Source organism: Lacicoccus qingdaonensis (genome assembly GCF_900101075.1).
Lineage (GTDB): Bacteria > Bacillota > Bacilli > Staphylococcales > Salinicoccaceae > Lacicoccus > Lacicoccus qingdaonensis.
Genome location: NZ_FNFY01000004.1, coordinates 1 through 57,671, shown reverse-complemented (window position 1 = coordinate 57,671; position 57,671 = coordinate 1). Strand labels below are relative to the sequence as shown.

At 42.2% G+C, this 57,671-nt stretch carries 50 protein-coding genes, 1 tRNA gene, 2 pseudogenes, 1 riboswitch and 1 other annotated feature (1 of these 55 running past the window's edge); of the genes and pseudogenes, 24 read left to right on the top strand and 29 right to left on the bottom strand.

The features are described from left to right. From BLR15_RS03700 to BLR15_RS03660, 9 genes are all read left to right on the top strand, one after another. Positions 1-133: the 3' portion of a sensor histidine kinase gene (locus tag BLR15_RS03700; protein WP_092984804.1), read on the top strand. Its footprint begins 1,241 nt before the window's first position; the window shows 133 of its 1,374 coding nt (coding positions 1,242-1,374); its start codon lies beyond the left edge, outside the window; it ends in the stop codon at positions 131-133. An 88-nt stretch (positions 134-221) separates the two neighbouring features. Further along, on the top strand, positions 222-3,008 hold the full coding sequence (locus BLR15_RS03695) for a 2-oxoglutarate dehydrogenase E1 component (protein WP_092984802.1): 2,787 nt from the start codon (positions 222-224) through the stop codon (positions 3,006-3,008). Then, positions 3,008-4,300 (top strand): 2-oxoglutarate dehydrogenase complex dihydrolipoyllysine-residue succinyltransferase, encoded by a 1,293-nt coding sequence (odhB, locus tag BLR15_RS03690; protein WP_092984800.1) that lies wholly within the window; start codon positions 3,008-3,010, stop codon positions 4,298-4,300. Before BLR15_RS03695 ends, odhB begins: the two co-directional genes overlap by 1 nt. A 93-nt stretch (positions 4,301-4,393) precedes the next feature. Continuing rightward, positions 4,394-4,600, top strand: a complete 207-nt coding sequence (locus BLR15_RS03685) for a DUF6501 family protein (RefSeq protein WP_092985022.1) — start codon at positions 4,394-4,396, stop codon at positions 4,598-4,600. A gap of 1 nt (position 4,601) precedes the next feature. After that, positions 4,602-5,396: an AAA family ATPase gene (locus BLR15_RS03680; protein ID WP_092984798.1), complete on the top strand. Its 795-nt coding sequence runs from the start codon at positions 4,602-4,604 to the stop codon at positions 5,394-5,396. 7 nt (positions 5,397-5,403) lie between these two features. Then, a complete protein-coding gene (locus tag BLR15_RS03675) occupies positions 5,404-7,155 on the top strand; it encodes a vWA domain-containing protein (protein ID WP_092984796.1) in 1,752 nt (583 codons plus the stop codon). A 111-nt stretch (positions 7,156-7,266) separates the two neighbouring features. Then, entirely contained in the window at positions 7,267-8,580 is a 1,314-nt protein-coding gene (brnQ, locus tag BLR15_RS03670; protein ID WP_092984794.1) for a branched-chain amino acid transport system II carrier protein, read from the top strand. 163 nt (positions 8,581-8,743) lie between these two features. Next, positions 8,744-9,643, top strand: a complete 900-nt coding sequence (locus tag BLR15_RS03665) for an AEC family transporter (protein WP_143003924.1) — start codon at positions 8,744-8,746, stop codon at positions 9,641-9,643. A gap of 60 nt (positions 9,644-9,703) precedes the next feature. Continuing rightward, complete coding sequence (locus BLR15_RS03660) at positions 9,704-10,111, top strand: RDD family protein (RefSeq protein WP_092984790.1); 408 nt, start codon at positions 9,704-9,706, stop codon at positions 10,109-10,111. Positions 10,112-10,180: 69 nt separating this feature from the next. Here the strand turns inward: BLR15_RS03660 and BLR15_RS03655 are convergent, their stop codons facing one another. The 3 genes from BLR15_RS03655 to BLR15_RS03645 form a co-directional block, all read right to left on the bottom strand. Next, entirely contained in the window at positions 10,181-11,206 is a 1,026-nt protein-coding gene (locus BLR15_RS03655) for a toxic anion resistance protein (RefSeq protein WP_407927532.1), read from the bottom strand. A gap of 154 nt (positions 11,207-11,360) precedes the next feature. Then, complete coding sequence (locus BLR15_RS03650; protein WP_092984786.1) at positions 11,361-12,086, bottom strand: 5-bromo-4-chloroindolyl phosphate hydrolysis family protein; 726 nt, start codon at positions 12,084-12,086, stop codon at positions 11,361-11,363. An 18-nt stretch (positions 12,087-12,104) separates the two neighbouring features. After that, positions 12,105-12,374 (bottom strand): acylphosphatase, encoded by a 270-nt coding sequence (locus BLR15_RS03645; RefSeq protein ID WP_092984784.1) that lies wholly within the window; start codon positions 12,372-12,374, stop codon positions 12,105-12,107. Between the two features lie 105 nt (positions 12,375-12,479). On the opposite strand from BLR15_RS03645, the gene BLR15_RS03640 reads away from it, so the two are divergent. Beyond that, positions 12,480-12,794, top strand: a complete 315-nt coding sequence (locus tag BLR15_RS03640) for a DUF1033 family protein (protein ID WP_092984782.1) — start codon at positions 12,480-12,482, stop codon at positions 12,792-12,794. A gap of 148 nt (positions 12,795-12,942) precedes the next feature. Further along, on the top strand, positions 12,943-13,143 hold the full coding sequence (cspA, locus tag BLR15_RS03635) for a cold shock protein CspA (RefSeq protein ID WP_017548994.1): 201 nt from the start codon (positions 12,943-12,945) through the stop codon (positions 13,141-13,143). 80 nt (positions 13,144-13,223) lie between these two features. On the opposite strand, the gene lysA is transcribed toward cspA, so the two are convergent. The 8 genes from lysA to BLR15_RS03595 form a co-directional block, all read right to left on the bottom strand. Beyond that, positions 13,224-14,501, bottom strand: a complete 1,278-nt coding sequence (gene lysA / locus BLR15_RS03630) for a diaminopimelate decarboxylase (protein WP_092984780.1) — start codon at positions 14,499-14,501, stop codon at positions 13,224-13,226. Then, positions 14,491-15,564, bottom strand: a complete 1,074-nt coding sequence (locus BLR15_RS03625; RefSeq protein ID WP_092984778.1) for an alanine racemase — start codon at positions 15,562-15,564, stop codon at positions 14,491-14,493. Before BLR15_RS03625 ends, lysA begins: the two co-directional genes overlap by 11 nt. A gap of 10 nt (positions 15,565-15,574) precedes the next feature. Next, positions 15,575-16,717, bottom strand: a complete 1,143-nt coding sequence (locus tag BLR15_RS03620; RefSeq protein ID WP_092984776.1) for a M20 metallopeptidase family protein — start codon at positions 16,715-16,717, stop codon at positions 15,575-15,577. Then, positions 16,710-17,426, bottom strand: a complete 717-nt coding sequence (gene dapD, locus BLR15_RS03615) for a 2,3,4,5-tetrahydropyridine-2,6-dicarboxylate N-acetyltransferase (RefSeq protein ID WP_407927514.1) — start codon at positions 17,424-17,426, stop codon at positions 16,710-16,712. The genes BLR15_RS03620 and dapD overlap by 8 nt, the downstream gene beginning before the upstream one ends. A gap of 3 nt (positions 17,427-17,429) precedes the next feature. After that, positions 17,430-18,155 carry a 4-hydroxy-tetrahydrodipicolinate reductase gene (gene dapB / locus BLR15_RS03610; RefSeq protein ID WP_092984772.1) on the bottom strand — a complete coding sequence of 242 codons (726 nt, stop codon included), beginning with the start codon at positions 18,153-18,155 and terminating at the stop codon, positions 17,430-17,432. Beyond that, positions 18,152-19,042: a 4-hydroxy-tetrahydrodipicolinate synthase gene (gene dapA / locus BLR15_RS03605; RefSeq protein WP_092984770.1), complete on the bottom strand. Its 891-nt coding sequence runs from the start codon at positions 19,040-19,042 to the stop codon at positions 18,152-18,154. Before dapA ends, dapB begins: the two co-directional genes overlap by 4 nt. Before the next feature lie 14 nt (positions 19,043-19,056). After that, positions 19,057-20,040: an aspartate-semialdehyde dehydrogenase gene (locus BLR15_RS03600; protein WP_092984768.1), complete on the bottom strand. Its 984-nt coding sequence runs from the start codon at positions 20,038-20,040 to the stop codon at positions 19,057-19,059. 93 nt (positions 20,041-20,133) lie between these two features. After that, a riboswitch (Lysine riboswitch) is annotated at positions 20,134-20,314 on the bottom strand. A gap of 47 nt (positions 20,315-20,361) precedes the next feature. Further along, positions 20,362-21,966, bottom strand: coding sequence for an ABC-F family ATP-binding cassette domain-containing protein (locus BLR15_RS03595; protein WP_092984766.1), 1,605 nt, complete (start codon positions 21,964-21,966; stop codon positions 20,362-20,364). A gap of 80 nt (positions 21,967-22,046) precedes the next feature. Here BLR15_RS03595 and BLR15_RS03590 point away from each other — a divergent pair, with 80 nt between their 5' ends. The 3 genes from BLR15_RS03590 to BLR15_RS03580 all read left to right on the top strand — a co-directional run bounded on the left by BLR15_RS03590 (position 22,047) and on the right by BLR15_RS03580 (position 24,284). After that, entirely contained in the window at positions 22,047-22,772 is a 726-nt protein-coding gene (locus BLR15_RS03590) for an NAD-dependent protein deacylase (protein ID WP_407927513.1), read from the top strand. Positions 22,773-22,794: 22 nt separating this feature from the next. Then, the gene (locus BLR15_RS03585; RefSeq protein WP_092984762.1) at positions 22,795-23,658 is read left to right on the top strand and encodes a CvfB family protein; all 864 of its coding nucleotides are present in this window, start codon (positions 22,795-22,797) and stop codon (positions 23,656-23,658) included. Between the two features lie 209 nt (positions 23,659-23,867). Beyond that, positions 23,868-24,284 carry a coiled-coil domain-containing protein gene (locus BLR15_RS03580; protein ID WP_092984760.1) on the top strand — a complete coding sequence of 139 codons (417 nt, stop codon included), beginning with the start codon at positions 23,868-23,870 and terminating at the stop codon, positions 24,282-24,284. A gap of 52 nt (positions 24,285-24,336) precedes the next feature. Here BLR15_RS03580 and BLR15_RS03575 read toward each other — a convergent pair whose 3' ends face one another. Both BLR15_RS03575 and pepF read right to left on the bottom strand, forming a co-directional pair. Next, positions 24,337-25,803: an MDR family MFS transporter gene (locus tag BLR15_RS03575; RefSeq protein WP_092984758.1), complete on the bottom strand. Its 1,467-nt coding sequence runs from the start codon at positions 25,801-25,803 to the stop codon at positions 24,337-24,339. A 142-nt stretch (positions 25,804-25,945) separates the two neighbouring features. Continuing rightward, complete coding sequence (gene pepF, locus BLR15_RS03570) at positions 25,946-27,751, bottom strand: oligoendopeptidase F (RefSeq protein WP_092984756.1); 1,806 nt, start codon at positions 27,749-27,751, stop codon at positions 25,946-25,948. Between the two features lie 142 nt (positions 27,752-27,893). Here pepF and BLR15_RS03565 point away from each other — a divergent pair, with 142 nt between their 5' ends. After that, on the top strand, positions 27,894-28,223 hold the full coding sequence (locus tag BLR15_RS03565) for a hypothetical protein (protein ID WP_092984754.1): 330 nt from the start codon (positions 27,894-27,896) through the stop codon (positions 28,221-28,223). Between the two features lie 135 nt (positions 28,224-28,358). Next, a pseudogene (locus tag BLR15_RS14435) lies at positions 28,359-29,057 on the top strand (MBL fold metallo-hydrolase). A gap of 90 nt (positions 29,058-29,147) precedes the next feature. Here the strand turns inward: BLR15_RS14435 and BLR15_RS03550 are convergent. After that, positions 29,148-29,219, bottom strand: a tRNA-Val gene (locus BLR15_RS03550). A gap of 562 nt (positions 29,220-29,781) precedes the next feature. On the opposite strand from BLR15_RS03550, the gene BLR15_RS03545 reads away from it, so the two are divergent. Further along, complete coding sequence (locus BLR15_RS03545) at positions 29,782-29,970, top strand: hypothetical protein (protein ID WP_092984748.1); 189 nt, start codon at positions 29,782-29,784, stop codon at positions 29,968-29,970. On the opposite strand, the gene BLR15_RS03540 is transcribed toward BLR15_RS03545, so the two are convergent. The 4 genes from BLR15_RS03540 to BLR15_RS03525 all read right to left on the bottom strand — a co-directional run bounded on the left by BLR15_RS03540 (position 29,965) and on the right by BLR15_RS03525 (position 34,244). After that, positions 29,965-30,318, bottom strand: coding sequence for a hypothetical protein (locus BLR15_RS03540; RefSeq protein ID WP_245696549.1), 354 nt, complete (start codon positions 30,316-30,318; stop codon positions 29,965-29,967). The two genes, BLR15_RS03545 and BLR15_RS03540, sit on opposite strands and share 6 nt — an antisense overlap. A gap of 118 nt (positions 30,319-30,436) precedes the next feature. After that, complete coding sequence (locus BLR15_RS03535) at positions 30,437-31,681, bottom strand: peptidoglycan bridge formation glycyltransferase FemA/FemB family protein (protein WP_092984746.1); 1,245 nt, start codon at positions 31,679-31,681, stop codon at positions 30,437-30,439. A gap of 24 nt (positions 31,682-31,705) precedes the next feature. Then, complete coding sequence (locus tag BLR15_RS03530; RefSeq protein WP_092985018.1) at positions 31,706-32,977, bottom strand: peptidoglycan bridge formation glycyltransferase FemA/FemB family protein; 1,272 nt, start codon at positions 32,975-32,977, stop codon at positions 31,706-31,708. Between the two features lie 7 nt (positions 32,978-32,984). Next, positions 32,985-34,244 (bottom strand): aminoacyltransferase, encoded by a 1,260-nt coding sequence (locus BLR15_RS03525; RefSeq protein ID WP_092984744.1) that lies wholly within the window; start codon positions 34,242-34,244, stop codon positions 32,985-32,987. Positions 34,245-34,433: 189 nt separating this feature from the next. On the opposite strand from BLR15_RS03525, the gene BLR15_RS03520 reads away from it, so the two are divergent. Together BLR15_RS03520 and BLR15_RS03515 are read left to right on the top strand one after the other, a co-directional pair. Continuing rightward, positions 34,434-35,096 (top strand): helix-turn-helix transcriptional regulator, encoded by a 663-nt coding sequence (locus BLR15_RS03520; RefSeq protein ID WP_092984742.1) that lies wholly within the window; start codon positions 34,434-34,436, stop codon positions 35,094-35,096. Continuing rightward, positions 35,096-35,443 carry a hypothetical protein gene (locus BLR15_RS03515; RefSeq protein ID WP_052256217.1) on the top strand — a complete coding sequence of 116 codons (348 nt, stop codon included), beginning with the start codon at positions 35,096-35,098 and terminating at the stop codon, positions 35,441-35,443. Before BLR15_RS03520 ends, BLR15_RS03515 begins: the two co-directional genes overlap by 1 nt. Before the next feature lie 94 nt (positions 35,444-35,537). On the opposite strand, the gene BLR15_RS03510 is transcribed toward BLR15_RS03515, so the two are convergent. From BLR15_RS03510 to BLR15_RS03495, 4 genes are all read right to left on the bottom strand, one after another. After that, positions 35,538-36,077: a GNAT family N-acetyltransferase gene (locus BLR15_RS03510; RefSeq protein WP_052256215.1), complete on the bottom strand. Its 540-nt coding sequence runs from the start codon at positions 36,075-36,077 to the stop codon at positions 35,538-35,540. 28 nt (positions 36,078-36,105) lie between these two features. Next, complete coding sequence (locus tag BLR15_RS03505; protein WP_052256213.1) at positions 36,106-36,543, bottom strand: GNAT family N-acetyltransferase; 438 nt, start codon at positions 36,541-36,543, stop codon at positions 36,106-36,108. A 308-nt stretch (positions 36,544-36,851) separates the two neighbouring features. After that, on the bottom strand, positions 36,852-38,114 hold the full coding sequence (locus BLR15_RS03500) for a Y-family DNA polymerase (protein WP_092984740.1): 1,263 nt from the start codon (positions 38,112-38,114) through the stop codon (positions 36,852-36,854). Positions 38,115-38,211: 97 nt separating this feature from the next. Continuing rightward, entirely contained in the window at positions 38,212-39,225 is a 1,014-nt protein-coding gene (locus tag BLR15_RS03495; RefSeq protein WP_092984738.1) for an LCP family protein, read from the bottom strand. Between the two features lie 170 nt (positions 39,226-39,395). On the opposite strand from BLR15_RS03495, the gene BLR15_RS03490 reads away from it, so the two are divergent. Next, complete coding sequence (locus BLR15_RS03490; RefSeq protein WP_245696545.1) at positions 39,396-40,331, top strand: DUF1002 domain-containing protein; 936 nt, start codon at positions 39,396-39,398, stop codon at positions 40,329-40,331. 42 nt (positions 40,332-40,373) lie between these two features. On the opposite strand, the gene BLR15_RS03485 is transcribed toward BLR15_RS03490, so the two are convergent. The 3 genes from BLR15_RS03485 to parE are packed head-to-tail and all read right to left on the bottom strand — an operon-like array spanning position 40,374 to position 46,277. Next, a complete protein-coding gene (locus BLR15_RS03485) occupies positions 40,374-41,825 on the bottom strand; it encodes an alanine/glycine:cation symporter family protein (protein ID WP_052256205.1) in 1,452 nt (483 codons plus the stop codon). A gap of 59 nt (positions 41,826-41,884) precedes the next feature. After that, entirely contained in the window at positions 41,885-44,299 is a 2,415-nt protein-coding gene (parC, locus tag BLR15_RS03480) for a DNA topoisomerase IV subunit A (RefSeq protein WP_092984736.1), read from the bottom strand. Beyond that, positions 44,292-46,277 carry a DNA topoisomerase IV subunit B gene (gene parE / locus BLR15_RS03475; protein WP_092984734.1) on the bottom strand — a complete coding sequence of 662 codons (1,986 nt, stop codon included), beginning with the start codon at positions 46,275-46,277 and terminating at the stop codon, positions 44,292-44,294. Before parE ends, parC begins: the two co-directional genes overlap by 8 nt. Before the next feature lie 216 nt (positions 46,278-46,493). Between parE and plsY the strand changes: the two genes are divergently transcribed. After that, positions 46,494-47,078 (top strand): glycerol-3-phosphate 1-O-acyltransferase PlsY, encoded by a 585-nt coding sequence (plsY, locus tag BLR15_RS03470; RefSeq protein ID WP_052256200.1) that lies wholly within the window; start codon positions 46,494-46,496, stop codon positions 47,076-47,078. A gap of 67 nt (positions 47,079-47,145) precedes the next feature. On the opposite strand, the gene acnA is transcribed toward plsY, so the two are convergent. After that, on the bottom strand, positions 47,146-49,851 hold the full coding sequence (gene acnA, locus BLR15_RS03465; protein ID WP_052256198.1) for an aconitate hydratase AcnA: 2,706 nt from the start codon (positions 49,849-49,851) through the stop codon (positions 47,146-47,148). Between the two features lie 253 nt (positions 49,852-50,104). On the opposite strand from acnA, the gene mscL reads away from it, so the two are divergent. Both mscL and BLR15_RS03455 read left to right on the top strand, forming a co-directional pair. Then, positions 50,105-50,476 (top strand): large conductance mechanosensitive channel protein MscL, encoded by a 372-nt coding sequence (gene mscL / locus BLR15_RS03460; RefSeq protein ID WP_052256196.1) that lies wholly within the window; start codon positions 50,105-50,107, stop codon positions 50,474-50,476. 164 nt (positions 50,477-50,640) lie between these two features. Beyond that, positions 50,641-52,005, top strand: a complete 1,365-nt coding sequence (locus tag BLR15_RS03455; protein ID WP_092984732.1) for a YfcC family protein — start codon at positions 50,641-50,643, stop codon at positions 52,003-52,005. A gap of 90 nt (positions 52,006-52,095) precedes the next feature. Here BLR15_RS03455 and BLR15_RS03450 read toward each other — a convergent pair whose 3' ends face one another. The 3 genes from BLR15_RS03450 to BLR15_RS03440 form a co-directional block, all read right to left on the bottom strand. Continuing rightward, positions 52,096-53,358, bottom strand: a complete 1,263-nt coding sequence (locus tag BLR15_RS03450; RefSeq protein ID WP_092984730.1) for a bifunctional folylpolyglutamate synthase/dihydrofolate synthase — start codon at positions 53,356-53,358, stop codon at positions 52,096-52,098. 15 nt (positions 53,359-53,373) lie between these two features. Beyond that, positions 53,374-55,995, bottom strand: a complete 2,622-nt coding sequence (locus BLR15_RS03445) for a valine--tRNA ligase (protein ID WP_092984728.1) — start codon at positions 55,993-55,995, stop codon at positions 53,374-53,376. A 38-nt stretch (positions 55,996-56,033) separates the two neighbouring features. Then, positions 56,034-56,242, bottom strand: a binding site (T-box leader). A 36-nt stretch (positions 56,243-56,278) separates the two neighbouring features. Further along, the gene (locus tag BLR15_RS03440; protein WP_092984726.1) at positions 56,279-57,325 is read right to left on the bottom strand and encodes an AbrB family transcriptional regulator; all 1,047 of its coding nucleotides are present in this window, start codon (positions 57,323-57,325) and stop codon (positions 56,279-56,281) included. Positions 57,326-57,426: 101 nt separating this feature from the next. Here BLR15_RS03440 and BLR15_RS03435 point away from each other — a divergent pair. Then, positions 57,427-57,671: pseudogene (locus tag BLR15_RS03435) on the top strand (IS21 family transposase); the annotation flags it as partial.

Genomic DNA, 57,671 nt, shown 5'->3' with positions numbered 1-57,671 from the left:
AGGCAACGGCCTCGGATTATCCATCGGTAAGAAGCTGATTGAAAACTATAAAGGTAAAGTATGGTTTGAAAGTGAAGAAGGAAATTTTACAAAAGTTATTATCCGATTCCCTTTAAATGAAGGCAATTCATAAAGTTGCCACCTTTAAAATAGCATTAAGTAGTGCTAAAATGGGAATGTATAATATATAAAACATATAAAACTAAAGAGGTGCTGCAAAGATGGAAGGGAAAGCCTATGAAGAGGCTCCAATGAGATTCGGAATGAATCTTGGTCTACTCCTTGATATTCATGATTCTTATTTAGAAAATCCAAATAATGTCAGCGATGAAATGCGAACATTGTTTGAAAATCTAGGAACATCGCAAGATGGTAGTTTAAGTCAGGATGCGAAACAAAATGTAAAGGGTATGCTGCGTCTTTTGGACGAAATTCGACTTTTCGGTCATTTGGAAGCAGATATTTATCCTGTATATGAACCAGAGATTAAAAATAAACCTTCTTTAGACTTTAAAGAACACGGTATTTCAGATGAATTGTTGAAGAATGTACCTGCTTCACTGGTAAGTCCCCACCTGGGATCGTTATATGACAATGCAAGTGAGGCTTTCAATCACTTGTATGAAGTATATACGGGTCCCATTGCATACCAGTTTATGCATATCAATGATTCAAAAGAAAGACAATGGCTGAAAGAAACAATTGAAAATCAAGATGAAGTCAATCTCAAATCAGATGAAAAAATCGAACTCTTTAAAGTACTGTCCAAAGTTGAAGGATTTGAAAAATACCTTCATAAGAACTTTGTCGGAGCCAAGCGTTTCTCTATTGAAGGTCTGGACACCATGGTCCCGATGCTCGAACATTTATTGAAGTTGATGGCTAAGGAAAATATTCCGAATCTTCAAATCGGCATGGCTCACAGAGGACGTTTGAATGTACTGACTCATATTTTGGAAAAACCATATGAGATGATGCTCAGTGAATTCATGCACACTGATCCGATGAAGTTCCTGCCGGAAGATAATTCATTATCACTGACTTCCGGATGGGTCGGGGATGTCAAATACCATCTCGGCGGATCAAAACTGAGAACTGACAATGGAATTGACCAGCAGATTACGCTGGCAAACAACCCGAGTCACCTTGAGGTTGTTAGTCCCGTAGTCCAGGGGAAAACAAGAGCAGAGCAGGAAGATACAGACCATAACGGCCTGCCAGACCTGGATTTCAACCGCTCATTGGCCGTTTTAGTCCATGGTGACGCTGCATTTCCTGCACAGGGTGTTGTTTTTGAATCACTGAACCTCGGTAAATTGGACGGCTACACAACAGGCGGTTCTATCCATATTGTTGCCAATAACAGAGTCGGTTTTACGACGGAGGAATTCGATGCCCGTTCAACCGACCATGCATCAGATGCCGCATTAAGTTTCAATCTGCCGGTATTTCATGTTAACGCTGACAAGCCTGAACATGTACTCAGAACGATCGAACTCGCTCTTAAATATCGACAGGCGTTCAATAAAGATGCTGTCATCAATTTAATCGGCTACCGTCGTTACGGCCATAATGAAATGGATGAACCGAGCACAACCAACCCGATGCTTTATAAAGAAGTGAAGGCTCACGATACAATTGAGCATATATACGGCAGTCAGCTGGTTGAAGAAAAAATCATTTCAAAAGAAGAAAAAGAAAATATCATAGAAGATGCACAAAAGGAAATGCGTGCTGCACATGATAAAATCGATAAAACGGATACTGTCATCAAATCCGAAATCGAAGTGCCTGAAGCAATTCAGGAAGGTTTGAAGAACGAACCGGAACCTGAAATAACACTTGAACGATTAAAAGAAATCAATGATGCATTATTCGAATATCCCGAAGACTTTACGGTATTCAAGAAGCTGAAGCAGGTGCTTGACCGCCGCAAACTGCCATTCGAGGATGATACAGCACTGGTGGACTGGGCACATGCGGAAGCTTTGGCATTTGCAACCATCAATCAGGATGGTACGCCGATCAGATTAACGGGCCAGGATTCACAAAGAGGTACTTTTGCCCACAGACATGCGGTACTTCACGATTCAGAAAACGGCAGAGAATACATCCCACTGCATCATGTACCAGATGTAAAGGCAACATTTGATATTCATAACTCTCCTTTATCAGAGGCAGCCGTAGTCGGTTTTGATTATGGATACAACGTTGAAAACAAGGAATCACTTGTAATCTGGGAAGCACAGTATGGTGACTTTGCCAACATGGCACAGGTTTACTTTGATAATTTCATGTCTTCAGGAAATGCCAAATGGGGAGAAACAAGCGGCTTTACGTTGTTCCTGCCACACGGTCAGGAAGGCTCCGGCCCTGAGCATTCAAGTGCAAGACTGGAAAGATTCCTGCATTTAGGTGCAAACCAGAACATGACAGTAGTCAATCTGACAAGTACTGCAAACTATTTCTATTTACTCAGAAGACAGGCGAGATATCTGAACACTGATAAGATGAGACCTCTCGTTATCATGTCACCAAAAAGCTTACTCAGAAATCAGCTTGTAAGCAACCCTGTAGATAAATTTATCGGCAATCATTTCAGAGAGATAATCGTCGAAAAACATGATAAATCCAAGGTTAAAAAAGTGCTCCTGGCACATGGTAAGATGGCAGTCGATCTTCTGAACCATCAAAAGGACAATAACCCGGAAGAAATCGCACTTATAAGAATTGAACAGCTTTATCCTTTCCCTGGCGAAGAGATAAAAGAAGTTCTTGACAGCATTGAAAATCTCGACGAAGTGAGATTTGTACAGGAAGAACCGAAGAATATGGGAGCTTACAGTTCTGTACTTCCAAAAATCCTTGATATTTTACCGCAAAATGTAAAAAGGTCATATGTTGGCCGTCCGATTTCATCTTCACCAGCTGAAGGTGATGGAGAGACTTATAAAAAGATACAACAAAATATTATAGAAAAAGCAATGAAAGTGCAGGAGGATGAATAATGGCTGAAGTAAGAATACCAGAATTAGCTGAGTCGATTTCAGAAGGAACAATTGCGTCATGGTTAAAAGGTGTAGGTGACTCTGTAGAAAAAGGTGAAAATATATTAGAACTTGAAACTGATAAGGTCAATGTTGAAGTTATCAGTGAAGAGGCTGGTGTAATCACAGAGCTTAAAGCAGAGGAAGGTGACACTGTCGAAGTTGGACAAGTGATTGCCGTTGTTGATGAAAGCGGTGAAGCATCACCATCAGAAGATAAAAAAGATGATGAAAAAGAAGAGAAGAAAGATGATAAGGAAGATGCTTCCAAAGACGAAGAGAAAAAATCTGAGTCGGACTCCCAGCCAAAAGAGGATGAAAGCTCTGAAGATACTGAAGGGTCTGACCGCATCATCGCTTCTCCGGCAGCAAGAAAACTTGCAAGAGAAAAAGGTCTTTCACTTAAAGAAATCAACGCAGGTGATCCAAGAGGGCATGTCCGCTCCCAGGATGTAGAGAATCATGAGGCATCAAAGGCCAACCAGAAATCGGAAAGCAAGAAATCTGAAGAAAAATCTGAATCTAAACCTGCAAGTACAGAACCTGAAAAACCGGTCATCAGAGAAAAGATGTCCAGACGCCGACAAACAATTGCCAAACGCCTGCACGAAGTTAAGCAGAATACGGCAATGCTGACAACGTTCAATGAAGTCGATATGACGAATGTGATGGAACTCAGAAAACGTAAAAAAGAATCTTTCCAGGAAAAGCATGACGGTACACGTCTTGGTTTCATGTCATTCTTCACTAAAGCATCAGTGGCAGCATTAAGACAATTCCCTGCTGTAAATGCTGAAATTGATGGAGATGAAATGATCTATAAACAGTTCTATGATGTCGGTGTCGCAGTATCTACCGATGAAGGACTGGTCGTTCCGGTTGTCAGAAACTGTGACCGCAAAACATTTGCTGAAATCGAAGCTGATATCGCCGGCCTTGCGACGAAGGCAATCGAGAAAAAATTATCACTGGATGAAATGACGGGCGGTTCATTTACCATCACAAATGGCGGTGTATTCGGTTCATTACTGTCCACACCGATCATGAATGGCACCCAGGCAGGTATTCTAGGCATGCATACAATTCAAAAGCGTCCAGTTGCAATGCCTGACGGCTCCATAGAAGTGCGCCCGATGATGTACATTGCACTGAGCTATGATCACAGAGTGATCGACGGCAAAGAATCAGTAAACTTCCTGAAGACGATTAAGGAACTGATTGAAAACCCTGAAGACTTACTATTGGAAGGTTAAAATTAATTCAAAGCAAGATACTGTTACTGGTATCTTGCTTTTTTATGTTAAAATATAAGGACTTTAATAATTAGGAATGGAGACTGGTCAATGATGTTACATGAAACATGGCAGAATAATAACTTAAAAACTGTTCGGGTGAAACATACTGATGCACAGAAATACAAAGTGAACGATATGTTGACTGAAGGAAAGACTTATACTGTTGTAAATGAAACCGAAGAATACATTTTCGTCAAGGATAACTCCGGTAAAGTCGGAGGTTACTATAAGACATACTTTGAAGATGTGACCGGCTGATATGAAACATCATAAGTTTGAACATGAAGATTCAACGATTAAAGAAGACTCCCTGAACATTTTAAAACTTGGGAAGAACCTTTTATTAAAAGGACCGACCGGTGCGGGGAAAACGAGGCTTGCAGATGATCTTTCCATGGATATGGGCCGGGACATGATCAGTATCAACTGTTCAGTGGATATCGACATCGAAGCATTACTCGGCTTTAAAACGATTGAGTATGAAGATGACAGACAGGAAATCGTCTTTATCGACGGACCGGTGGTCCGTGCAATGAAAAATGGTTTCATATTGTATATTGACGAAATAAACATGGCGAAGCCGGAAGTGCTCCCGATTTTGAATGCAGCGCTCGATTACCGAAGAACAATGACAAACCCGTTGACCGGCAAAGAAATCGTGGCACATGAAGACTTTTTGGTCATTGCTGCCATCAATATAGGTTATGCGGGAACCATGCCTATGAACGAAGCACTGCTCAACCGCTTTAATATCGTGGAAATCGATTATGTGTCCAATGAAGCTCTTTTAGAAATTTTACAAAAGCAAAGTATTCAGGATGATGAAGATATTTTGAAAAAATTGACTGATTTTCATAAAGACCTCGTCACTATGACCAGACAGGGCCAGATATCAAAAGAATCCTCCAGCGTCAGAAGCTTGATAGATCTTGCGGATTTGAGCACCCTTATTACAGAATCAAGAGCACTAAAAAGAACGATAATAGATAAACTGGATAATGAACAAGAGAAAACTGCAATTTATAATGCTTTTAAACTACACTTTGAGTTGTGATTGAAATATGAGCTATTCTTTTATTAAATTTAATGATGAACTCGTCGACTCCAAAAATATGATGGAACTGACTGATTTGTGCCGTCTGCTTTTCGAAGAACCGAATTTAACAGTCAGTGTACGAAAGCACTCATATTACAATCCCCGGAAAAAGGTCATGAATTTCAGCATGTTTTGGAAGCACCGTCCGGACATAGCTGAGCTGGATGGATTTAAACATGATATTTTCACACACTATACGGCGACATCTGTGCTCGACTACTCCGAGTATGATGAATTGAAAAACAAAGATAAACTGCTTCAGCAGATATTCCTTTCCATAGAGCATTTAAGGCTTAGAAAAGGCAGTGTTGAAAGAAGGCCGGTAATAAAAAACCTCTTTGAAGAAGGAGACCGGATTCTTAAAAATTATTATTCAAAGCAGACTAAAAACACGGCAGATGAATTTTTACAGCTTCTGAACTTAAAACTACTGGATTTTGAAGAAGAAATGGAATTTTACGGTTCAACTTTTGAATTTTCTTCCAACTCTACTGCAGAAAGCATTGAAATTGCCCGGGAATTCCATACGCGTCTCACCGATGAATTTAAACTTGACAATCAGTCAGTCATCTCTTTACATGACATTTCTTTCAGTGATGTTCATGAATTTAATAAGACCAGTGAATTCAGAAAAGATCCGCAAAGTTTATCTTCCGATGACAGCTACGATGATGAAGACGATAAAAGTGAAGTAGATACCAAAACAAGCGGCGCTTCTAAAGAGGCAACCGTACTCGGAGAAGTGGGGGACGCTCTCAATGCTCAAAAATCCGACAGTAAGAAAGTGAACATGTACGATGATGATGTTTCTGAATTTAATGAAGGTTTTGGAAAAAACACCGGCAGCAATAAATTCAGGGACCAATCGTCAACCAACCAGCATGCACTGCTTGAAATCTCCCAGCCTAAAGTGAGATTGAGTGATTATCAGAAATACCGCGAACTTTATAATCGGTACGGACAGCTTACGAAAACAGTGATAGGGGATATACAGCAGCTTCTGAATTTTAAGCTGAATGAAGTCCGTAAGCATCAATCCAGCGGTAAACTGATGAAAAATCCCGTGATGCCGATAATAGAAGGCAGTCATAAACTGTTTATAAAGGAAGATTCGGAATCTGCAGATATCGATGCCATCTTTACGCTGATTGTCGATCAGTCGTTTTCAATGGAATCGCACTTGGAAGAGACGATTTCAGCCGTGATCGTTTTCAACAATATACTGAAATCACTGAATATCAAACATCGTATCATTTCACATCATGAAGATACTTTCGAAGTGACTCCGAATAATTTCCCCAATAAAATATACGAGCATTTAACTTTTGAAAAATCACAGTATTATTATCCCGTTTCAATCCTCGGTATTGAATCTTCAGGAGACAACAGAGACGGATTCATCCTGAAGCATGAAATATCATTGCTGGAAAACCATAGTGAAGCAGATCAGTTCATCATCATGTTTTCAGACGGACTGCCAAGTGCAGAGAATTACAATCAGAATGGGATTGTCGATACACATGAAGCAGTGAATATTGCGAACAGAAAGAATATCAACGTCATCAATATTTTTATAAGTGAAGACAGCGACGAGCAGACACTTGAATCAATTAAGGATATATATGGAAACAATACTATCATCGTCAAGCATGCTGAGGAGATTCCTGACGCAACAGCAAACCTGCTGAATAAAATATTACTGTCAATTACCAGATAACCCTGTAATTAACGAATTTGTCAAATATCTGAAAGTTTTAAATCTTATGGACTTTACTGGTATTATCATGTAAACTGGTTCTATAATTTCAGTTTACACGGAGGTTCGCAAATGAGTAATAAGAATGTTTTCGTAGTAGGTTTTATGCTGTTTGCAATGTTCTTTGGTGCAGGTAACTTAATATTCCCGCCTGGCCTTGGATTTGTAAGCGGCGAGTATTTTTGGCTGGCAATTCTCGGCTTCGTCATTACCGGGGTCGGTCTGCCGTTGTTGGGTGTTATTGTAGGATCGATTTCCAAAGAGGGCTATAAAGAGTCTTTAAAGGCGATTCATCCAGCATTTGCCATCGGACTGCTGGTTGTAATTTATCTGACGATCGGACCGTTTTTTGCGATTCCGAGAACTGCAACAACTGCATATGAAATGAGCCTTATTCCATTTCTTGATTCGCCGAGTGCCATTGCACTATTAGTCTTTTCCGTAATATTTTTTATAGTAGTATTTGCCTTGAGCTGGAATCCTGGTACTCTGACTGACAGTATAGGTAAAGTTCTGACACCGATATTGTTGATTTCAATACTGCTTCTTGTGGGCACTGCGATTGCAATGTACATATCAAACCCTGTAAATCCTGCAGGAGAAAGCTTTAATGTCGATGCACCATTCTCAGCAGGCTTCCAGGAAGGTTACTTGACAATGGATGCCATTGCTGCCATTGCCTTTTCTGTAATCGTTCTGAATGCGATACGTGCCACTGGCGTCAAAAATAGGAAAGCACTGTTATTTGGGACAATAAAGTCTGCTTCACTTGCAGCACTTCTACTCGGACTGGTCTATGTTTCTCTGGGCTGGCTGGGTAATAGGGTGGATCTTGGCGGCTCTGCACCGGATGAACAGAATCTGGGTACGTACCTTCTGACGTTCATTTCATCTGATGCATACGGCGGTTTCGGGGCAATACTGCTGGGTATTATTGTGCTTCTGGCATGTATAACTACCGCCACAGGTCTAATTGTTGCAGTGAGTGAATACTTTAACAGTATTATCCCTAAAGTACCTTACAAAGTATTTGTAGTAGTATTTACTCTGATTTCATTCGGCCTTGCCAACCAGGGTCTGGATCAGGTAATTACAACAAGTGTACCGGTACTATCCATCATTTATCCTATAGCGATGGCTTCTGTACTCTTGTTAATATTCAGTTATTTTGTACCGTCACCAAGGATGGCACTGCAGATACCAATTGTACTGATTATAGTTACAAGCATCCTTGCAGTCATTCACAGAAATGAGTGGGCTGATTTATCATTCATGGAGGCCATGCCGTTATTTGAAACTTCATTTGAATGGATTCCATTATTGATTATCGGCTATATTATCGGCTATCTGATAGGCATGAAAAAAGAAAAGGTGTCATACACTTAAAATCTGAAAGGAGAAGGCTGTGCTCTTCTCCTTTTTTATCGTTTATTATAAGTTTTTCATATAAATCCTTCGCTATTTCTTATCATCTGCAAGTGTTATAATAAAGTTAACTTATGATATAGAAAAGAGATGAGTAGAAGTGAACTATATCATTCCTGTTTTTATGGACGTAATCGTCCCAATTTTAATCCTTCTTGGAATTGGATTGCTTCTTCAGAAAAAGTTCCAGTTCAGACTGAGACCTATCGCCAACCTGGTCACTTACTGTTTTATGCCGGCAGCAGTATTCATCAATATCTACTATGCTGAAATCAACTTTTCCCTTGTCGTTCAGCTGTTTTTATATCTTACTTTATTCATATCCATTTTAATCATTCTAAGTAATATATTCAGCCGGCTGCTGAACCTGAAAAGGGCGGAGGCGACCGCCCTGAAAAACAGCATATCTCTGATGAACTCCGGGAACTATGGTCTGCCGGTCAGTCAATTGGTATTCAGCTCCAATCCACTGGGTGTATCCGTCCAGATTATTGTTCTTGTCGTTCAGAATCTATTGACTTTCACCTATGGTTTATACAATTTGATATCAACTTCAAAAACCATCCTTGAATTATTGAGGGACCTGCTTAAACTGCCCATCATTCATGCACTGGTCATCGCACTGCTCTTCAAGGTTTTTAATGCACCGATACCGACATTCCTGCTGGTGCCTATAGAACAGCTGGCAGGGGGCTTTGCAGCACTCGCATTGATTTTACTTGGTGCGCAGCTGGAAAGTATTAAAATAAGATCTTTCCAAAAAGTGATTCCATGGAGTCTGGCAGGCAGATTGATCATGGGGCCGGCTGTTGCATTAATTTTAATATATACACTTGGCATTGAAGGTGTGATCGCCCAGTCATTACTCATTGCCAGTGCCTTTCCGACATCACGGAACACTGCAACGCTTGCACTCGAGTATGATGTAGCGCCGGAGCTTCACGCGCAGATTGTGCTTTACAGTACATTGCTCAGCAGTATTACAGTCACCTTTGTAATCTTCCTCGCTATGCAGCTCTTTTAACATGTAACTCTTTCCTGTAGGATAATATATAACAAATCTTACAGACGGGGTGTTATTTTTATGGAAAATGGAGCAGGGTTTTGGGTGCGACTGGGCGCAAGAGTCGTTGATCTGATCATTATAGGCGTCATTATATTTTTATTCATCGGTATTTTCTCACTCGACACAGGGAGCAGGGCAGTGCAGTCTTTGGAAGGAGTCTTTTCACTGTTGTATTATGTACTGCTGCCGGTCATTTGGACTGGATATACTATCGGAAAACGTGCCTTCGGCATACGAATCATCAATGAAGACGGGGCAGATGTCGGACTGTTCCAAATGATCATCAGAGATTTTTTGACACCGATTCTTTATGCAGTGACTCTGGGTCTTGCGGCTGTCGTCTCGGCGGTTATGATAGGGGTTAGAGAGGATAAAAAGGCGATTCATGATATATTTGCGAAAACCAGAGTGGTTTACAGAAGATAAGAGGATTAAAAATAAATCCGGAGCATCCATAAATCAGGGGATGCTCCGGATTTTCATTTGAACAGATAATTAGTATCTGTGTTCTTCTTTAAGCTGCAGAAGTCTTGATTTCAGATCTTCTTCCATCTGGACAAGTTCAGTTTCAGCTTCTTTGCGTTTTTGAGAACCTTCAGCCTGGATCTGTAATGTCTCTTCGATGGTAGTAACCAGGTTATCCTGTGTCGTCTTCAGCGTTTCAATATCGACGATGCCTCTTTCGTTTTCACGTGCTGTCCTCAGGGAATTCTGCTTCAGCATTTCAGAGTTTTTTGTCAGTAATTCATTCGTTGTGTTTGTCACTGCCTGCTGTGCTTTTGAAGCTGACTCCTGTCTGAGCAGTGTCAGTGCGATCGCCATCTGGTTTTTCCAAAGTGGTATGCTTGTCAGAATGGAACTTTGAATCTTTTCCGCAAGTGTCTGGTTAATATTTTGTATCATGCGGATCTGAGGTGCAGATTGCAATGTAATCTGTCTGGATAGTTTCAGGTCGTGCAGTCTTTTTTCCAGACGGTTGACGTATTGCATCATATCATTGACATCCTGTACATCCATCTGATTGCTTGACTGGTCTGCTTTTTCTCTCAGTGAGGGCAGGACTTCCGTTTCAATCTCCTCTTTTTTCAGTTCTGCAGCAGCGATGTAAATATTAATCGCATCGAAGTAATCTTTATTCTGATCATATAGATTATCCAGCAGATGTACATCTTTCACGAGGATTTCTTTTGCATGTTCCAGCTGGATACTGATCCGGTCGACCTGGGATGCCACGCTCTGATGTTTGGATATCAGTTCATTGACAGACTTTTTCATGCGGCCGAATAAACGGCTGACAATATTTTTCTTATCATTGGTCAATTCATCAGGGTCGATTTCTTTCAGTTTCTTCATCAGGCTTTCCAATGTCTCCCCGATAGGACCGACATCCTTGGACTGCACTTCATTCAGCATCTGATGTGAAAATTTTGAGAGGGCCTGCTGCGCATTCGAACCATAGGTGATCAAAGCATCGTTGTCCAATGGTTCAATTTTGGATTTTATATCATGAATGCGTTTCATATCATCCTCACTGAATCTCTCTTTGAATGTAGTCAATACGCTTTTATTGCCATCCTGTACGGCATCCTGCTGTTCAGGCTGGAGAGAGGGGAGGTCTGAGGCCTCTCTGGACGCAAAGGGATCATTCAAAAGTTCATCTTTTAAATCTTTTTTATTATCTTGATTCATTATTTTCACTCCTACGGGCTTTTACTTTTTCCTGTTCCTTTTTAGGGATTTCCACTTTTTGTTCGTGCAGCTTGTTATCAAGCTGCATTCTTTTGTCAGTTCTGCGCTTATTCATGCTTATGATTTCTTTTTCTACTTCAAGTGATTGGTAAGTCGAGCGGTTCATATGGGATAGATTGGCCTGAAGTGTTCTTTTCAGTTCCAATAAAGAAAGACGGGTTTCATGCAGTTTGATTTTCTCATCTTTTGATTTCCCCGGCATCTTATACAAAAATAAATACTGTTCAATCGTATTTACCGCCGAATCCAGGTTTGAATGGAAAAATTGCTGCACATTATAAAATATCTTTGGATCATCTTCGACTGTATTGATTATTGATTTTACGATGCGGTTGATATCAAATATCAACTTCGCATCTTTCAGAGTACGGATATTATAGTAGCTTTGCCTGAGGCGGTTCAGTTTTTCTTTGGCTTCTTTCATCTGATTTTGAATATATTTATATTCACTTTTGGTCAACCCGTATTCTTTCAATTGTCTATTCTGGCTTACAGACTGGGTCGGCAGGTAAGCTGCAAAAAATCCACCTGCGCCGACGAGCACATCATAGATAAGGTGGATGTCCAAAGCGAGCATAGAAATTAAACCAGTCACTATCGAAACCGGTAAAGCAACAATCGATGCAGTCCAATGTGAAATCTTAAATTTCATTTGTAACACCTGCAATCATTATAATGTTTTAAATTTCTGGTATTTGTCATCAGTATCCACAGATTGGACTGTGTAATCCTCGACGGACGAACCCGGGGAGGCGCCTTCTGAAACTTCCTTAATGAAAGTTTCAAGAGCATCTTTATCTCCCTGTGCCATGATTTCGACATCTTCCGTCAAATTTTTTGCATATCCTGTAATGCCCAGTTTATCAGCGATCATTTTACTGTGATATCTAAATCCTACACCTTGTACTCTTCCGCTTAAAGTGATAAGTTTTGCTTCCATATTCACACCTCTTATATATAATTATAAAACCTTATACTTGATATTGCTAATTATTCGCGTATATAATATGTCTATTATCTCATAATAACAGATAGGGGTTTTAAAATGTATCAAGTGGCCGTGTTAAAAGCTGATTATGAAGGTTGGTGGCTATTTGAAGGATGGCAGAATGATTTAATCAATATCAAAAACTTCGACTCTGAAATGAGCATGATGGATTACTATGAAAAATTAATCAGGCAGATGTCTGAGGAGTACCATACTTATCAAAAGGGAAAGTACCATCTGATAGCATTTTATAATGCCTGTGAACTCGAATATTGTGAAGACTGTGAAGAAGATCTTCAAATATTTTATACACCTTTATGCATGAAAGATAATACTTTTATGGAAGTGCCGAAGATTATGAATATTTTATGAAATTGGGTTTGCAAAAGTGTACATTGTCTAGTATACTTTAAGTATCAATAGGCAATAGAAACATATTAAAGAAAGACTAGATTTTCTAATTTTTCAGGTTTATGCTTTTATTCACTATTGTAATACAGTCTTTTTGGAGGAACAATTAATGAAACAAGGTACAGTAAAATGGTTTAATGCAGAAAAAGGTTTTGGTTTTATCGAAATCGAAGGAGAAAACGATGTATTCGTTCACTTCTCAGCAATCAATCAAGAAGGTTACAAATCTCTTGAAGAAGGTCAATCAGTAGAATTTGAAGTAGTTGAAGGCGATCGCGGTCCACAGGCTGCCAACGTTGTTAAACTATAATTAAAAAATTAATTAACGATTGTCATAGATTGTAAATTAAACCCCATTACTTTATAAGTAATGGGGTATTTTTATTGCCCTTATTCTTCTATGAGTACATCATTCTGGATAAGCTGATCGAGTGTCTGACGCTTGATTACCTGCTTCACGCCATGCGGTGAGATGAAAATGACTGCAGGTTTCTGCATCTGATTATAATTCGATGCCATGGAGTAGTGATAGGCTCCAGTTGTTTTTACAGCTACATAGTCACCACGTTCAATAGTCGAAGGCAGTGGTTTATTTTTACCTACAATGTCTCCTGACTCACAAAGTTTTCCGACAACATGTGCAGACACGCTCTCTACGTCGTCAGTTTGCTTTTTAACGGGTATTATATCATATTCGGCCCCATAGAGCGGTGTACGTATATGGTCGCTCATACCGCCGTTTATGGACACATACCTGCTGACACCAGGGATATCTTTGACCGTGCCAACCTCATAGACTGTGACAGCCGCTTCAGCAGCAATCGAACGCCCGGGTTCAATCATGACGTGAGGAAGTTCAAGGTCATATTGAGCGCACACTGTTTTCAGCTGTGTAAGGATTTCTTCAAAACCTTCCTCAATCGGAAATCTGATATCATCTTCAGTGTATCTGACACCAAATCCGCCGCCCATATTCAATATTTCTATTTCAATCTCATGATCATTCAGCCAGTCATATACAGCAGTCAGGGCATTGACGAACGGTGCCGGGTCTGACAGCTGGCTGCCCAGGTGGTAGTGAATACCTTTAAAATTTAAATTCTCAGTTTTATCTATGTCTATAACGGCTTTCAGAGCCGTACCATCAACGATGGACATGCCGAATTTGCTGTCTGTCTGGCCGGTGGATATAAACTCATGTGTATCCACGTCCACCCCGGGATTCACTCTGATCAGCACATCGACGGGTGAGTGGGCAAGGTCATTCAGCAGTCTCACTTCATCAAGTGAATCGATGATGAACAGCCCGACACCCTGTTCGAGTGCAAATTCCAGCTCTTCGACGGTTTTATTGTTTCCGTGAAACTTGATCAGTGATGGTGAGAAGCCGCCTTTGATTGCTGTATAAAGCTCTCCTGATGAAACAACGTCGATTTCCATATCTTCTTCTTTTAATAAGTTGATCATCTGCAGGGCAGTGAATGCTTTTGAGGCATATGAAACTGAATAGTTTTCCAGGTGGGAAGAGAGTACTGCATGAAAACGCCTCATCATGTCCCGCATATGGACTTCATCATAAATGATGAGTGGTGTGCCGTACTGGTCTGCCAGATTAGTTACATCCTGGCCTCTGAACTGAAGTTTGTCATTATGATATTCAAGAGTCATGTATAATCTCCTTTGTCAAAGTATTGTAGTTTAATGTAGCAAGCTGTTCGGAGTTGGCGCCGACACCTTTAAATGTGTATTCATCCAGCCGCATTTCCGGATGATATATATACACTTTATCATTAATGGAAACATCTTCGTCAACCTCTACGAGCATATGGCTCATCATCAATGTGACGATGGGATATCTTCTGCCGTTTATCAGACAGTCAAATTCTGCCCGTTTTCTGAGCACACCGTCACCGTAGCCGATATCCACTACAGCCACTTTCGTTTTTCTGTCAGCGACAAATGAGCCGCCATAACCCATTGGCATATCTTCATCCATATCCCTGATCTGTACAACAGTGGAATGAAGATCGAATGGCTGCATGAACAGATCATTATTTAAACCGGAGTAGGGCTTGGAGCCGTATAATCCGATACCAAGCCTTGTGTGGGTGTGCCCCTCAAGCAGTCCATCCCTCGAGAAGCTCGCTGTATTTTGAGAGTGGATATATTCAGGCTCAATGTCCAGTTTTTTGAAATGTCCAATAAAATCCAGCCAATTTTGCCGTTCAGTCTCATAAACACCGTCGAATTCATCAGCATAGCCGAAGTGGCACCATGCTCCTTCTATATTGAATCTCTCATGCTCATCCAAAGTCATTTGATGATTGAGCACCTCCTGCACCTCGCTGAATGACTCAAATCCCGAACGGTTAAACAATCCTGCATATTCTATGTGCACATTGATTCCGTTCAGTTCCTCATAATACTTGTTGTAGTAATCGAGAGAGGGGAGGGTCATGCTTAAATTCAAAGATTTTACGAACTCAAATTCATAAGTCGGATTCAATAGAAATACCATTGACTCCTCAGTGATTTTTCTTATTGCTTCCGCTTCTTTCAAAGAGGTTGTTGCAAAAGCGGTGATACCCGCTTCTAGAAATGCCCGGACCGCAAGTTCCAGCCCGAAGTTATAGGCATTATTTTTCACGACGGCAATTGTTGCTATGCCGCTTTGAACCTGTTTTGCCTGTGTGACAAGTTTTTCTCTGTCTATCGTCAATATCCCGCTCATATTATCAACCTCAGTTACTATAATTCTTCAATATATTTTCATAATAATCAGCGACTTTAACCAGCACCGACTCGTCAAAATTAAATGTGGAAGTGTGCAGGCTGCTTGTAAAGCCCTGCTCTTCATCCTGAGCTCCGACAAATATAAAATATGTCGGCGCAATTTCATCGTAAAAGCTGAAATCTTCCCCGAACAAATACGGCTTATCCTTTATGACTGCTTTCATGCCTGCCGACTGGACACTGTCGTATACGACATTCTGCAGTGCCGGCGTATTTTTAACAGGGGGGTAGCCTTCATTGTATGTCAGTTCTATCTCACAGTCATACAAATTCATCGCGCCGGTCTTTATTTTTTCCATATGATTCTTTATGATGCTCAGATCATTTTCCTCATATGTTCTGATCGTACCTTCGAGATAACCGTTTGACGGTACAGTGTTAATCGCTTCACCCGCATTCATCTGTCCGATATGGATGATGTTCCTGTTCAGGCCGTCCAGGTGAAACTGCTGGATCTGTGTGATTTCCCGTGTGATGAACATTAGAGATTCGACTGCAGATTTACCGTTATGCTTATTTGCTACATGTGCAGACAAGCCGTTAACATAAAACCGGTATTCAGTCGCACTTGCCGTAATCTCATTATCCCGGAAGAGGGCAAGGCCTGTTTTTTCATCAGGCATGATATGAATGCCGAAAATCGCATCGATTGCCTGGCTGTCCGTCCAGTTGTCTATAAGCTGTTTGGCACCGGCCATCGTCTCTTCACTCGGCTGGAATATGAAATGGCAGTTGTGCGGAAGTGCACCGTCATCTTTCAAACGTTTGCACCTTTTTAGGAATAACAGCAGCGCGGCCGTATGTCCGTCATGACCGCACGCATGCATTACGCCTTCATTTTTACTTTTGTAGTCCACATCGTTCTCTTCGTGTATTGGCAGCGCATCAATATCCGCACGAAATCCAAGGGTTGTATTACTGTTCCCTTTTAAATACGCAACCACCCCTGTAGGAAGTGGTTGCGTATAATCAATACCCAGAGATTCAATGATCTCTATTATATATGATGTTGTTTCGGACTCATTCATGCTGAGTTCGGGATTTTCATGCAGATGTCTTCGATGTTTTGTTACAAATTCAATCTCAGTCATTTAATTTCCTTAATGCAGAGACAATCTCTCTTTTTGAGCCTTCAACTTCACTTGCCTGCTTGATGACTCTCGCAGGCGTACCCGCAACGACTGCACCTTCAGGTACATCTTCCGTGACGATTGCGCCTGCTGCCACAATGGCGCCTTTACCGACACGCACTCCCTCTAAAATGACTGCGTTTGCACCGATCAGAACATCATCTTCGATAACGACAGGGGAGGCGCTTGGCGGTTCAATGACACCTGCAAGCACTGCACCTGCACCGACGTGAACATTTTTACCTGTTGTTGCACGCCCTCCGAGAGATGCATTCATATCAACCATCGTGCCTTCGCCAACGATTGCACCGATATTGATGGTTGCACCCATCATGATCACTGCACCATCCTCAATCACCGCATGCTCACGGATGAATGCACCAGGTTCGATACGTGCTTTTGTATTTGTCAGATCTTTTAATGGAATAGCTGAATTTCTGCGGTCCTGTTCAATTTCTACCTCTGTAAAAATATCTTTATTGTCATTATAGAATTCATTGAATTCATCATAATCTGCAAAGATTGTCTTTGAACTCCTGCAGCCAAAAACTTTAAAACTTTCAGGGAAGGATACATCCCCAAAACTTCCATTTGCATATACTTTTACTGGTGTTTCTTTCTTAGAATCCGATATATATTGAATGATTTCCTCTGCTGTAAACTTTTCCATCAATTATTCTCCTTTAAATAAATTATTATAATCGTAAAAACCGTTATCTTTTTTCTGTAACACTTCTGCTGCTTTTATCGCGCCGTTTGCAAAAATCTCTTTTGACTGTGCGCGATGTCTGATTTCTATCACTTCATCAAGTCCTGCAAAGAGGGCAGTATGTTCACCGACAATAGTCCCGCCCCTGATGGCCGATACACCGATTTCCTCTTTGTCTCTCGCCTGATAGACATCGGAACGGTCATAGACGGCGTGACTGCTGTCGCGATGCTCAAGTGCCGTGTCCAACAGCTTGACCAGCGTGCCGCTTGGAGCATCAACCTTTCTATTATGGTGGGCTTCGATAAGTTCAAGATCGAAATCATCCAGCTGTTCCAGTGCACTTTGCAGCAGGTTGTTCAGAACATGTACACCATAGCTCATATTCGCACTGAAAAAGACCGGGACGTTTTGACTTCTTGACTTCAGTGTTTCGACGATTGTATCTTTTTCCCCTGTTGTTGCTATGACAACAGGTGTTTTAAAATCTTTTTCAATCAATGGAAGCAGCAGCTCAGGATTGGAAAAGTCAATCGCCACATCTGCCCCGGCATCATCAATGTTATCATATTCCGGATAGTCAGAATCGTTTGTGCGTGCAATGACACCGACCACTTCATGTCCCGCTTCCGTCAGCAGACGTGCAGTGATTTTATTCATTGCACCATAGCCTATGAGCAGGACTTTCATACTCTTGATCCCTCTTTGAAATTCTCATATGCTTTTACAATTTCATCACGCGTCTGTGTTTCCACAGGCAGTAAAGGCAGTCTCAGTTCATAGTTGCCGAAGCCGAGTTCGCTTGTCAGAACCTTGATCGGAATAGGGTTGACGTCAACCTGTACCGCATCAATTACCGGCATGAGGCTGGTGAATGTATGCTTGGCAGTGTAGTCGCCTGCAGCCATTCTTTCATAGACGTTCTGAAGTTCTCCCGGGATGACATTGCCCACAACACTGATCAGCCCTTTGCCTCCAAGCTGGATGAAATCGGCAAGGTTATCATCATTGCCGCTGTATAATACAAATTCATCCTGATCGATCATGTTCAATACTTTGATAGTATAGTTCAAGTCTCCAACCGCATCTTTCAATGCGACAATATTAGGATGGCTGCTAAGTTCAAGTACTGTTTCAGGTTCGATCGTCATTCCTGTTCTGCCTGGCACATTATAAAGAATGACAGGTATATCGATTGCATCTGCAATCGCACTGAAGTGTGCGACAAGGCCTCTTTGATTGGACTTGTTGTAGTACGGAGTGATCAGCATCACACCGTCTGCCCCTGCATCCATTGCAAATTTCGACAGTTCTATCGAATTCATGGTGGAGTTTGTACCTGTGCCGGCAATGACCGGTACACGGCCTGCAGCTGCTTCGATTCCCACTTCAAGCAATTGTCTGATCTCATCACTTGTCAGAGTAGGGGATTCTCCTGTCGTTCCATTGATGATCAGTGCCTGTGTATCGTTTTCGATCAAATATTCTATATGTCTTCTAAAAGCGTCAAAGTCTACTTCGTTATTATTAAACGGGGTGGTTATTGCAACGCCAATACCTTCAAAAATCGGGTTCATATTTAACACTCCTATTAATTATTATTATCCATCAATGACTTCAGAATCTGGACCGTGTTCTGTGCCGCGCCTTTTAATAAGTTGTCTCCTACACACCAGACATGGAATGTGTTCAAAAGAGTAGGGTCTTTGCGAATTCTGCCGACAAAGATTTCAGAACGGTTTGCTGCGTCAAGCGGTGTCGGATATTCATTCTTTTCCGGGTTATCCATGACTACAATGTGAGGAAAGCCTTCAAATGCTTTTTTCACTTCGTCCACTGTTGCCTCTTTATCCAGAGTGACGTTCATCTGGACTGCATGGCTTGTGATGATTGGTACTCTGACACATGTCGCTGTGACTTCGATCGAATCATCTTCCAGTATTTTCTTTGTTTCATCCATCATTTTCTTTTCTTCTTTTGTATAGCCGTCATCGAGAAAATCATCGATATGAGGCAGGACGTTGTTGTAGATGGGGTGGGGGTAGGTTGTCGGCTCAGCGCCATTGGCACCTTCCTCCAAATCGCGTATGCCACCCTCGCCGGAGCCGGAAACACTCTGGTATGTTGCATAATGAACTCTCTTGACTCCAAATTTATTTTGCAGAGGCTGCAGTGCGACGACAGATTGGATCGTTGAACAGTTCGGGTTCGCTATGATTTTTCTTTTTAATTTTGGTTTATTTATTTCAGGGACAATCAAATCGACATCTTCTTTCATTCTCCAGTGACTGGAGTTGTCAATGACGATTGCACCGCTTTCTTCAAAAAGTGGGGCGAACTTTTCACTGGTGGATCCGCCTGCACTCATGACGACATAGTCAAATTTTTCCTGTGCTCTTTCTTCAGTAAGTTCTTGAATAACATATGTTTGTCCACCGACTGAAACTTCCTTGCCGCTGGATCTTTTAGAAGCAAATAATACCAGTTCATCATATTTAATTTCATAATGCTCCAACATTTCAATTAATTTGCTGCCTACAACGCCTGTAGCGCCAACAACTGCAACTTTCACCATTAAAATTCCTCCTAAAAATGTTATTAAAGAACGAGATAATTGTCAGACAATAAAAAAAACAAGTCCGGAATGCCAGACTTGTCAAAGTTTAGATACAAGTGATGCACTCCATTATCATTATAATAATGACAAGTCATTAGCTCTTAACCTAGTGACCCAACAGCCTGTCTCTCGAAAAACAGACCATTTCGGCATCTTACCCTTTCACTTATTATAATCCCCGAGAATTAATGATTAATAAGTTACTGATGATCGATGCGCCTCATCTCGCTATTTAATTATTAAATATCATTATACCCACTAACTTTGGGAAAGTAAACCTTAAACTTTTAAAACACCTTTATCTTTCAAGTATTCTTCGTAAGTGGACTCTTTGACGATTGCACCTTCAGGTTTAAGTTCAATCACTTTGTTTGCAATCGTATTGATGAATTCGAAGTCGTGGGAAGTGAATATGATCGAACCTTTGAACTTCTTCAATCCTTCATTCACCGCTGTAATACTTTCCAGATCAAGGTGGTTTGTCGGCTCATCCAGCAAAATGACGTTCGCTTTGGACAGCATCATTTTACTCAGCATTGCACGCATTTTTTCTCCACCTGATAATACGCTTGCTTTTTTCTTCGCTTCTTCACCACTGAAGAGCATTCTGCCGAGGAAACCGCGGATGAATGTTTCTGTCTGCTCATCTTCAGGTGCATATTGACGCAGCCATTCGACCAGGTCGATATTTACACCTTCGAAGTACTCGGAGTTATCTTTAGGCATATAGCTCTGGGTAGTCGTGACGCCGAATCTCACTTCACCCTCGTCAGGCTTGATTTCACCTGCAAGAATTTTTAAAAGGGTAGTGCGGGCAACTTCCGTGTGACCCATCAATACTGCCTTGTCATACGGATTTAAAGTGAAACTTACATTATCAAGCACTTTTTCTCCATCGATGGAATGAGTCAGGCCGTTGACATACAACAGGTCGTTGCCAATTTCACGCTCAGGGGTGAAGTTGACGAAAGGATATCTTCTGGAGGATGGTTTGATATCTTCCAGCTCAATTTTTTCAAGCGTTTTCTTACGGCTTGTCGCCTGTTTGGATTTTGAAGCGTTCGCACTGAAGCGTGCAACGAAATCTTTAAGTTCCTTGATTTTCTCTTCTTTTTTCTTATTCTGATCCTGTGCCATCTGCAGTGCAAGCTGGCTGGACTGATACCAGAAATCGTAATTCCCTACATATAATTGTATCTTTCCAAAATCCAGGTCAGCAATATGAGTGCATATGTTATTCAGGAAATGACGGTCGTGGGAAACGACGATGACGGTGTTTTCAAAGTTGATGAGGAAATCCTCAAGCCACTGGATTGCTTCGATATCAAGACCATTGGTCGGCTCATCCAGAAGCAGGATATCCGGATTTCCAAACAGACTCTGGGCAAGCAATACTTTAACTTTCTGACTGTTATCCAGTTCTGACATATTTTTATCGACAAGAGAACTATCGATGCCCAGTCCATGCAGCAGGCTTTCTGCATCACTCTCTGCAGTCCATCCGCCCATTTCTCCGTATTCACCTTCCAGCTCGGCAGCTCTGATGCCATCTTCATCCGAGAAGTCAGGCTTCATATATATTTCATTTTTTTCATTCATTATATCGTAAAGTTTCTGGTGGCCCATCAATACTACATCCAGGACACGGTAGTCCTCATAACCGAACTGATCCTGTTTCAATACGGCAAGACGCTCGTCTTTGCCCATGGATACATGACCTGTCTGGGTGTCGAGTTCACCTGACAAAATCTTCAGGAAAGTGGATTTCCCTGCACCATTTGCTCCGATTAAACCATAACAGTTTCCAGGTGTGAATTTGATATTCACATCTTCAAAAAGCTTACGGTCGCCAAAGCGTAAACTTACGTCACTTACTTGTAACATACACATTCTCCTTAAATATATTCCTTAAGCGATAATACCACAAATATGATACTATTAAAATAACATATAAGAGGAGAAAAGTGATGAAACAGCAATATCAACAACTATCTGATATCATTTCAGAATCGCATAACATTGTCTTTTTCACAGGTGCGGGCGTTTCTGTAGCGAGCGGCATACCGGACTTTAGAAGTATGGGCGGTTTATTTGATGAAATTTCCGGCGATGGACACTCCCCGGAATACTTACTCAGCATCAACCATTTAGAAGATGACCCTGATAGTTTTATCAACTTTTACAAAAAAAGATTACTGCTTGCAGATAAATCTCCGAACACGGTGCATGAATTCATTGCCGGGCTGGAACAGTCCGGCAGGTCGACTGGCGTAATCACACAAAATATCGATGGTCTCCATCGTGACGCCGGCAGTGAAAATGTGGATGAGTTACATGGTTCACTCAATGAATTTTATTGTATAGAATGTAATAAGACCTATCATAAAATAGAGGTCATGAACAATGATATTTCATATTGTGTGTGTGGCGGGGCAGTGAGGCCGGACATTGTACTTTACGGTGAAACATTAAATGAATTGACTGTACTCAGTGCGATGTCCAAACTGCAGGCAGCAGATACTTTGATTGTTTTAGGAACTTCGCTTGTCGTTAATCCCGCTGCATATTTGACCACTTATTTCAGCGGTAAAAATTTTGTCATCATCAACCAGGACGAAACCCCGTTTGACAGTGAGGCAAACCTGGTCATCAATGATGACATGACAGATGTGATTAACACGATTATATGACAAATTAATTAGGGGACATACTATGGATAACATATCAGGAACAGTACAATTTTTAGAAGTGATCAAAAAAGAAGGTTCAACTTATCATCTGAAATATGATGATAATACATTCATACGCATGAATGCTTCAGCGACAAAAGAAGAGCATGAAATCAGCGACGAAATCAGTGCATTCATATACCCGAACAGAAGTGGAGAGCTTTTTGCGGCACCGATTGTTCCACAGGTGGCGGTCGGTAAATTCGGTTTTGCAGAAGTTGTGGAAGTGAATAGAGACGGAGCATACATTAATATAGGCTCACCGAGGGATATTCTCATACCATGGGTGGACCTTCCGAAAGTGAAAGATGTATGGCCAAAAGAGGGCGATGAAGTATATACCCAGTTGAGGGCAGAGTCGGATAACCAGCTTTTCGGAAAACTGATATCGGAAGAAGAGGTCGCAGAACGCTTCAGCCCCATTCCACAGGAAGAGTTTGAAACAATCAAGAACAAATGGTTTGAAGCAAGACCGTATCGTCTGCTGAGAGTCGGCACATTTCTTTTGACACCAGACGGGCAGAAAGTGTTCATCCATGAATCAGAGAGGGAAAAAGAACCCAGGCTCGGAGAACTTGTCAAATTCAGAGCAATAGGTATAAACGACAAAGGTGAGATTAACGGTTCATTTTTACAGCAGGCATATAAAAAGATGGATGATGACGCAGAGAAAATCCTGGATTATATTACAGAAAATGATGGCATGATGCCCATGACCGACAAATCGGATCCGGTAGATATAAAAGAGGCATTCAATATGTCCAAAGGCTCGTTCAAGCGTGCCCTCGGCAGGCTGATGAAGGAAAAGAAAGTCGAACAACGAGACGGCGGAACATACTTGAAGTAATTGAATATGGAAAATAACAAGGTATGACATTGAATGTCGTACCTTGTTTTTAAATGATTTTTATTGTTGTTCACTGACAGCCACTACGTATATCTGGTGGTGAAAATTCCCCCGGCTGTCATTATGAGTTATAATATTAATGAGTGAGTGGAACAGGGTGGGAGTAGTGGTCATGTTTATGAAATCAAATGACTGGGAGGGGTTAATTGATGACGAATGATTTTGGTAAATTACAAAACCTGATTCTTGATTTTCAGGAGAATATGAATATGAAGTTCGATGCAATCGACAGAAAATTTGAGATGGTCGACCAACGTTTTGCTGCCATGGACCGGCGACTTGACGGAATGGACAAACGCTTAGATAAAATTGACCTGAGACTGGACGGAATGGACAAACGCTTAGATACTGTTGACCAGGGACTGGACAGCTTAAAAGATGAGATAGTTGAGGTTAAATCTGAAATTTCTGTTGTAAGAAATCAGGTCGTATCAAATTCGGAAAGAATAACTGACCTGCACGAAATAATAGTGGAAATATTGGATGAACAAAGATATTTCAACGATAAAAAAGAGGAATATGACCGTCGGCTCAGCAAAGTTGAACGACGGGTCAGATCATTCTGATGGAAATTAAAAAGCACGTCCCGCAACTTTGCGGGACGTGCTTTTTAATCAGCTATTCAGAATCATTCAAGTGCAGCTTTCTGATAATCTCTTTTTCTTCTTTCGGCCGCTTCATGAACATTGCCAGTATGAATGCGGTGAAAGCAAGTAGCGTACTACCCATGAAGGCCCATTCAAATCCGACGATCTGTGCCACGCGTTCAGCCAGTTCCTGCGGCATCTCCCTGCCGTGTATAAAACTATTCGCTCCCATGGATACCAGTGTGATAAGCATTGCCGTACCGATGGCTGCTGATATTTGCTGCATGGTATTTGTCATTGCCGATGCGTGTGAATACCACTTCGGCGGCAGCTGGTTCAGTGCAGAAGTAATTACAGGCATGAGTGCCATCGATAATCCGAACATCCGGACTGCATATATTACAGTCAAATAAGTGAATGTTGTATCCAGTGATAAATTCGTAAACATGAATGTTGTAACCGTCACAATACCAAGGCCGGTCAACGCCAGCCATTTTGCGCCATAACGGTCATACAGCCTGCCGGTGATCGGCGACATGATCCCGATGACTATCGCACCTGGGAAGAGCATCAGACCAGACTCCAGCGGAGTGAATTCAAGCACGTTCTGCATGAACAACGGCAGCAGTGTCTCTGCACCGATCAATGAAACCATTACGGTCATTGAAATGATGATTGCAAGTGTAAATATTTTAAATTTAAATACTCTGAACTCAAGCATCGGTGTTTCAAGTATCAGCTGTCTCCAGACAAATAACCCTATAATAATAATGCCGGCAGACAGACTGGTCAGGACGACCGGGCTTGTCCATCCTTCATTGGAAGCGATGCTGAAACCATATAAAAACGAGCCGAAACCGGCAGAAGATAATACGATCGAAAGTACATCAATCTTCGGTTTTCTGAGGTCAGTCACATTATGAAGGAACAGATAAGCTGTAATCATCGTGACTGCGACAATCGGCAGTACAGTGATGAACAGCGAACGCCATGAAAAGTTCTCCAGTAAAAATCCTGACAATGTCGGACCGATTGCAGGTCCGAAAGCGATGACGATACCAATCATACCCATGGCTGTGCCGCGTTTATTGACCGGAATGATTGCAAGCAGTACCGTCATTAAGAGCGGCAGCATGATACCCGACCCCGATGCCTGTACTATACGTGCGAGCAGAAGCACCGGATAAATCTGTGCAGTCGCTGCGATTGCCGTACCCAGTCCAAATAATCCAATTGCAGTCAAAAATAAACCTCTCGTGGAAAAGCGGTCGATCAAAAAGGCTGAAATAGGTATCATAATACCATTCGCCATTAAAAATGCAGTGGTCATCCACTGGACCTCTGCCTGTGTAATTCCAAACGCTGCCTGGATGGATGGCAGTGCTGTTGCCAGTAAAGTTTCATTCACAATTCCCATGAAGGCACCTGTTAAAAGTGCAGCAATCATCAGTGCCTTATCCTTTTTCGGCAGATTCCAAGAATTCTCCGTATGATCCATTTTATTATCTCCTTAATATTAAGCGCCTTTAAAACACAAGAGAGATAATATCACAATCCTGACCAGGATGGCAATCAAATGCGTAATATAATTTTATCATTGAAAAACATGCATGGCATAGAGCCATGCATGTCCGATATTGTTATCCTTCAATCTCTTCAGTTAATTTCTCCAGTTCATCCACCAGCTCGCCAATGTAGGCGATAGTATCTTTCAAAGGCTTATCGGTGGTGATGTCGATACCCGCCATTTTCGAAAGTTCAACCGGCGACTTCGTACCGCCTGCCTTTAAAACTTTCAGCCAGTCATCGACTGCAGGCTGTCCCTCATCCAATACACGTCTGCTCATCTGTGTTGCGATTGTCAATCCGGCTGAATAAGTGTAAGGATATAATCCCATATAGTAGTGGGGCTGTCTCATCCATGTCAGTTCGGCATTTTCTGAAATGACGACATCTTCTCCCCAGAATTCTTCAATCACACTGCGTTTCAACCGGTTCAAATCGTTGGCACTCAGGCTTTCATGATTGTCCACTTTTTTATAGACTTCACGCTGATAGGCAGCTTCAAGCAGATGTGTGACAAAATTGTGGTAATAAGTTCTCGAAATGATTGAACTGATTACCCAGCGCTTGAATTTAGGATCCTTCGAATTTTTAAGCAGATGATTCGCCATCAACATCTCATTCATAGTACTCGGTGCCTCTACAAAGTAAGTTGAGCTTCTTGCGTCAAATACATTCTGTTCACGGTTCGCATTATAAAAATGCCCCGCATGGCCGAGTTCATGAGCCAGTACAAAAACTTCCGTCATCAATGATGTCCATGAAATCAGTATGAATGGATGGGAACCATACGGGCTCGCACAAAATGCACCGGTGGATTTCCCTTTGTTCTGAACGAAATCTATCCATCTTTCATCATAAGAACGGTTGAGCATTTCTGTGTAATCTTCACCCATGATACTGAGCGCATCCGTTATATACTTTCTTGAGTCCTCAACACTGATTTCCGGTTCACTTGACGGATCTAAGGAAATCTTAAGGTCTTCATAACGCATCTCATCCAGACCATTCACTTTTTTGAGCAATTTGGCATATCTTCTCATATGCGGTGCGAGGTCTTCCATTATAAGATCAATCTGGCGGTGGTATAATTCACTGTCCACTTCCTGAGGGTGCAGCAGGTAATCTGTCACAGAGTCAAAACCTCTTAAATCTGCTGTCGTCTTTTCTTTTTTCAGGTGAATATCATAAGTGCCGGCCGTCGTATGTTCATATTCCTTAAGTTTGCCGTAAAATTTCTTGTAGGCATTACGGCGCACTTCTGTATCCTGGTGGCTTTCAAGCTCACCCTCATAAGCAAGATAGGATAGTGGTATATCTTTACCGCTCGCTTTAAATGTACCGAAGTCTATATCCAGCAGCTTTGTCTTCTGATATAAGCCGTAAGGACCGTTAAAGACGTTGGAGTATGCCGCCAGTGCCTTCTCAACTTTTGCATCCAACTGATATGGCTTGTTCCGGATCAGTTCATCAACGAAATTTTCGTACTCTGAATCTTTCTCTTTGATCGAGTTTAAAAATGATTCGTCCTGAGCTAACAGGTCACTTCTCAAAAAGCTCGTGTCTGTACTGAATTTCGCACTTGCGTTACTCACTTTGGTGCTCAGTTTCTGAGCGTCTGCATCACTCTGGTCTGCTGACAGTCTCAGACTCGCATATGTGCCGATCGGCACCAATTTTTCGACCAATTGTCTGAAGTCGTCCATCGCAGCAACCGCTGTATTCAAATCATCCATTTTTCCTTCATACTTTGATGCAAATTCAGAAACTTTCTTCAAAAAATCTGAGATTGCACTTTCACAGTCACTGTCCGATTCGAACAGCGGCGTGAGATCCCATGTATATTTTTCATCCACTTCATGTCTTGATTTTAATTCTCCCATTTGTTTGACACTCCTTTATAATTTCGGAAACCGAAGTATAATATTATTATACATGAATATTCTGATAAAATACATTAATTTATATAAAATCTGTTCTAATGGATTTAAATGAGATATTATGAAAATAAGAAGGGGTGAGGCAATGATAGAAGATGTTTGGTTTTATATAAACAATACGCTTATGGTCATCATATTATCTTTTTTAATACCGTTCTTTAAAATAAAGTACTGGTGGCTTATGCCGACAGCATCATTAGTTATAATGGGGCTGGCAGGTTTTATTTTGCCGAATTTCAATGATGAACTGAGCTTTGAACCTTTAGTCGGCTATGCTGTGTTCCTAATGGTATTATCTATCGTGGTGACGCTGCTGGCTGTGATGTATGCCCGCAAACGAAAAAAAGAAAAGAAAGCGAGAGCCGCTGAAAAAGATTTTTTGAATGATGAAGCAGGGAATGATAAAGAGATATAAAGCGATTAGAAGCCCGACCGGGTCATCAACCGGCAGGGCTTTTTTATTTGGATAATACATAAAAAGTTACTTTTTACTTTATTTAAGTCGTCAAATTCGTCATACTTCTAATTAAAGGGGCGGGGAGGATTTTATATGAAGGTATCCAAATTTAAAAATGTGTACCAGATCACATTATTTCCCAAAGTCTTTCCGATCAACTGCTTTGCTATCGAGAAAAATGATCATTTAATCGTCATCGATATGGGTATGAAGAAATTCGTAAAGAAAGTTCAGTCGATAGCAAATAATACCGATAAACCGGTGAAATACCTTTTACTGACGCATACTCATGCTGATCATACCGGTGCGGTCAATCATTTCAAAGAAACATTCCCAAATGCAGAAACCGGTATATCCGGGCGTGACCGGCAGTTGTTGGACGGTGATTTCACATTAAGGGACGGAGAGCCAGAAGAAAAGATTAAAGGCGGTTTCCCTAAAAAAACGGTTTAGACTGACTTTACTTTTAAAGAGGCAATTGAAGATTTATCTGTCATAAAAACACCTGGGCATACACCGGGTTCTGTAGCATTTATGGACAAGGAAACAGAGTTTATATTTGCCGGAGATGCTTTTCAGACAAAAGGCGGCCTCGAAGTATCCCGCACATTGAACATTACATTTCCTTTCCCAAAACTTGCTACATGGAGTTATGAGATGGCGGTGCACAGTGCTGAATTGATAATTGATAAGTCGCCCGCAGCTTTATACGTCGGCCATGGAGAAATGGTTGAAGATCCGGTTGAAGCAATGAAACAGGCTGTAAAGACTGCCCGGAGCAACCTGCAATAGCAATGAGAAGAAAGAATGGGGCGAGGATCACTTTTGAACAAATAAAAAGGATACGCCTGATTTAGGCGTATCCTGATATGTATTTTGGAGTGACTCCGAGTGGTTTCGAACCACCGACCTCTTGCATGTCAAGCAAGCGCTCTCCCGCTGAGCTACGGAGTCGTATTTTTAATCTCTAATTAATAATGTATATTGATTTGGTTAATATGTCAAATCAACTTATCATAACATCTCCACAAAAAGTGTAATTTTACTTTAAACGGGTGAAGTTCATATAATTTGAGAGGGTGGCTGCATATCTTTACGTAGCGATCGGTTAAAGCGGCTGTGCGCTAAATGAAAGCAGCGTATATCACGAGCAAGGCAGGCTGAATATTTTATAACCGTAACTCGGAGGACCGGTGTTCTTTATTATAGTGGAAATGGAACCTGGCAATGACAGATGCGGGCTTTATAGGCCGGTGGCCGCCGGAAGAGCGTTAAGTCATAAACGCATATCCGGATAATAGTGATGCAACACTCATAGATCATGATATGGAAATCAGTTGATTCGGCATTCTTTATATAGATAAAACAATGACAAGGGGGATAAAATGCCTCAATTTTGATAAGCGACATATAACTTCCTATAATATATGTTATGTAAACTTTATAATATCTTTTAAAAGGTAACCTGATTTATGTTATGATTACCATATTAATCTGATATTTGGAGCGATCATTTTTGGGTCTGATTATATTAATCTTTGTGCTGATCGTCTCAGCGTTTGTAGTCCTTCAAAATGCAAAGGAATTTGAGTCCGACGTTGAAACAGCCAAAGAAAACAAATTGAGCAAGAAATTTATCATCACGGTTGTCAGTTCATTTGCATTCATGCTGATTGTTTTTATCGCAGCATTTTTACTATTATGATGCCAGTAAAAACCTGACCAGTCCAAGCACCGCAAACATGAACAATAATATACCGGAACTTATGCCTGTAACCGCACTGTATGCGACTTCGATCTTACGTGCTATCCACGGTGATATCAATGCTGCTGCAGTCATCAATACTGCGAGTATATATAATGCCGCATCCCAGTCTGCCACACTTAAATAAACACCAGCCAGACCGACTATCAGTGCAATCCCCGAGGCTATGCCGATATACGCCCGCCAACTTTTCTTCGGCGCTTCCTGCGCCCATCCAAACCAGGCAAAACTCATTATCCCGAAAATTGCCGTATACATTGTAAAATCCCTTATGTAGTCTATTTCCATGAATAATATCCCCCCCTGCTTATAATACCTCTAGTCACTTTTTACCATAATCAGGTATTTTTTAAAAGCAGAGAATTGAACAAGGGAGAAAAGTCATCACTTTCCTCCCCTCTGGATGCTATATTTTATTCAGTTTTCTTGCCAGCCTGAAGATCAGTTTATTGAACACTTTATCGAATGTTCCCGGCAGCTCTTCAATTTCGATATTATATCCTTTTTTAAACTTGTAAACACCGTAGTCTTTGGCATCTTCAGTGAAATTGCCTGTCAGACCGAAGAAATTAAAGCGTTCAAGTCCAAGTTCTTTTGCTTTTTTAATCATTTCCCATGTCGCATAGTTTGTACCTTTGAAAAATGACAGCTCGGGATAACTGCCGCTGAACAGATAAACCATCTCATGGTTATTATAATAATACATACCTGCAGCTAAGTTTAAATCTGTACCAAAATCAGCCTTATAGCCTTCAATCTTTTCAATTCTGGAATGTTTACTGTTTAACTGCTGTTCAATCTGGTCCAGTTTCTTCTTCTGGCCTTTAGTTGCTGTGCCCTCTTTTTCTTTTTCAAGTATGTGATTTTTTTCATCTGAAAGTTCATCACGTTCTGCTGAAAGCTGGTCCAGATATTCATCCACGTTGACATACGTCATGACCAGATACATCTTGTCCTTAAGTGTTGTCAGCAGGTTTTTTATTTTATCGGACGGCACCGGATCAAAGCCAATCCGTTCCTCGGTCTTCTTGTAGATGTCGATGAACAAGTCATATTCATCTTCTTCAAGATACCTCAATTTGACCGGCATGATCTCCGCCTGTTTCGTATTATACCTTGTCGTGGATTCCATATTTTTCATCAGTTCTTTTTCGCCCGGTGTAATATCCAGTACACCCTGGTATCTGAGCAGCTCTTCTGTAATCAGTTCTTTTGTGAAACCGTGGTGCCTATAACCGAGCTCCTCATATATATTGATAATATCCGGGTTGTTCTTTTCATCTTCAATCACGTTTCCGTCTTTATCGTGCATCTGATAAATATGATACGGGGAATGGATCAGCTGCAATGCACCATTTTTCCGAACGTACTTGTCGATTTCAGATAAAAAGAATGCCAGACGCTCATTGTTGAAGTCTTTGATCAACGGTCCCGTATGGGATGTAAACAGCCTGTACCTTTTCAGGACGGATGTAGCACTCAGCATGGAAACACCAATCAGCTCATCTTCTTCGAACAGGCCGATCAGATGTGTTTCATACAGACCGGATATATAGTCATAGTACAAATTGTCATGAAGATAATGCATATAACTGTCATAGTCATCGATGAACCGTTTAAATGTCTCTCCATTTATCTTGGCTGTATGCATTTTTAGTTCAACCTTCCTTTATCATTACTTTGAAATCATCTGGTTTAACTTAGCTTTCACTTTATAAACATTGTAAGGCACCGGTTTGATGACTTTGACGAAATCGCCGACCAGCTCTTCAATTTCCGCATTGAATCCGCGCTTGAACCTGTAGACGCCGTAGTCCTCACCGTCTTCTGAAAAATCACCGCTGACGCCATAGAAATTATAGCGGTCTATATTATTATCGATACAGTATTTCATCATTTCAAGGTGCATCATGTAAGGACCGACGAATTGAGGATACTTACTCGTGCTTGCACCAGAGTTGTAAACAAGTTCATAAGGTGTTTCAAAATAAATGCCCGCTGCGAGATCGAGCGTATTTCCTTCGACTTCCTGAATCTCCCGTGCTTCTTTCAGATCCTCTTCAATTTTGTTGATCTGCTTTTCCATCTCTTTGATCTTATTTATCGTCTTATCATTCTTGTTCTCTTTCTTATCCTGCTGCGCATGGCGTTTTTTAAGATCTTCGTTCTCTTTCGTCAGATTACCGATATACTCATCCAGCTCTATATAGGCCAGCGGCACCAACAGTTTGTCTCCGTAAGCCATTTTGAAATAAGTGAAATATTTGAGCGGATCCGGATGTGTGAAGAAACCCTGGCGTTCTGAAGTCGCCAAATATAATTTCATGAATTTATCCATCTCGTCGACTTCTAAAAATCTCACTTTAACGCCGAATTTCTGCGCTTTTTTTATATTTCTTTTACGTTGTGAATCAAATGTCTTAACGAGCGCATTCACATCATCATAACCGCCCACATCAAGCACGCTCATCCAGCGCGCCTGGGAAGTTTTTGAATAGCCTCTTGTAAAGCCCTGGTGCACATAGCCTTCTTTTTCCATGATACGGATCAGTTCATCCTGCACCGGGTAATCCATTTTTTCATTGACATCTTTATCATATTTTTTATAAATCCAGTTTGGATCGACCTTTACGTATGAACAGTTATTGTTTTTCAAATACCTGGACAGTTCCTGAAAATAAAACCGCACAAGCTCATGGTCATGATAATCCATTACAGGTCCGCGGTTGGAATAGTAGAAATACTGGCCGAGACCTGTTGATTTCAGACTGAAAAGACTTGCTGCAACCACTTCGCCCGAAGCATCCTTGACGCCGAGAAGGCGGACGGACTGGTCATCTTCAAGCTCACGGTTCGCTTTATTTTCTATCATTTGGAAAAAGGCGGATTCCTCCCCTTTTTCGATGTAATTTTGATATTCCAAATCAGTTAATTCCGTAAAAATCATCTTCATCCTACCTTCCTAATTTCTGACGCACTTTATTCATGGACTGATACAGAAGATATGCCGGTTTGTTGATCGGCTGTATGAAATCGCCGATATACTCATTCACTTTCGCATTGAAGCCTTTTTTGAACTGGACTACTCCTGCGTCCTCTGCATCCGGTGTAAAGTCACCGCTGATACCGTAGAAATTGTATATATCAATATTGTTTTCGATTGCATAATTGATCATTTTCCACTGGATCAGATAACTGCCTGCAAAATGACGGAAATCGTTGTCGCTGCCTCCCGCGAGATAGACGACCTCATGCGGTGTCACAAAATAATATGAACTTGCGACCGGCAGTTCCTTCCCGTGTTTTTCAAGCAGTTCTTTACCTTCTTCTAGTTTGTCTTCAATGTTTGAAAGCTGCTCGCTCAAATTGACAATCTTCTTCTGCTGCTTTTCATTTGAAGGGTCCTTCTCAACTGCATTCTGTGCTTTTTCAATATTTTTCTTAAGCTTGTCGATATCTTTCTGAGTCGTTTCATTGTAGCTTTCAAGGTCCACATATACGAGCGGAATCAGCACATTATCCTTGAAATACTTTTTACGGCTGATGTAATACTCATCATCCCTGTCGACGAATTCTTTCATCTCGGAAGTGTCTTTCATAAATTTACGGAAGACATCGATATCTTCCAGATCCAGAAACTTTATACCGAGACCGTGCTTTTCAGCTTTTTTTATATTCCTCTTTCTCAGACTGTCCATATCATTCAGTACATCGTCCGGTGTTTTATTGGAAAGGTCCAATACCGAATGCCAGCGGATCTGGATGACAGGGTCGAATCCTGTTGTAAAACCATCGTGACGGAAACCATGTGACTTGAAATATTCAAATATATATCTGTTACCCATATCTTTTGTTATTTCACCTTCATGATTGCGTTCATTGATGACTTCATATGGATCGACTCTGAGGTGCAGTACATTTTTAGTTTTTAAAAACTGTTTCAGACCGGTAAAGAAAGTGTCAAACACCCTCTTGTCGCTGTAGTCCATCACAGGACCGCGGTTTGTATAAGCATATTTCATCACTTTCATTACAGGGGTCAATGTCACTAAACATGCCGCACGGACTGCGTCTTCATGTTTAACACCGACCAGATATGTTTCCGTCCCGCCATCTGTCTTCAGCCGGTAGTTCTCCTCCGTCTGGGTAAAGTGGCTGAAGTTGTTGCGTGTGAAGTGATTAAACTCCTCAATTGATAACTCTGTAAATTCCATTTCGGCACTCCTGTTCACATTTTTCACTTTAGTATATTAACAAAATTCATTATAAATTTCATCTTTATTCGCCTTTTCATTGAATTCGTCTGTTCGAACGAATTATAAACTATTCGCTTAATTGAACGAATTTAAGTATAATAGACATACCTTATATATTATATCATTAAACACAGGGAGTGATGAGCGATGATATCTTTATTAATAATGGACGTCAGCGGAAGCACTAAAGCCACTCAAGATTTGTCAAAAGAGATAAAATGGCTTGAAAAAGAAATTTCCGGATGGCTCTCTCACCAGGAAAAGTCTTACGTAAATTACCGGATGGGGGATGAACTATTCATCATTTCCTCTAAACCTCACTATACCCTATTTATCGCATTTTATGCCAAATTATTGTGGCGGGAAAACAGCTTTCCTTTGAAGTGCAGCTTTCATACAATTGATGAGAAGTTCCCTGAAACAGACCCGGAAGAATGGACCGATGCCGGAATCAAGGAGACAAGGATCGCACTGGATAACGTTAAGAAATCAGCCATTCAGGATTTCGCCGGCGTCGATATCGACTGTTCAATCGACGTTGCACTCATGTATGTAACGGATATTTTAAACAATTTAACTGGATTGCAGCGCGAAGTCCTGCTCATGAAAATGTCAAATATGACACAAAAGGAAATCGCAGCCTCTTTAAACAAAAGCCATTCGACCATATCCGCCCATTTCCAGAAATCGAGAGGCCGCCAGCTTGAAGTCATTCTGAATTTTTTGGAATCATGCTATAAAGATGAAGTCGATCTTACTGAACTGCAGAATAAAGTCATCCAATCTTTCAGAAAGTCAGGTGACAGATAATGTGGATCATTGCTCTAGGCATTCTCTTTTATATTTTTAGCGGACTTCTGATCAAGCTGTTTCTCGAATTCTTATCCGGGGAGAAGAATCCCGAAACAGATTATATCGGCATGACCATCGGTTATTCAGAACGTCTGATCATCATCGTCTTCGTTGTTTTGAATCAATATACGGCACTCGGGCTGATTATTGCTGCAAAATCCATACTAAGATTTTCCGGCGATAAATCCAATGAAACTGTCAAAAAAGAGAGCGAGTATGTGCTTGTCGGCACAATGATATCACTCGTGTTAGGTGTCGCAAACGGCCTGATGTTCCTGTGGGGTTTCAAAGAGGTGATTGGATAGTCCGACGGTTCGAATCACTTTTAATTTTTGAGACGGTTGCATGAATCATTCAGAGCCGCCTGTCATTTACATGTTTTTGCTGCACACCCTGCAACTATTCACTTTCACCGGTCCACTCTTCACGCAGAATACCCATTCTGATGGAATCATAATAGTGCTCGTCGTAATAGCGGACTTTCCGGATTCTCGCTTCCATCTGCATACCGAGTTTTTCTGCGACCCGGATCATCCGTTGATTTCCGGACCAGGTTGTCAAACCGACACGGACCAGAGGCAGCGTGTTGAATAAATGATCGATCCACATTTTCAATGTCCGCGTGCCGAGACCACGGCTCCAATTTTCCGGCTGATACAAGACGATGCCGATCTCGAGCCAGTTGGATGACTTATCTTCCCAATAATAGGATACGGTGCCGACAACGACACCGCCCACTTCAACGAGCCACCGGTTGTCCTTATTGACCCACGGGGCGGAACCTCTTAAAAAATCTTCATATGTCAACGCAGAATGGGGATAATACGGCGCATCCCACTTTTTCCATTCGGGCGCTTCCTCTTTAAAAATCAGTGCCCAGACATCATATAAATCATCTTCTTCAATCGGCCGGATCACCAGCCCTTCATCACGATACATATAATCCTCTTTTCATCTATTCCGGTTTTTATTTCAATGAATTTTTAAAAACGTAGCTGACTTTGTCATAATCCATTTTATCCTCGTAAAAACGGTGGGCTTCGGTTTTCTCGAGACCGGACGACAGCGCCACACTGTCATAGCCGTTTTTCTCAGTCCATTCATGGACAAACTCAAGCAGTGTTTTGCCGTAGCCTTTTGAACGGCTGACACTGTCGGTGACCAGATCGCACACCCAGACAAATCTGCCGTAATACAAAGTGATCATCGGTTTGAATCCGGTGACGGCCACAATCTCATCATCCTCGACGAGCGCAAAAAGTTTATAACGGTCCTGTGCCTGCGCTTCGAGCACGAGATCCATATAGGCCTCTTCATCCAGATGCGTCCTCAGCTGTCTCATCACCGGAAATCCTTGTTGTATTTCCTCTGCCGTGTGCAGTTCTTTTATGATCGGGGTGCTCATATATTGTTCCTCCCGTTTTTTTAGATGTTTTTATCCTACCATATACACACCAGATGTGAACTGTTGACCTACCTCTTCTGATTGTTTTTTAATGGATTTTCCAGGCATATAGTCTACTTAAGATGGTCATGCTCGTTTTGACAGGACAGAATCCGAGTACATTATAAATTCATCCCAATAGACTCGGATTTTATGTACTTATTACGAGCATATCCAGAATTTCAACAGACTTGATTGTTTTCGACGGCCGAATTACGAGCACGTCGCCATTTCAAACGGATGTACTCGCCGCTGCACCATACACCAATCTACCTCTTATGTCCCGCAATCAATCCTTCCCGAAGTTTCAGAGTGGATGCATCTGTCCTGCTTAAGGCGCGCATGACGGAAAGCTGGCCGTACTTTACTTTCAGTTCATCGATCGTTTTGACAAGCGCCTCTTCTTTCAGCACTTTCTCCATGTTCTCGAACAAGGAGACCTGTTTGATGCTGTCGGGGATGAAGTTGGTGAGCGACACACTGATGGTCCGGTACAATGCCTCCGTATCCGCCATCTGCAGCAGATGCCGCCACACGGTTTTCATCATGTCGTTTTCGTTATTGGTACCTTCTTTCACTGTAAACTGCTTCCTGAATACTTCACCGTCTTTAGTACCGACAGAAAACTGGACGGTTCTCGCAAGCCGGTGCGCAAGCCGCAGCCTGTGGGCCACTTCATCAATCTGTTCAAATAAAACGACATAAATGTCTTCAAATTCGTAATCCCGCATCAGTATCTGGCTCTTTGCGATGGACGGCGAATGGACGACGTGTTTCTCCCGTATGACACTGAAATCTATGCCATTGGCATGAAGATGCCAGTCGACGCCGACGATGCCGAAATCACGCTTCAGGTGCGCCGGGTTGTAATGCGCCAGATCTCCGATATTAAAAATCCCACGCTGATTAAGTTTCACTTCGCTGCGCCGGTTGATTCCCCAAAAATCTCTCAGCGGTGTAATCGGCCACAGCTTTTCAGGCACATCATGATACCGCCACTCTGCAATGCCGTCACTCATTTTCTTCGCTTCAGAGTCCAGAGCCAGTTTACTCAGCAGCATATTTTCTCCAATGCCGATGGCACTGTCGATTTTCGTCGCTTCATAAATTTCTTTTCTGATTCTCCGTGCCAGCAGATACGGCGACTTCTCAAACAGATGATAACTTTTCGTCACGTCCATAAAAAATTCATCGATGGAATACTGGTGGAAATCTTCAGGTGCCACGTACTTCAGTGCCACTTCAGTTATTTTTCCGGAATAATCCAGATAGATTTTCATCGATGGATTAATGATATAAATATCCCGCCGGTTCGGAATTTCAAAAAGGCGCGATCCTGTCTTTATGCCGATCTTTTTCAATTCCGGTGTGGCAGCAAGCACTACTGATCCGATGCTTTTCGTATCACCGACGACCGCGAGTTTTGTCGTCATCGGGTCCAGTCCTTTCAAAATACAGGACACACTCGCAAAAAAACTTTTTAAATCCACACATAAAATATCCCGGTGCGGACAAATATGATAGTTATACATAGCTTCACCTCTTTACGAACGTATGTTCGTATTAAATATAACACATCATCCGCGCCGGGTCACTATGAAAAAAGACGCCTTTCGGCGCCTTCAATAATTATTGCTGCGGCACTTCGCCGTCAGCTTCCGGTTCATGTGCTTCCGGATCATCCAGTTCATCATCGAGGAACTGATGCAGCACTTCACTGTTCCAATCGTAGTCAATATCGATGACACTGCCGGCGTGGTACGTATCAACAAACTGATATGACCCTTCGACAGGCAATGTGAGTGAGTCAATATCTTTATCACCGCGGACCAGGAAGGAACCGGCCATACGATAGAGCTCGGCTTCGCTCATGCTCGTATTGACGTAGCCCATGCCGGTTCCCATGGCATGCGGCAGATTGAATACACCGCCGACGGTCAGTATTTCATCCTTGACCGCCCCGATGACCTGCTGCTGGCGTCTCACACGGCCGAAATCACCTTCTGAGTCCTGACGGAAACGGGCGTACTCAAGCAGATCTTCTCCGCCCAGACGCTGTTCGCCTTTAAACAGTTCGGTCGTAATCTTCTCTGACATGTCCTTTTCCACATCAATCATGATGCCCTCGTCATCAATCGCATCCACAACCGATTCAAACGCCTGGTAATCGACGACGATATAATCTTCCGCCTGGACGCCGAAATTCGTCTCCAGTGTCTGTCTCAGAAGTTCGACACCGCCCAATGAGTAGACGGAGTTTATTTTATAATTCTGATAGCCCGGGATATCAACATATACGTCTCTCATGATTGAAGCGAGCTTCAAATCTTTCTTCATGTAATCATACTGGCCGAGCATAATGACATCCGTTCTTGTGACACCGTCCTCCTCCCTGTCCGCACCGAGCAGAAGAAACGTTTTCTTGCCGTCATTGTTATCCGTTCCGTTAAATGTCATCTCTTCGTGGTCAACACCATTTTCCTCTGCAGTTTTCAATCCTGACTGATAAGACAGGAATATATATAAAATTGCAATGATCAATAAGATAATCAAAATCAATGGTATATATGCTCTTTTTCGCAACTTCATCTTTTTGCGCGTGGTCGTATTCGTTTTATCCACACGTTTATATTCATTATTCATATTCATACTCCTAAAATTTCTCTAAAAGATATTCTACTCTTATACGATCAAATAATAAAGTAAATATAATACACCGGTTAAAAATTGTTTTAAAAACTGCTGTGTAGTAAAATAAGTGAAAATCGAATGAAAAGAGGACGACTATGTATAAAAAATTTACTCTGCTGGCTATGGCAGTGTTACTCATATCCATTATACCGACAACTTTGAAGGCAGCTTCCGAATGGGATAATGCCGTGACGATATATGGCGCCGCGCTTGAGAGCGATGACAACCTCCGCAGTGAAACAAGCGGACTGCTTGAAGCGGAAGATAATGATGAAACCGGTTATGTATATTCAGAAGATGTTAATAATTATCTGGGTATGCTTTATGACAACAGCGTATTGAAATCAAGCATCCGTATCATGCAGAGAGATCCGGGCTACGGACTCAACATAACACTCAACGAATCCATGGGTGAAATTACGAAAATTACCGAGGAGACATATCAGAATGCATTGCTCACTTCAGGCATCACTGATGCAGATGTCACCATCGCAGCTGCAGAAGATGTCACAGGTGAAAGTGCCCTTTCAGGGATATATAAAGCATACGAAGTACAAGGTGAAGACATCCCCGAAGAACGTACACAGAATGCACAGGAAGAACTTGAAGCAATTTCAGACATCTCAGAGGAGAACAGTAATGTCGAAGGATTTTCACAAGTTCAGCTGAACAAGATGATTACTGAAATCAAAATTGAAATCGTTAATAATTACGGCGGTGAAGTGACAGAAGAAGATGTAAGGAACATCGTCGATGAAAAGATGCAGGAAAACGGCCTCCAGGATATTTTATCTCAGGATCAGATCGATCGCATCATTGTCATCATCATGAACATTCAGGAATCCGGTCTGTTTTCAGGTGAGGAAGCGGACAGGTTGATTGAATCCTCACGCAACCTGGTGGACCAGATTACTTCAAGCGATGCATTCAGCGACGCCCAGGACAAAGCAGAAGAAATCGGGCAGGAAATACAGGAATCAGGCGCATGGGATTCATTCGTCACAGCACTCCGCAACTTCTTCAACAGTATCGTTGATTTTTTCAAAAATTTATTTTAAACAGTAAATGACCGCATACATCAAATGCATGCGGTCATTTTTTTATTTATCTTTTGTTTTATCATAACGGCCCCGGTCCCATTCACCGATACCATGTTTATCGATATCGACATTATCGATGTAGAAGACCGGCTGCCTGCCGGCTTTCAACTGATCTGAGTAATCTTTCGACACTTTAAAGACGATTTTACTCAGTCCGATGATTGCCACAATATTTGTAACTGCCATCAGAGCCATGAATACGTCTGCAGTGTTCCATGCCAGTGTAATATCCATAACCGCTCCAATATAAACCATCCCGATAACCAACAGCTTAAAGACGAATAATATAACAGGATGTTCTTTTATAAAGTTAAGGTTGCTCTGTCCATAGAAATAGTTCCCTAAAATTGAACTGTAAGCAAACAGTAAGATGACGACTGCTATGAAAATACTGCCAAAGTCGCCAATCTGCGCTGACATGGCTGCCTGAGTCACTTCAATACCCTGAGTCGCATCCTCGCCATAGCTTAAGTCTGTATACATCAGGATAAGGACAGCTGTCGCAGTACATACGACCATCGTATCAAAATAAACGCCCAAGGACTGGATAAGTCCCTGTTTAACAGGGTGGCTGACCGCAGCAGATGCAGCGGCATTCGGAACAGAACCCATACCTGCTTCATTCGAGAACAGTCCGCGCTGGAAACCGTTCAGAATCGCTGCACCCACAGCGCCTGCAAAAGCTTCCTGCAGACCGAACGCATTCGCAAAAATCTGTCCGATCATCGGCAAAACGAGGTCATAGTTAATAATTAATATGAATATGACAACACCAAGATAAATCGTTGCCATGACCGGTACGATATAGCCGGTGACATTGGCGATTCTTTTTGCGCCTCCAAAAATAACAACAGCAGTAAGTATCGCAAGAATAATACCAATAATATTACGGTCGATGCCGAAAGCGCCATTATATGCAGCCGCAATGGTGTTGGCCTGCAGCCCGTTAAATGCGAAACCGAAAGTCACGGTGATTAAAATCGCAAAAAACATGGCCAGCCATTTCTGGTCCAGTCCTTTTGACATATAATATGCAGGACCGCCGCGGTAACCGCCTTCTTTATCCTTCACTTTATACAGCTGGCCTAAAGTGGATTCAAAAAATGCAGTCCCTGCACCGATGAACGCAATGATCCACATCCAGAACACAGCACCCGGACCCCCGAGTACGATTGCTGTTGCCACCCCGGCAACATTACCGGTACCCACACGGGAAGCGGCACTGATTGTAAACGCCTTAAAAGCGGAAATACCTTTCGACCCGTCAGGCAGTGTTTCAGGTTTCTCTTTCAACACTGTGAACATTTGTTTAAGCCATCTGATCTGAACAAACCGTGAGGACAATGTGAAATAAAGACCGGCCACAATCAATATCCCGATCAGAAAATCTCCCCACAACAGATCATTCATGGTTCCAATAATACTTTCAAAAATACTGATAAAACTTTCCATTAAAAAGCCCCCTTTATGTTAATGAATTATAACATTGGGAGCTTAAAATGAAACGTTTTTTATAAATTTATGTCATCAAAATAAACATCGGTCACTTCACCGAATGCATCCTCATCCACTACAAATGAGCCGTTCACATATTTTCCGGTGACCCGGATGTCTTTGCCGCTGATCGTCGAATTATTTGAATCAGAAACAATGACTGCATTGATATTATCATCAAATAATTTGGCTCCGACCAATCGGTGCGGTTTTGATTTTATTTCTTTAAGCAGCATTGTACCGACCTGTGCACGGGCGCCTCTTTCAAACGACGCTAGATCTGTACGCTTAACTGCACCTCTGTTGGACACAGTCAGCAGATACCTTTCATCTTTAATGATGCCTGCAAAGATGATTTCATCATCCTTTTTCACATTCATCGCTCTGACACCCTGGGATCTCAAGCCTGTCGAATTAACAGCGTCCAGACCGTATTTAAGTGTCAGCCCTTTTTCAGTGACGAATAAAATCTCCTCTGTCCCTGTGATCGAAGTGTCCACATCGACCACTTCATCATCTGTTTTAAGGTTCATATAGACGATTGGCCTTTTGATTCTGACAGCTTCGAACAGTGACAGCTCACTGCGCTTGATCTGACCGTTTTTCGTAACCGAGACAATCGAGAGACTGTCTTTGTAGTCATCGACCGTCATGGCGAATACCGGCATTTCATACGCTTCTATTTTGAAGCGGCTGGACAGATGGACCCCGTGATCCTTCCAGCGGATATCAGGTATTTCGTGTACAGGAATGATTAAGTAATTCCCGAGATTGGTGAATACCAGCAATTGCTGGAGTGTATCGGATTCATTCAAATACACAAGGAAATCATCTTCTTTCATGCCGATTTCATCAGGTTCACTCGCATTGAAGCTTCTCGGACTTGTCCGTTTGACGTAACCGGCTCTCGTCAGGGAAAGAATCGTTTCTTCCTGAGGAATCAGCAATTTCTTATCCAATTCAATATTTTCAATCTTATCTTCGACTTCGGTCAATCTTTCCGAGCTGTATTTCTTTTTAATATCCCGGAGTTCTTTCTTAATGACCGACAACAGTTTTTTCTCATCATTAATGATTTCATTCAGCTGATTGATCGTATAATCCAGTTCATTATGCTCAGTCTCCAACTCAACAATATCGGTGTTGGTCAGACGGTAAAGCTGGAGCATGACAATCGCTTCAGCCTGAGCTTCGGTGAAATGGAATGCTTCGATAAGATTCTCTTTTGCATTCCTTTTATTTTCAGATTCTCTGATCAGACGGATGACATCATCCAGAATCGACAATGCTTTCATCAGACCTTCTATAATATGCATCCGCTTTTTTGCCTGCTCAAGTTCAAATTGCGAACGTTTATATATGATTTCTTTCTGATGGTCAATATAGCTCGTTAAAACCTCTTTTAAACCAAGTAATTTCGGCGCTCTGTTACTGATGGCAACCATATTGAAATTATATGCCACCTGCAGATCCGTACGCTTGTACAAATAGTTGATGATACCTTCTATATTCGCATCTTTACGAACTTCAATCGCGATTCTCAAGCCCTGTCTGTCAGTTTCATCTCTGACTTCCAAAATGCCGTCGACTTTTCTGTCTGCACGGATTTCATCAATCTTTTTAACAAGATTCGCCTTATTCACTTCATAAGGCAGCTCAGTGACTGCAATCAGCTTCTTACCGCCGCGCAGTTCTTCGGTCTCGACTTTGGAACGGACAATGATTCTGCCGCGTCCGGTCTCGTAGGCTTTTTTCAATTCATCCTTACCCTGGATGATGCCGCCGGTCGGAAAATCCGGACCTTTTACGATTTGAAGCAGCTCATCAATTTTGGCCGTCGGTTTGTCGATGACCTTCAACGTAGCATCAATGACCTCATCCAGATTATGAGGTGGAATGTCTGTTGCATACCCAGCTGATATACCTGTCGAGCCATTGACCAGAATATTGGGAAAGCGTGAAGGCATAACAGTCGGTTCCACATCTGTATCATCAAAGTTGTTCATAAAGTCGACGGTGTTCTTATTAATGTCTCTGACCATTTCATTGGATATCTCAGCGAGTTTTGCTTCGGTGTAACGCATCGCAGCAGGCGGATCTCCGTCCATACTGCCAATATTACCGTGAATCATGATGAGTTCTTCTCTCATCTTCCAGCCCTGGCCAAGACGTACCATGGCATCGTAAATGCTCGACTCACCGTGCGGATGGTAGTTACCAATGACATTACCGACCGCTTTGGCACTTTTACGGTAATTTTTGTCAAATGTATTGCCTTCCCGGAACATCGCATAAAGTATACGGCGCTGTACAGGTTTTAATCCGTCTCTCACATCAGGAATGGCACGGTCCTGGATGACATACTTACTATACCGCCCAAAACGGTCACCAAGTACATCTTCAAGTTTCAAATTTTGAATGTTTTCAGCCAATGCCGTCACCTTCCTCATCCATATGATCTATTTCCTGGTTTTCTAAAATACTGTTCTGATCTTCGAGTGTGAAGCTGACATTCGATTCAATCCATTTACGGCGCAGCTCTACATTATCACCCATCAGAGTTGTGACACGTTTTAAAGACAGTGCCTCATCATCGATGGAAACCTGTACCAGAGTACGTGTTTCAGGATTCATCGTTGTTTCCCATAACTGTTCAGCCATCATCTCACCGAGACCTTTATATCTCTGGAGTTCAATGTTTCCACCCATTTCTTCCTGCACTTTTTCCAATTCCTCTTCGGTCCAGACGTAACGCACATCTTCTTTTTTACGGATTTTTTTCTTCAGTTGGAATAAAGGCGGCAATGCGATATAAATTTTACCTGCCTCAAAAAGCGGGCGCATATAATTGAAAAAGAAAGTCAGCAGCAGTACCTGGATATGCGCACCGTCAGTATCGGCATCGGTCATGATGATCACTTTATCGTAATTGGAATCTTCAACTTTGAAGTCCGTCCCTACACCCGCACCGATTGTGTGGATGATGGTGTTGATTTCTTCATTTTTAAAAATATCTTCAAATTTAGCTTTCTCGGTATTGATGACCTTGCCTCGTAAGGGAAGTATGGCCTGGAACTTACGGTCTCTGCCCTGCTTCGCCGAACCGCCGGCAGAATCCCCCTCGACTAAAAAGAGTTCATTCTTTTTAGCATTTTTACTTTGAGCAGGAGTCAGCTTGCCGGAGAGCAGAGTGTCTTTCTTACGGTTCTTCTTACCCCTCCTTGCTTCTTCACGCGCTTTTCTTGCAGCTTCCCTTACATTCCTGGCCTTGATCGCCTTCTTAACAAGCTGGCTGCTCAATGTGCCATTTTCTTCAAGATAGAATGGGAGCTTTTCGACAAGTGTGGACTCGACGGCCGCTCTCGCTTCATTTGTTCCAAGCTTGCTCTTCGTCTGGCCTTCAAACTGAAGCTGGTACTCTGGAACTTTAATTGAGACGATTGCTGTCAAACCTTCACGGATATCACTGCCGTCAAGATTTTTATCTTTATCTTTCAATTCTTTTATTTTACGGGCGTACTCGTTGAATGCTTTTGTAAATCCAGTTTTGAACCCGACTTCGTGAGTCCCGCCGTCTTTAGTTCTGACATTGTTCACAAACGAGATGATTGTTTCCGTATACTGATCATTATATTGGAAACTCACATCGGCTTCGATGTCCTGATAGTTCCCTTTGAACTGGACGATATTGCCGATGGAATCTTTACCTTCATTTAAAAATTCAATGAAAGACTTCAAACCATCTTCATACTGAAACTCTTCCACTTTTTCTTCATCTGCACGGGCATCAACGATTGTCACTTTCAAGCCGCTGAGAAGAAATGCGGACTCTCTCATTCTTTCAACAATCATCTCATAATTGAATGAAGTGCCGAGCTTGAATATACGCGTGTCGGGTTTAAAGGTGACTGTAGTGCCCGTTTTTTTAGTCTTTCCGGTCACAGTCAGCTTCTGATTCAATTTACCCCCGTCTTTAAATGAAATTTCATGTATTTTTCCGTCTCGGTGAATCTCTATATTCATCCAGTCACTCAAGGCATTGACCACTGAAGCACCCACACCATGAAGACCGCCTGATGTCTTATAACTGCCGGATCCGAATTTACCGCCCGCATGCAGAACTGTGAATATGACTTCAGGTGTTGTTTTTTTGGATGAGTGCATGCCAGTCGGCAGGCCCCGTCCATTATCTGTAATTGAAATACTGGCATCTTCGTTCAGTCTGATATTGATCTCATCACCGTAACCGTTCAATATTTCATCCACGGCATTATCAGCAATTTCATAAACAAGGTGATGCAGACCTCTCACATCGGTTGAACCAATATACATCCCCGGCCGTTTACGAACTGCGTCCAGACCTTCCAATATTTGAATTGAATCATCACTATAATTGTTCGTTTTTGACAAAGAGTAAACCTCCTACAAACATACGTTCGAATTTTTATCTACCTTACTATTTTTATATAAAAACGCAATCTTTGCAAGTCTCTGCTAAAAATTAATGACAAAATCACTAATTAGTTTACATAATATAATTATAGTAAACTAATGATTTTTTATCAATTTATAATATTTCATTTATATGGTAAACTATTAGTACCTGATAATAAAGGAGAGTCTAAAATGGGAAATATAATACTTCTGCTCATATTCAGTTATTTGATTGGCTCAATTCCATTTAGCTTACTCATAGGTAAAATATTTTATAAAGTAGATCTTAGAGAACATGGCAGTGGTAATATCGGGACGACAAACACTTTTAGAATTTTAGGCAAAAAAGCTGGAATTGTCGTATTGATTCTGGATATATTCAAAGGTGCGCTCCCAGTTTATATCACCATTCTACTGGCTATGGATATTCATATATTCATTCCGGGACTCGTCAGTGCGCTCGGTCATGTCTACCCCATCTTTTTGAAGTTTCGAGGAGGGAAAGCTGTTGCTACAGGTGGAGGTGCAGTGCTTGCCTACAATCCAATCGTCTTTATAATTTTAGTATCTGCATTTTTAATTACATTGAAATTGAGCAAATTTGTATCTTTATCGAGCATTGTAGCTACAGTGGTATTGATCGTTCTTTCCTTGTTTTTACAGGATCCACTGTTCATGGCCTTTGCGATCGTACTTGGTTTTGTCGTCATCATCCGTCATATATCGAATATGAAACGGATTAAAGATGGTACAGAATCCAAAATAACTTTTATGTAAATCGCTGTTAAAAATAATATAACCCGGTGAAATCATATGATTTCACCGGGTTTTTAAATGATTTTGATTACTCACTTAATTTTTTTCTAAGAACAAGCGGTAAGATACCACCGTGACGGTAATAATCTACTTCCACTTCAGAGTCGAAACGTGCTTTGACCTGAATGACTTGAACATTACCATCTGTATCAGTCACAGTAACATCGAGGATATCTCCAGGCTTAACTGTTTCGCCCACTTTGATATCAAATGTTTCACTGCCGTCAAGACCGTAGTCTTCAGCATTCTTTCCATCTACAAACTGGAGTGGAAGAACACCCATCATTACAAGGTTTGAACGGTGAATTCTTTCGTAACTTGCTGCGATGACAGCTTTGACACCCAGAAGATTTGTACCCTTGGCTGCCCAGTCACGGCTGGAGCCCATTCCGTAGTCGTCGCCTGCAACGACAACAAGACCTGTATTCTCTTCCTGATATTTCATAGCTGCGTCATAAATACTCATCACTTCACCAGTCGGCCAGTGAGTCGTGAAACCGCCCTCTGTACCCGGTGCAATCTGGTTACGGATACGAATGTTTGCAAATGTACCGCGAACCATCACTTCATGGTTACCACGACGGGAACCGTATGAGTTGAAGTCACGAGGAGAAACGCCCTGTTCGATCAACCATTTACCTGCCGGTGTATCTTTACCGATCGCACCTGCCGGTGAAATGTGGTCAGTAGTTACACTGTCTCCGAATTTACCAAGTACTCTGAGACCATTTATGTCGTTGATTGTACCCGGCTCTTTAGATAGATTTTCAAAGAATGTCGGGTTTTGAATGTAAGTTGATTCCGGCTGGAAATCATACATCGGCGCGTCAGTCGTTTCAATCTGGTTCCAAGTTTCATTGGATTCAAACAGGTTTTCATACTGTTTGCGGAAGAGTTCAGGTGTAACGTTGCTCATGACAGCGTCTCTTACTTCCTTGATTGACGGCCAGATATCTTTCATGAAAACATCATTTCCATCTTTATCCTGACCAAGCGGTTCTTTATTAAGATCGATATCAACAGTACCCGCCAGTGCATACGCAACAACCAGTGTCGGTGATGCGAGGTAGTTCGCTTTAACCAATGGGTGGATACGCCCTTCAAAGTTTCTGTTACCGGAAAGTACAGAAGATACCAGCATATCATTGTCGACGATTGTTTTTGTGATTTCAGGTTTTAAAGGTCCTGAGTTACCGATACAAGTCGTACAACCATAACCCACCAGGTTAAAGCCCAGCTCATCAAGGTATGGCTGTAATCCTGCATCTTCCAGATAGCCTGTAACCACTTTTGAACCTGGCGCCAGTGACGTTTTCACATATGGAGGCACTGTAAGCCCTTTTTCTACAGCTTTCTTCGCGATTAAACCTGCGCCCAGCATAACGTAAGGGTTGGATGTGTTCGTACATGATGTAATCGCTGCGATGGCAAGGTCGCCTGTTTTAAGCTCTGCGGTTGAACCGTCGTTGAATTCAACAGTGCCTGTTTTTTCAAACTCGCTCTTATCAAGACCATGACCATGATTGCCGCTCTCGGCAGTTACAGATTTTTCATATTCTTCTTTCATTTTAGAAAGTGGGATTAAATCCTGCGGACGCTTTGGACCGGCAAGTGATGGTTCCACAGTTGAAAGGTCCAGGTCGACGATATCTGTATATGTCGCTTCAACGTCAGGATCGAAGAACATATCGTTTTCTTTAAGGTATGTTTCAACAATCTCAATCTGTTCTGCACTGCGTCCTGTCAGTTTCATGTAATCAAGTGTTTCCTGATCTACAGGGAAGAATGCGTTTGTTGCACCGTACTCAGGTGACATGTTTGCGATTGTTGCACGGTCAGCAAGCGGTAACTCTGTTACGCCGCGGCCGAAAAACTCAACGAATTTACCGACTACGCCGTGTTGACGGAGTAATTCAGTCACACGAAGTGCAAGGTCTGTTGCCGTCGCACCTTCAGGTAGAGCGTTTTGCATACGTACACCAATCACTTCAGGTACTGGGAAGTATGAAGGCTGTCCAAGCATTCCTGCTTCTGCTTCAATACCGCCGACACCCCAGCCAAGTACACCGAGACCGTTAATCATCGTTGTATGTGAGTCGGTACCAACCAGTGTATCCGGATAAGTAACAAGTTCGTCATTTTCTTCTCTTACATGTACAACGTTTGCCAGATACTCAAGGTTTACCTGGTGGACGATACCAGTTGCCGGTGGAACGGCACGGTAGTTGTCAAATGATTTTGTTGCCCAGTTCAAGAATTCATAACGCTCATTGTTTCTTTCAAATTCAAGTTCCATGTTTTTCTGAAGTGCCTGATGAGTACCGTATTCATCTACTTGTACAGAGTGGTCGATGACTAGATCCACTGGTACTTCAGGGTTGATTTTCTGTACATCGCCGCCGACATCATCCATAGCTTTTCTGAGTGAAGCCAGGTCTACGACCGCCGGTACACCAGTGAAGTCCTGCAGTATGACACGCGAGGGTTTGAAAGGTACTTCTGCATTGCCGAAGTCGCCTTCATCCCATTTAGCAAGAGCTTCAATATGTTCATCTTTGATTACCTCGCCGTCATACTGTCTTAGAACAGACTCAAGAAGTACACGGATTGAGTATGGCAATTTTGCCGTTTCTGAAAAACCTTTTTCAACTAATGATTTCAAACTGTAATAGTTATATGTTTCATTATTCAAACTGAACGTCTTTTTTGCATCAGTTTTGTAATTTTGACCCATTGTAAATTTGCCCCCTAAAATTAGTCTTATATACAGTATACCTGATAATTAAAGCTTGTAAATGGTTCACAATTCAAATTATGATACAAATAATTAACTAACAATAATAACTAATACTTATGATTAACTATGAGCAGTATAAATATTTATTATGTAGAAATATACTAATATCACTTGTATTTACAACTCGTTGTTGTATATTTAATAAGTAAAAATGATTACTTAATACAAAAACTACCTGGAGGTAAATATTATGTGGCAGGAATTTAAAGATTTTATACTGCGCGGTAATGTATTGGATTTAGCTGTAGCAGTCGTCATCGGTGCAGCTTTCGGTAAAATTGTTGAGGCACTCGTTGAAAATATCATCATGCCCACTATCGCACTGATTTTTGGAGATACTGATTTTGCTTCGGACTGGGTTTACATGGGCATCACTTACGGCGTATTCATCCAGGCGATCATCGACTTCCTGATCATTGCAGCTGCGATCTTCGTATTCATCAAAGTGGTCAATAAGCTGACTAAAAACAGATTTGTGGAAGAAGAAGCAGAAGATGAACAGCTTGTGCTGTTAAGAGAAATCAGAGATTCATTGGTAAAAGACAACAAACCAAATAACTAAAATGGGGAAACCGGATTAATCCGGTTTTCTTTTTTTATTATACCAGATGATGCTGTACCACCTGTAATAATTGAAAATAGTATACAAATAAGTAAATCGTTACGATATACTTATCACATACACTTATAAACAGGAGGCTGATTACAATATTTAAAAACATTAAAATGCCACATGCGTTCGTCCTGATTTATGCGATTGTAATCGTGGCCGCCATCGCGAGTTATATTATCCCTGCCGGTGAATATGACCGCTATGAAGACTCAGAAGGCAGGCAGGTCGTCGATGAAACAACATTTACATATATTGAGCAGAATCCTGTCGAATGGACACAGGTTTTCACAGTCGTTCCGCTCGGCATGGTTGACGCCGCAAGCATCATCTTTTTAATATTCATCATCGGCGGTGCCTTCGGAATGATCAACGGCACCGGTGCGATTGAAGCAGGCATCAACAAAATCGTCTCTCTTTTAAAAAATAAAGAGATCATACTCATACCGCTGACAATGCTGATATTCTCATTTGGCGGCGCAACATTCGGAATGGCAGAGTCCACTCTGATATTCATTCCGATGGGCGTCATACTTGCACGCTCCCTCGGGATGGATGCGATAACGGGCATGTCAATGGTCGCCCTCGGGGCCGCAGCAGGATTCTCCGGAGGATTCATGAACATATTCACAGTCGGCGTCGCGCAGGAAATTGCAGAACTGCCGCTGTTCTCGGGTATGGGCCTGCGCATCATTGTTCAAATCATCTTTGTAGGCATCGCTGCATTCTTCGTTTACAAATACGGTAAACGCGTGCAAAAAGATAAACAGAACAGTTACATATATGACCTGGAAAAGCAAGCCGGCACTGAAACGTATGAATTCAAAGATCTGACAAAAAGGCATATCGCGGTGCTTCTTGTAATATTTGGCGGTCTTGCACTGATTGTCTACGGTGTCGTCAATGGTTGGTCGACCGGCACAGAGCTCGCAGCCATATTCCTCGCTATGGGGATACTTTCAGGATTTATCGGCGGCAACTCGCCGAATGCTATCGCAGAAGACTTCATCAAAGGTGCAAAAGATGTGACTTTCGGAGCATTGATCGTTGGGCTTGCACGCTGTATCCTACTGATTTTAGAAGACGGCACCATCATCGATACAGTCATCTTCGCAGTAAGTTCAGTGCTTGAGGGACTGCCATCGACAATCGCCGCAGTCGGCATGTTCTTCACACAATTCATCATCAACTTTTTCATCCCGTCAGGCTCCGGCCAGGCAGCCACAACAATACCGCTGATGGCACCGATCGGAGACATTGTCGGCGTACCCAGGCAATCTGTCGTCCTCGCCTTCCAGCTTGGAGACGGATTATCGAACTATCTGTTCCCTACTTCAGCAATTCTGATGGCAGGACTTTCAATCGCTCAGATACCATATGAAAAATGGCTGCGATTCGTCTGGCCCGTCATGCTGACATGGATAATCGCAAGCTCAGTGTTCATGGCCGTCAGCATCGTCATCGGGTACGGTCCGTTTTAGAAAATTAAAAATGCGATCAAGTGAGCATCCTCATATAAAAAGGAGGCGGATCTTTTAAGCAGATCCGCCTCCTTTTGAATATGTTCTGTTCTATTTGCTGAAGCGCTGTTTGACATCGCTGATAAAGTACAGGCTGCCGGTGATGAGCAGCAGGTCGCCGTCAAAATCCCTGATGAAATTCTCATAGTCCTTGACAGTCCTCTTGGCAGGATGACTGACTGCATCATAAATGTCTTCCAGCGGCAGGGATTTGAAGAATTCAAATTCCGTGACAAAAAATTCATCCGCAATGTCATTCAGCTTTTCCACCATCGGTCCGATGGGCTTGCCTTTCACTGCAGAGAAAAGTATTGTGATCTTCCTGTCTCCATAATAGTCCTTCATCGTCGAAACAAGAGCATCGACCGCCTCGTTATTATGCGCACCATCTGCGATGATCAGAGGCGAATCCTGCAATGTTTCGATGCGGCCGGTCCATTCGGTCTCTTCTATTGCATCGACCATCTTATTCAGGTTCAAAGATACTTCCCCGCGCTCCTGCAGCTCTACAAGCGCCGCCATGGCCAATGCCGCATTCTCCCGCTGGTGCATGCCGATCATCTTCAGCTGAATATTTTCAAAGTCATAGTTGCCGTATTTAAAGCCAAATTCATTGCCCTGATGATAGATGAATATATCTTTATACAGTTCAACGCTTTTGGCATTCTTTTCCGCCAATACTTTCTGCACATGGGATCTGCTCAAATCATCGGCAACATTGTATACAAGCGGAATATCCTGTTTGATGACGCCTGCCTTATCTTTCGCTATATCGACCAGTGTATCCCCGAGTATTTCAGTGTGGTCGAGACCGATACTTGTCAGTATTGTCATGACCGGTGAAAATACATTGGTCGAATCATGCGTGGCACCGAGACCAGCTTCCACTATGACAAAGTCCACCGGGTGTATTTCACCGAAGTAGACGAACATCATCGTAGTGATGACTTCAAATTCGGTGGCCGCACCCAGGTCGGTTTTTTCAGTCATCTCTTCAGTTACCGGACGGACGATGGTTGCGAGTTCTGCTATCGTGTCATCTGAAACAGGCTTCCCATTCAGAGAAATACGTTCATTGAATATTTCAATGTACGGGGATGTGAAAGTGCCGACCGAGTAATCATTCGCATTCATTGCCTGTCTCATATAACTCAGTGTGGATCCTTTACCGTTCGTTCCTGCGATATGGATACCTTTTATCTTATTTTGCGGTGAACCCAGCCGCTCCAGCATCCACTTCATTCTGCCGATACCCGGTTTGATGCCAAATTTCATCTGGTCATGAATCCAAGATAAACTCTCTTGATAGTTCATTAAGATAATACCCCTTTACTGCAAGCTTTGCAGGCGCAATGACACTTCATCATACTGCGACTGATACTTGGCTTCTTTTTCTTTTTCCTGCTGCACCACGTTTTCAGGTGCATTCGCAACAAACTTCTCATTGCTCAATTTTCCATGTACACGTTTCAGCTCATTGGCCAGACGTTCTTTTTCCTTATTCAGACGCGCAATTTCTTCTTCTTTGTTGATCAGTCCCGCCAGCGGTAAAATGACTGTTGCCCCGCCTATCACACTCGTTTTATCATCATCATTCTTATCGATCCCGGCAGCAATTTCAAGTGTTCCCGGATTACAGAAACGGATGATGTAATGTTTGTTCGCCTCCACGGCCTGACGTCTCGCGTCATCTTTAACCTCTATCTTGATATCAATCGGTCTTGACAGCGGCGTATTCACTTCGCTTCTTGTCTGACGGACAGATTTGATGATTTCGACTAAGAGCGCCATTTCCTTTTTCGCCGATTCATCAATATGATCATTATTCGCAACCGGCCATTCACTCGTCACAATTGTACGGCCGTCTTCGATTGTCTGGTAAATCTCTTCAGTGACAAACGGCATGAACGGATGAAGCATCTTAAGAATTTTATCCAGCGTATAAAGCAGTACTGAACGTGTCATATGCTTCTCTTCATCAGTACCTTCTGTCATCGGTACTTTTGCCATTTCAATATACCAGTCACAGAAATCATCCCAGATAAAGTTATACAGCAGTCTGCCGACTTCACCGAATTCATACTTCGCGGAAAGACGTGTCACTTCATTGATCGTAGTATTCAGGTTCGTCAGTATCCATTTATCCGCAAGTGACTTTTTGCCGTCCAGCTTAATATCCGACATCTTGAAGTCCGGACCGATATTCATCAGGGCGAACCTTGAAGCATTCCAGATTTTATTAATAAAGTTCCAGACAGACTCGACTTTTTCATCGCTGTAGCGCAGGTCCTGCCCCGGTGTCGAACCGGTCGCAAGGAAGTATCTTAGTGCATCCGCACCGTACTTATCGATGACATCCATCGGATCCACACCGTTGCCGAGTGATTTTGACATCTTGCGATTTTGCTCGTCACGTACAAGCCCATGCAGTAAAACATCATCGAATGGTTTCCCGCCTGTATGTTCCAGTGAGGAGAAAATCATTCTCGCAACCCAGAAGAATATGATGTCATAGCCCGTAACAAGCACATTTGTCGGGAAGAACTTCTTAAGGTCCGCAGTCTCTTCAGGCCAGCCCATAGTCGAGAACGGCCACAGTGCACTTGAAAACCATGTATCCAGAACATCTTCGTCCTGTGTCCAGTTCTCACTGTCTTCTGGTGCTTCCATGCCGACATGAATCTCACCGGTTTCATTGTGATACCATGCAGGGATCTGATGTCCCCACCACAGCTGTCTGGAAATCACCCAGTCCCGGATGTTGCCCATCCATGTATTGAATGTCTGTTCGAATCTCGGCGGCACAAATTCGATACGGTTATCCGTACTCTGGTTATCCGTTGAATCTTTGGCGAGCTTGTCCATCTTTACAAACCACTGCGTTGATAAATACGGCTCAACAACAGCGTCACTTCTCTCAGAGTGTCCGACCGAGTGCATGTGTGATTCAATCTTGATCATAAGGTCCTGTTCTTCCAGGTCCTTCACCAGCTGCTTACGGCAGTCAAAACGGTCAAGACCTTCATACGGTCCCCCAAGCTCATTTATGGAGCCGTCCGGGTGCATGACGTTAATACGCTCAAGGTCGTGTCTGTTGCCGATTTCAAAGTCATTTGGGTCATGCGCCGGCGTCACTTTCATCACACCGGTACCAAATTCCTTATCGACATAACTGTCTGCAATGATCGGCAGTTCTCGTTCGATGATCGGCAGAGTGACTGTTTTGCCGATCAGGTCTTTATACCGCTCATCTTCAGGGTGAACGACAATCGCAGTGTCGCCGAGCATTGTTTCAGGACGTGTCGTCGCGATCTCCAAAAATCCGGAGCCGTCAGTGAGAGGATATTTTACATGATAGAATCTGCCTTCGATCTCTTTATGGATCACTTCAATATCAGACAGAGCCGTCTTTGTTTTCGGATCCCAGATGATGATATACTCACCTCGGTAGATGAGATCTTTATTGTACATATCCACAAATACTTTTCTGACAGCATTGGAAAGCCCCTCATCCATCGTGAAACGCTCTTTATCATAATCCAGGCCGAGCCCGAGCTTTGCCCACTGGTTTCTGATAAAGTCTGCATACTCTTCTTTCCAGTTCCAGGCATGCTCCAAAAATTTTTCCCTGCCGATTTCATGTGATCTGATGCCATTTTCACGGAGGCGTGCATCCACTTTTGCCTGTGTGGCTATTCCTGCGTGGTCCATACCCGGCAGGTATAACACTTCATAGCCCTGCATACGTTTCATACGTGTTATGATGTCCTGCAGAGTGGTGTCCCATGCATGGCCAAGGTGAAGTTTCCCCGTCACGTTAGGCGGCGGAATGACGATGGAGAACGGCTCTTTGTCAGATTCTGCATCTGATTTGAAATAACCTTCTTTGACCCATTTTTCATATTTACCTTCTTCGATAGTTCCCGGATGATACTTTTTTGGCATTTCCATAAAAAAACTCCTCTCATAATAAAAAACTCCACATCCTGTAATAGGACGGGAGTTCCGCGGTTCCACCTAAAATTCAGCAATAAAAATATTGCTGCACTCGAATATTTAACGCATACATACGTTCAGTCCTACTGAAGGTTCAGACTGAATTGATATCGGACTACTTTCCTCATGATTTTCGGTATGTTCGCACCTGCCACATACTCTCTGAAAACCCGATCATGACTACTCTTCCGACCTCTTTATCCAATTAAATTTATCTTATACAAATATGTTTATACTGTCAAGTTTCACTATGTTTTCTGCGCCTGTACTTCAAATAGTAGCTGACCACCGGTGTCACGAATAATATGATGAAGAATATACGGAAAATATGATAACTTGAAATCATTGCTATGTCCGCTCCCATTTCAACAGCAACAATGATCAGCTGTCCGATACCGCCTGGTGCAGCACTCAAAAACAAGTTGTTGAAGGAATGATCCGTAAACATCTGATAAACCCCGACGATTAACAGCGTGCCAAAGATCAGCAGTGTGTTCTGAATCAGCATGGAAACGATCATTCTGCTGTTCAATTGGTACAGCAGTGATGAAATCTGAATGCCGATTCTTATACCGAACAGGACCTGCGCGATATTCATAAATTCGATATTCAGTGAAAAATGATGTCCTGTGGTTATATTCCAGATCAGCATTGCAATGATCGGCCCCAACATAAAAGGCACCGGGAACTTTATCAGTTTAAGTAAATACATCAAGACGAACGCACCGGCCAAAATCAGCAGAAGTGACGGATCCAGCATTTCCGTCAGGAGAGGTCCCTGATCCTCTGCGACGGCAGCTGTACCGCTGTCTGCAGTAAAGAAGCTCGCGATCAGCGGCACAAGAATCACGACCATTATGATTCTCGACATCTGCGTAATCGTCACAAGCAGCAGATCTGCCTTTTTATCTTCTTCGGCCAGAATCAGCATCTGGCTGAGTGCACCCGGCACTGATGACAACAGCGCAGTTTCAGGTGTACATTTTGTCAGCTTCATAAAAATCGTCGATAAACCAAGACTCAGACCGATGATGAGGAATGTGATGATGATGATGTTTGCCATCTCGCCGGCCATCTCATGCAAAGCATCCACTGTAAAAGTCGATCCAATCTCAAAACCGATGACGAATATCCCGACATTTCCGAGCCATTTTGGATAATAAAAATCTTTAGTTGCAAATCTTATGAATAAAAATGTTGCGATCATGGAGCCAAACAGCCAGGGCAGTATCATGCCAGCCGCATTCAATACCCAGGATACCGTGATTGCTAATAATAACAACATGTAAATGGCAGTATTAAAATGTAGGAAATCGGCAATTTAAAATTGTTGGTTTACCTACATTTTTTTGTATGCTTTTCTTATGACATCTAAGGAGGATATTCATGAGGAAAGACGTACGTGAAGGAGTCAAAAAATTTATGATCGATGGTATCAAGCCCAACTTTGCCGCATTAGCCCGTCAGTATGGGTGTGACTATCGCACGGTGAAAGCAGCTTATGCGGCAGAAAGCCAAAACACAGAGGAGCAGAAAAGAATGAGCAGACCGAGTAAATTGGATGAATTTAAACCGATCATCCATGACAAACTGGAGATTCAATGCAGTGCGTATAGTATATTTAAATTCTT

Coding starts and splice junctions, on each gene's coding strand:
- BLR15_RS03505 (WP_052256213.1), bottom strand. CDS start 36,543: ATGAGCACCCCGATCATAAAAGAACTGCACACGGCAGAGGAAATACAA.
- BLR15_RS03455 (WP_092984732.1), top strand. CDS start 50,641: ATGCCACATGCGTTCGTCCTGATTTATGCGATTGTAATCGTGGCCGCC.
- pepF (WP_092984756.1), bottom strand. CDS start 27,751: ATGGGAGAATTAAAATCAAGACATGAAGTGGATGAAAAATATACATGG.
- BLR15_RS03565 (WP_092984754.1), top strand. CDS start 27,894: ATGATAGAAGATGTTTGGTTTTATATAAACAATACGCTTATGGTCATC.
- BLR15_RS03510 (WP_052256215.1), bottom strand. CDS start 36,077: ATGTATCGTGATGAAGGGCTGGTGATCCGGCCGATTGAAGAAGATGAT.
- brnQ (WP_092984794.1), top strand. CDS start 7,267: ATGAGTAATAAGAATGTTTTCGTAGTAGGTTTTATGCTGTTTGCAATG.
- BLR15_RS03485 (WP_052256205.1), bottom strand. CDS start 41,825: ATGGAAAGTTTTATCAGTATTTTTGAAAGTATTATTGGAACCATGAAT.
- odhB (WP_092984800.1), top strand. CDS start 3,008: ATGGCTGAAGTAAGAATACCAGAATTAGCTGAGTCGATTTCAGAAGGA.
- BLR15_RS03625 (WP_092984778.1), bottom strand. CDS start 15,564: ATGAGCGGGATATTGACGATAGACAGAGAAAAACTTGTCACACAGGCA.
- lysA (WP_092984780.1), bottom strand. CDS start 14,501: ATGACTCTTGAATATCATAATGACAAACTTCAGTTCAGAGGCCAGGAT.
- BLR15_RS03620 (WP_092984776.1), bottom strand. CDS start 16,717: ATGACTGAGATTGAATTTGTAACAAAACATCGAAGACATCTGCATGAA.
- BLR15_RS03525 (WP_092984744.1), bottom strand. CDS start 34,244: ATGGAATTTACAGAGTTATCAATTGAGGAGTTTAATCACTTCACACGC.
- BLR15_RS03450 (WP_092984730.1), bottom strand. CDS start 53,358: ATGAACTATCAAGAGAGTTTATCTTGGATTCATGACCAGATGAAATTT.
- BLR15_RS03495 (WP_092984738.1), bottom strand. CDS start 39,225: ATGAATAATGAATATAAACGTGTGGATAAAACGAATACGACCACGCGC.
- dapA (WP_092984770.1), bottom strand. CDS start 19,042: ATGAACCCGATTTTTGAAGGTATTGGCGTTGCAATAACCACCCCGTTT.
- BLR15_RS03600 (WP_092984768.1), bottom strand. CDS start 20,040: ATGGTGAAAGTTGCAGTTGTTGGCGCTACAGGCGTTGTAGGCAGCAAA.
- BLR15_RS03490 (WP_245696545.1), top strand. CDS start 39,396: ATGGCAGTGTTACTCATATCCATTATACCGACAACTTTGAAGGCAGCT.
- BLR15_RS03585 (WP_092984762.1), top strand. CDS start 22,795: ATGGATAACATATCAGGAACAGTACAATTTTTAGAAGTGATCAAAAAA.
- BLR15_RS03680 (WP_092984798.1), top strand. CDS start 4,602: ATGAAACATCATAAGTTTGAACATGAAGATTCAACGATTAAAGAAGAC.
- dapB (WP_092984772.1), bottom strand. CDS start 18,155: ATGAAAGTCCTGCTCATAGGCTATGGTGCAATGAATAAAATCACTGCA.
- BLR15_RS03685 (WP_092985022.1), top strand. CDS start 4,394: ATGTTACATGAAACATGGCAGAATAATAACTTAAAAACTGTTCGGGTG.
- BLR15_RS03640 (WP_092984782.1), top strand. CDS start 12,480: ATGTATCAAGTGGCCGTGTTAAAAGCTGATTATGAAGGTTGGTGGCTA.
- cspA (WP_017548994.1), top strand. CDS start 12,943: ATGAAACAAGGTACAGTAAAATGGTTTAATGCAGAAAAAGGTTTTGGT.
- BLR15_RS03650 (WP_092984786.1), bottom strand. CDS start 12,086: ATGAAATTTAAGATTTCACATTGGACTGCATCGATTGTTGCTTTACCG.
- BLR15_RS03655 (WP_407927532.1), bottom strand. CDS start 11,206: ATGAAACGCATTCATGATATAAAATCCAAAATTGAACCATTGGACAAC.
- BLR15_RS03595 (WP_092984766.1), bottom strand. CDS start 21,966: ATGTTACAAGTAAGTGACGTAAGTTTACGCTTTGGCGACCGTAAGCTT.
- BLR15_RS03580 (WP_092984760.1), top strand. CDS start 23,868: ATGACGAATGATTTTGGTAAATTACAAAACCTGATTCTTGATTTTCAG.
- BLR15_RS03665 (WP_143003924.1), top strand. CDS start 8,744: ATGGACGTAATCGTCCCAATTTTAATCCTTCTTGGAATTGGATTGCTT.
- BLR15_RS03500 (WP_092984740.1), bottom strand. CDS start 38,114: ATGTATAACTATCATATTTGTCCGCACCGGGATATTTTATGTGTGGAT.
- BLR15_RS03675 (WP_092984796.1), top strand. CDS start 5,404: ATGAGCTATTCTTTTATTAAATTTAATGATGAACTCGTCGACTCCAAA.
- BLR15_RS03575 (WP_092984758.1), bottom strand. CDS start 25,803: ATGGATCATACGGAGAATTCTTGGAATCTGCCGAAAAAGGATAAGGCA.
- mscL (WP_052256196.1), top strand. CDS start 50,105: ATGTGGCAGGAATTTAAAGATTTTATACTGCGCGGTAATGTATTGGAT.
- BLR15_RS03660 (WP_092984790.1), top strand. CDS start 9,704: ATGGAAAATGGAGCAGGGTTTTGGGTGCGACTGGGCGCAAGAGTCGTT.
- BLR15_RS03695 (WP_092984802.1), top strand. CDS start 222: ATGGAAGGGAAAGCCTATGAAGAGGCTCCAATGAGATTCGGAATGAAT.
- BLR15_RS03445 (WP_092984728.1), bottom strand. CDS start 55,995: ATGGAAATGCCAAAAAAGTATCATCCGGGAACTATCGAAGAAGGTAAA.
- BLR15_RS03535 (WP_092984746.1), bottom strand. CDS start 31,681: ATGCATACAGCCAAGATAAATGGAGAGACATTTAAACGGTTCATCGAT.
- dapD (WP_407927514.1), bottom strand. CDS start 17,426: ATGGAAAAGTTTACAGCAGAGGAAATCATTCAATATATATCGGATTCT.
- acnA (WP_052256198.1), bottom strand. CDS start 49,851: ATGGGTCAAAATTACAAAACTGATGCAAAAAAGACGTTCAGTTTGAAT.
- BLR15_RS03520 (WP_092984742.1), top strand. CDS start 34,434: ATGATATCTTTATTAATAATGGACGTCAGCGGAAGCACTAAAGCCACT.
- BLR15_RS03645 (WP_092984784.1), bottom strand. CDS start 12,374: ATGGAAGCAAAACTTATCACTTTAAGCGGAAGAGTACAAGGTGTAGGA.
- BLR15_RS03440 (WP_092984726.1), bottom strand. CDS start 57,325: ATGTTGTTATTATTAGCAATCACGGTATCCTGGGTATTGAATGCGGCT.
- plsY (WP_052256200.1), top strand. CDS start 46,494: ATGGGAAATATAATACTTCTGCTCATATTCAGTTATTTGATTGGCTCA.
- BLR15_RS03530 (WP_092985018.1), bottom strand. CDS start 32,977: ATGATTTTTACGGAATTAACTGATTTGGAATATCAAAATTACATCGAA.
- BLR15_RS03540 (WP_245696549.1), bottom strand. CDS start 30,318: ATGGAAATAGACTACATAAGGGATTTTACAATGTATACGGCAATTTTC.
- BLR15_RS03515 (WP_052256217.1), top strand. CDS start 35,096: ATGTGGATCATTGCTCTAGGCATTCTCTTTTATATTTTTAGCGGACTT.